This window comes from Flavobacterium sp. UM26, assembly GCF_057922445.1.
This window is the reverse complement of sequence record NZ_JBVHCY010000005.1, coordinates 115,343-172,001: the sequence shown is the minus strand read 5'-3', so window position 1 is coordinate 172,001 and position 56,659 is coordinate 115,343. Positions and strand designations below refer to the sequence as shown.

Annotated in this window: 59 protein-coding genes (2 of these 59 cut by a window edge); 39 read left to right on the top strand and 20 right to left on the bottom strand. The window is 35.0% G+C overall.

The window, feature by feature from the left end:
* Positions 1-275, bottom strand: the start of a protein-coding gene (gene trpS, locus ACZ1AQ_RS08100) for a tryptophan--tRNA ligase (RefSeq protein WP_489632419.1). It extends 706 nt beyond the left edge of the window; 275 of the gene's 981 nt are visible here — the first part of the coding sequence; its start codon is at positions 273-275; the stop codon falls past the left edge of the window.
* A gap of 261 nt (positions 276-536) precedes the next feature.
* On the opposite strand from trpS, the gene ACZ1AQ_RS08095 reads away from it, so the two are divergent.
* On the top strand, positions 537-3,191 hold the full coding sequence (locus ACZ1AQ_RS08095; RefSeq protein ID WP_489632418.1) for an MGH1-like glycoside hydrolase domain-containing protein: 2,655 nt from the start codon (positions 537-539) through the stop codon (positions 3,189-3,191).
* Positions 3,192-3,332: 141 nt separating this feature from the next.
* Here ACZ1AQ_RS08095 and ACZ1AQ_RS08090 read toward each other — a convergent pair whose 3' ends face one another.
* The 11 genes from ACZ1AQ_RS08090 to ACZ1AQ_RS08040 all read right to left on the bottom strand — a co-directional run bounded on the left by ACZ1AQ_RS08090 (position 3,333) and on the right by ACZ1AQ_RS08040 (position 13,445).
* The gene (locus ACZ1AQ_RS08090; RefSeq protein WP_489632417.1) at positions 3,333-4,175 is read right to left on the bottom strand and encodes a site-2 protease family protein; all 843 of its coding nucleotides are present in this window, start codon (positions 4,173-4,175) and stop codon (positions 3,333-3,335) included.
* A 96-nt stretch (positions 4,176-4,271) separates the two neighbouring features.
* Positions 4,272-4,667, bottom strand: coding sequence for a Dabb family protein (locus ACZ1AQ_RS08085; RefSeq protein WP_489632416.1), 396 nt, complete (start codon positions 4,665-4,667; stop codon positions 4,272-4,274).
* Positions 4,668-4,742: 75 nt separating this feature from the next.
* The gene (locus ACZ1AQ_RS08080) at positions 4,743-5,765 is read right to left on the bottom strand and encodes a hypothetical protein (protein ID WP_489632415.1); all 1,023 of its coding nucleotides are present in this window, start codon (positions 5,763-5,765) and stop codon (positions 4,743-4,745) included.
* Positions 5,743-7,371: an NAD(P)/FAD-dependent oxidoreductase gene (locus ACZ1AQ_RS08075; RefSeq protein WP_489632414.1), complete on the bottom strand. Its 1,629-nt coding sequence runs from the start codon at positions 7,369-7,371 to the stop codon at positions 5,743-5,745. Before ACZ1AQ_RS08075 ends, ACZ1AQ_RS08080 begins: the two co-directional genes overlap by 23 nt.
* Positions 7,346-8,866: a polyamine aminopropyltransferase gene (locus ACZ1AQ_RS08070; protein ID WP_489632413.1), complete on the bottom strand. Its 1,521-nt coding sequence runs from the start codon at positions 8,864-8,866 to the stop codon at positions 7,346-7,348. The genes ACZ1AQ_RS08075 and ACZ1AQ_RS08070 overlap by 26 nt, the downstream gene beginning before the upstream one ends.
* Complete coding sequence (locus tag ACZ1AQ_RS08065) at positions 8,859-9,074, bottom strand: DUF350 domain-containing protein (RefSeq protein ID WP_463338522.1); 216 nt, start codon at positions 9,072-9,074, stop codon at positions 8,859-8,861. The genes ACZ1AQ_RS08070 and ACZ1AQ_RS08065 overlap by 8 nt, the downstream gene beginning before the upstream one ends.
* A gap of 14 nt (positions 9,075-9,088) precedes the next feature.
* On the bottom strand, positions 9,089-9,268 hold the full coding sequence (locus tag ACZ1AQ_RS08060) for a hypothetical protein (protein ID WP_489632412.1): 180 nt from the start codon (positions 9,266-9,268) through the stop codon (positions 9,089-9,091).
* A 16-nt stretch (positions 9,269-9,284) separates the two neighbouring features.
* The gene (locus ACZ1AQ_RS08055; protein WP_489632411.1) at positions 9,285-10,481 is read right to left on the bottom strand and encodes a DUF4178 domain-containing protein; all 1,197 of its coding nucleotides are present in this window, start codon (positions 10,479-10,481) and stop codon (positions 9,285-9,287) included.
* A 3-nt stretch (positions 10,482-10,484) separates the two neighbouring features.
* Positions 10,485-10,847, bottom strand: coding sequence for an S-adenosylmethionine decarboxylase family protein (locus ACZ1AQ_RS08050; protein WP_489632410.1), 363 nt, complete (start codon positions 10,845-10,847; stop codon positions 10,485-10,487).
* Between the two features lie 179 nt (positions 10,848-11,026).
* Positions 11,027-11,944, bottom strand: a complete 918-nt coding sequence (locus ACZ1AQ_RS08045; RefSeq protein ID WP_489632409.1) for a hypothetical protein — start codon at positions 11,942-11,944, stop codon at positions 11,027-11,029.
* A gap of 124 nt (positions 11,945-12,068) precedes the next feature.
* Positions 12,069-13,445 (bottom strand): alpha/beta hydrolase family protein, encoded by a 1,377-nt coding sequence (locus tag ACZ1AQ_RS08040; RefSeq protein ID WP_489632408.1) that lies wholly within the window; start codon positions 13,443-13,445, stop codon positions 12,069-12,071.
* Positions 13,446-13,612: 167 nt separating this feature from the next.
* Here ACZ1AQ_RS08040 and ACZ1AQ_RS08035 point away from each other — a divergent pair, with 167 nt between their 5' ends.
* On the top strand, positions 13,613-14,026 hold the full coding sequence (locus ACZ1AQ_RS08035; protein ID WP_489632407.1) for a hypothetical protein: 414 nt from the start codon (positions 13,613-13,615) through the stop codon (positions 14,024-14,026).
* A 20-nt stretch (positions 14,027-14,046) separates the two neighbouring features.
* Positions 14,047-14,754: a PPC domain-containing protein gene (locus ACZ1AQ_RS08030; protein ID WP_489632406.1), complete on the top strand. Its 708-nt coding sequence runs from the start codon at positions 14,047-14,049 to the stop codon at positions 14,752-14,754.
* 112 nt (positions 14,755-14,866) lie between these two features.
* Here ACZ1AQ_RS08030 and ACZ1AQ_RS08025 read toward each other — a convergent pair whose 3' ends face one another.
* The gene (locus ACZ1AQ_RS08025) at positions 14,867-15,046 is read right to left on the bottom strand and encodes a Sec-independent protein translocase subunit TatA/TatB (RefSeq protein WP_489632405.1); all 180 of its coding nucleotides are present in this window, start codon (positions 15,044-15,046) and stop codon (positions 14,867-14,869) included.
* A gap of 259 nt (positions 15,047-15,305) precedes the next feature.
* Here ACZ1AQ_RS08025 and ACZ1AQ_RS08020 point away from each other — a divergent pair, with 259 nt between their 5' ends.
* The 7 genes from ACZ1AQ_RS08020 (at position 15,306) to ACZ1AQ_RS07990 (ending at position 23,777) form a co-directional block, all read left to right on the top strand.
* Positions 15,306-15,764, top strand: coding sequence for a peptidase (locus ACZ1AQ_RS08020; protein WP_489632404.1), 459 nt, complete (start codon positions 15,306-15,308; stop codon positions 15,762-15,764).
* Positions 15,765-15,801: 37 nt separating this feature from the next.
* Positions 15,802-17,289: a GH3 auxin-responsive promoter family protein gene (locus ACZ1AQ_RS08015; RefSeq protein ID WP_489632403.1), complete on the top strand. Its 1,488-nt coding sequence runs from the start codon at positions 15,802-15,804 to the stop codon at positions 17,287-17,289.
* Positions 17,290-17,402: 113 nt separating this feature from the next.
* Complete coding sequence (locus ACZ1AQ_RS08010) at positions 17,403-19,082, top strand: DUF6909 family protein (RefSeq protein WP_489632402.1); 1,680 nt, start codon at positions 17,403-17,405, stop codon at positions 19,080-19,082.
* A gap of 8 nt (positions 19,083-19,090) precedes the next feature.
* Positions 19,091-20,074 (top strand): hypothetical protein, encoded by a 984-nt coding sequence (locus tag ACZ1AQ_RS08005; RefSeq protein ID WP_489632401.1) that lies wholly within the window; start codon positions 19,091-19,093, stop codon positions 20,072-20,074.
* A gap of 30 nt (positions 20,075-20,104) precedes the next feature.
* Positions 20,105-21,415 (top strand): MATE family efflux transporter, encoded by a 1,311-nt coding sequence (locus ACZ1AQ_RS08000; RefSeq protein WP_489632471.1) that lies wholly within the window; start codon positions 20,105-20,107, stop codon positions 21,413-21,415.
* 30 nt (positions 21,416-21,445) lie between these two features.
* Complete coding sequence (locus ACZ1AQ_RS07995) at positions 21,446-22,510, top strand: hypothetical protein (RefSeq protein ID WP_489632400.1); 1,065 nt, start codon at positions 21,446-21,448, stop codon at positions 22,508-22,510.
* Positions 22,482-23,777, top strand: a complete 1,296-nt coding sequence (locus ACZ1AQ_RS07990) for an O-antigen ligase family protein (protein WP_489632399.1) — start codon at positions 22,482-22,484, stop codon at positions 23,775-23,777. Before ACZ1AQ_RS07995 ends, ACZ1AQ_RS07990 begins: the two co-directional genes overlap by 29 nt.
* Here ACZ1AQ_RS07990 and ACZ1AQ_RS07985 read toward each other — a convergent pair.
* Positions 23,722-24,828 (bottom strand): glycosyltransferase, encoded by a 1,107-nt coding sequence (locus ACZ1AQ_RS07985; RefSeq protein ID WP_489632398.1) that lies wholly within the window; start codon positions 24,826-24,828, stop codon positions 23,722-23,724. The genes ACZ1AQ_RS07990 and ACZ1AQ_RS07985 overlap by 56 nt on opposite strands.
* A gap of 291 nt (positions 24,829-25,119) precedes the next feature.
* Between ACZ1AQ_RS07985 and ACZ1AQ_RS07980 the strand changes: the two genes are divergently transcribed.
* Genes ACZ1AQ_RS07980 through ACZ1AQ_RS07970 form a run of 3 tightly spaced genes read left to right on the top strand, consistent with a single transcriptional unit; the run spans position 25,120 to position 28,255 of the window.
* The gene (locus tag ACZ1AQ_RS07980; RefSeq protein WP_489632397.1) at positions 25,120-26,103 is read left to right on the top strand and encodes a UDP-glucuronic acid decarboxylase family protein; all 984 of its coding nucleotides are present in this window, start codon (positions 25,120-25,122) and stop codon (positions 26,101-26,103) included.
* A gap of 24 nt (positions 26,104-26,127) precedes the next feature.
* Positions 26,128-27,477 (top strand): exopolysaccharide biosynthesis polyprenyl glycosylphosphotransferase, encoded by a 1,350-nt coding sequence (locus ACZ1AQ_RS07975; RefSeq protein WP_489632396.1) that lies wholly within the window; start codon positions 26,128-26,130, stop codon positions 27,475-27,477.
* A 1-nt stretch (position 27,478) separates the two neighbouring features.
* Positions 27,479-28,255, top strand: coding sequence for a glycosyltransferase family 2 protein (locus ACZ1AQ_RS07970; protein ID WP_489632395.1), 777 nt, complete (start codon positions 27,479-27,481; stop codon positions 28,253-28,255).
* Positions 28,256-28,542: 287 nt separating this feature from the next.
* Here ACZ1AQ_RS07970 and ACZ1AQ_RS07965 read toward each other — a convergent pair whose 3' ends face one another.
* Entirely contained in the window at positions 28,543-29,856 is a 1,314-nt protein-coding gene (locus ACZ1AQ_RS07965; RefSeq protein WP_489632394.1) for a phenylacetate--CoA ligase family protein, read from the bottom strand.
* Positions 29,857-30,009: 153 nt separating this feature from the next.
* On the opposite strand from ACZ1AQ_RS07965, the gene purD reads away from it, so the two are divergent.
* On the top strand, positions 30,010-31,284 hold the full coding sequence (gene purD, locus ACZ1AQ_RS07960; protein WP_489632393.1) for a phosphoribosylamine--glycine ligase: 1,275 nt from the start codon (positions 30,010-30,012) through the stop codon (positions 31,282-31,284).
* A gap of 81 nt (positions 31,285-31,365) precedes the next feature.
* On the opposite strand, the gene ACZ1AQ_RS07955 is transcribed toward purD, so the two are convergent.
* Positions 31,366-31,596, bottom strand: coding sequence for a DUF6341 family protein (locus tag ACZ1AQ_RS07955; RefSeq protein WP_489632392.1), 231 nt, complete (start codon positions 31,594-31,596; stop codon positions 31,366-31,368).
* A 146-nt stretch (positions 31,597-31,742) separates the two neighbouring features.
* On the opposite strand from ACZ1AQ_RS07955, the gene ACZ1AQ_RS07950 reads away from it, so the two are divergent.
* Complete coding sequence (locus ACZ1AQ_RS07950) at positions 31,743-32,672, top strand: DUF6427 family protein (RefSeq protein WP_489632391.1); 930 nt, start codon at positions 31,743-31,745, stop codon at positions 32,670-32,672.
* Here the strand turns inward: ACZ1AQ_RS07950 and upp are convergent.
* On the bottom strand, positions 32,667-33,320 hold the full coding sequence (gene upp / locus ACZ1AQ_RS07945; RefSeq protein WP_489632390.1) for a uracil phosphoribosyltransferase: 654 nt from the start codon (positions 33,318-33,320) through the stop codon (positions 32,667-32,669). The genes ACZ1AQ_RS07950 and upp overlap by 6 nt on opposite strands.
* Positions 33,321-33,409: 89 nt before the next feature.
* On the opposite strand from upp, the gene ACZ1AQ_RS07940 reads away from it, so the two are divergent.
* Together ACZ1AQ_RS07940 and ACZ1AQ_RS07935 are read left to right on the top strand one after the other, a co-directional pair.
* Positions 33,410-34,015, top strand: a complete 606-nt coding sequence (locus ACZ1AQ_RS07940) for a DUF4254 domain-containing protein (protein WP_489632389.1) — start codon at positions 33,410-33,412, stop codon at positions 34,013-34,015.
* Between the two features lie 133 nt (positions 34,016-34,148).
* Positions 34,149-35,129 (top strand): glycosyltransferase family 9 protein, encoded by a 981-nt coding sequence (locus ACZ1AQ_RS07935; RefSeq protein WP_489632470.1) that lies wholly within the window; start codon positions 34,149-34,151, stop codon positions 35,127-35,129.
* A 114-nt stretch (positions 35,130-35,243) separates the two neighbouring features.
* Here ACZ1AQ_RS07935 and ACZ1AQ_RS07930 read toward each other — a convergent pair whose 3' ends face one another.
* Together ACZ1AQ_RS07930 and ACZ1AQ_RS07925 are read right to left on the bottom strand one after the other, a co-directional pair.
* Positions 35,244-35,552 (bottom strand): hypothetical protein, encoded by a 309-nt coding sequence (locus ACZ1AQ_RS07930; RefSeq protein ID WP_438062566.1) that lies wholly within the window; start codon positions 35,550-35,552, stop codon positions 35,244-35,246.
* A gap of 88 nt (positions 35,553-35,640) precedes the next feature.
* Positions 35,641-36,693: a 2Fe-2S iron-sulfur cluster-binding protein gene (locus ACZ1AQ_RS07925; protein ID WP_489632388.1), complete on the bottom strand. Its 1,053-nt coding sequence runs from the start codon at positions 36,691-36,693 to the stop codon at positions 35,641-35,643.
* Between the two features lie 141 nt (positions 36,694-36,834).
* On the opposite strand from ACZ1AQ_RS07925, the gene ACZ1AQ_RS07920 reads away from it, so the two are divergent.
* From ACZ1AQ_RS07920 to atpG, 15 genes are all read left to right on the top strand, one after another.
* The gene (locus tag ACZ1AQ_RS07920; protein ID WP_024980561.1) at positions 36,835-37,170 is read left to right on the top strand and encodes a PadR family transcriptional regulator; all 336 of its coding nucleotides are present in this window, start codon (positions 36,835-36,837) and stop codon (positions 37,168-37,170) included.
* A gap of 6 nt (positions 37,171-37,176) precedes the next feature.
* Positions 37,177-37,782: a hypothetical protein gene (locus ACZ1AQ_RS07915; RefSeq protein WP_489632387.1), complete on the top strand. Its 606-nt coding sequence runs from the start codon at positions 37,177-37,179 to the stop codon at positions 37,780-37,782.
* Between the two features lie 9 nt (positions 37,783-37,791).
* A complete protein-coding gene (locus ACZ1AQ_RS07910) occupies positions 37,792-38,499 on the top strand; it encodes a hypothetical protein (RefSeq protein ID WP_489632386.1) in 708 nt (235 codons plus the stop codon).
* 48 nt (positions 38,500-38,547) lie between these two features.
* Positions 38,548-40,008: a DUF5687 family protein gene (locus tag ACZ1AQ_RS07905; RefSeq protein ID WP_489632385.1), complete on the top strand. Its 1,461-nt coding sequence runs from the start codon at positions 38,548-38,550 to the stop codon at positions 40,006-40,008.
* Positions 40,009-40,058: 50 nt separating this feature from the next.
* Positions 40,059-40,754 (top strand): ABC transporter ATP-binding protein, encoded by a 696-nt coding sequence (locus ACZ1AQ_RS07900; RefSeq protein WP_438065202.1) that lies wholly within the window; start codon positions 40,059-40,061, stop codon positions 40,752-40,754.
* 86 nt (positions 40,755-40,840) lie between these two features.
* A complete protein-coding gene (gene porW / locus ACZ1AQ_RS07895; RefSeq protein ID WP_489632384.1) occupies positions 40,841-43,456 on the top strand; it encodes a type IX secretion system periplasmic lipoprotein PorW/SprE in 2,616 nt (871 codons plus the stop codon).
* Between the two features lie 3 nt (positions 43,457-43,459).
* Complete coding sequence (locus ACZ1AQ_RS07890; protein WP_489632383.1) at positions 43,460-43,849, top strand: bactofilin family protein; 390 nt, start codon at positions 43,460-43,462, stop codon at positions 43,847-43,849.
* Positions 43,830-44,057: an AtpZ/AtpI family protein gene (locus ACZ1AQ_RS07885; RefSeq protein ID WP_489632382.1), complete on the top strand. Its 228-nt coding sequence runs from the start codon at positions 43,830-43,832 to the stop codon at positions 44,055-44,057. Before ACZ1AQ_RS07890 ends, ACZ1AQ_RS07885 begins: the two co-directional genes overlap by 20 nt.
* Positions 44,057-44,452, top strand: a complete 396-nt coding sequence (locus ACZ1AQ_RS07880; protein ID WP_489632381.1) for a hypothetical protein — start codon at positions 44,057-44,059, stop codon at positions 44,450-44,452. The genes ACZ1AQ_RS07885 and ACZ1AQ_RS07880 overlap by 1 nt, the downstream gene beginning before the upstream one ends.
* A gap of 118 nt (positions 44,453-44,570) precedes the next feature.
* Positions 44,571-45,728: a F0F1 ATP synthase subunit A gene (atpB, locus tag ACZ1AQ_RS07875; RefSeq protein WP_489632380.1), complete on the top strand. Its 1,158-nt coding sequence runs from the start codon at positions 44,571-44,573 to the stop codon at positions 45,726-45,728.
* A gap of 96 nt (positions 45,729-45,824) precedes the next feature.
* Positions 45,825-46,016 carry an ATP synthase F0 subunit C gene (gene atpE, locus ACZ1AQ_RS07870; protein ID WP_078212011.1) on the top strand — a complete coding sequence of 64 codons (192 nt, stop codon included), beginning with the start codon at positions 45,825-45,827 and terminating at the stop codon, positions 46,014-46,016.
* 87 nt (positions 46,017-46,103) lie between these two features.
* A complete protein-coding gene (locus ACZ1AQ_RS07865) occupies positions 46,104-46,604 on the top strand; it encodes a F0F1 ATP synthase subunit B (RefSeq protein ID WP_489632379.1) in 501 nt (166 codons plus the stop codon).
* A 2-nt stretch (positions 46,605-46,606) separates the two neighbouring features.
* Positions 46,607-47,140 (top strand): ATP synthase F1 subunit delta, encoded by a 534-nt coding sequence (gene atpH / locus ACZ1AQ_RS07860; protein WP_489632378.1) that lies wholly within the window; start codon positions 46,607-46,609, stop codon positions 47,138-47,140.
* A 38-nt stretch (positions 47,141-47,178) separates the two neighbouring features.
* Positions 47,179-48,756, top strand: coding sequence for a F0F1 ATP synthase subunit alpha (gene atpA / locus ACZ1AQ_RS07855; protein ID WP_438061374.1), 1,578 nt, complete (start codon positions 47,179-47,181; stop codon positions 48,754-48,756).
* A gap of 81 nt (positions 48,757-48,837) precedes the next feature.
* Complete coding sequence (gene atpG, locus ACZ1AQ_RS07850; RefSeq protein ID WP_489632377.1) at positions 48,838-49,698, top strand: ATP synthase F1 subunit gamma; 861 nt, start codon at positions 48,838-48,840, stop codon at positions 49,696-49,698.
* A gap of 54 nt (positions 49,699-49,752) precedes the next feature.
* Here atpG and ACZ1AQ_RS07845 read toward each other — a convergent pair whose 3' ends face one another.
* The gene (locus ACZ1AQ_RS07845) at positions 49,753-50,022 is read right to left on the bottom strand and encodes a hypothetical protein (RefSeq protein ID WP_489632376.1); all 270 of its coding nucleotides are present in this window, start codon (positions 50,020-50,022) and stop codon (positions 49,753-49,755) included.
* A 227-nt stretch (positions 50,023-50,249) separates the two neighbouring features.
* On the opposite strand from ACZ1AQ_RS07845, the gene ACZ1AQ_RS07840 reads away from it, so the two are divergent.
* From ACZ1AQ_RS07840 to ACZ1AQ_RS07810, 7 genes are all read left to right on the top strand, one after another.
* Positions 50,250-50,693, top strand: a complete 444-nt coding sequence (locus ACZ1AQ_RS07840) for a GNAT family N-acetyltransferase (protein WP_489632375.1) — start codon at positions 50,250-50,252, stop codon at positions 50,691-50,693.
* Between the two features lie 382 nt (positions 50,694-51,075).
* On the top strand, positions 51,076-52,539 hold the full coding sequence (locus ACZ1AQ_RS07835) for a lipopolysaccharide biosynthesis protein (protein WP_489632374.1): 1,464 nt from the start codon (positions 51,076-51,078) through the stop codon (positions 52,537-52,539).
* A 119-nt stretch (positions 52,540-52,658) separates the two neighbouring features.
* Positions 52,659-53,093 (top strand): dUTP diphosphatase, encoded by a 435-nt coding sequence (dut, locus tag ACZ1AQ_RS07830; RefSeq protein ID WP_489632373.1) that lies wholly within the window; start codon positions 52,659-52,661, stop codon positions 53,091-53,093.
* A 137-nt stretch (positions 53,094-53,230) separates the two neighbouring features.
* Entirely contained in the window at positions 53,231-54,247 is a 1,017-nt protein-coding gene (locus tag ACZ1AQ_RS07825; protein WP_489632372.1) for a sugar phosphate nucleotidyltransferase, read from the top strand.
* A 12-nt stretch (positions 54,248-54,259) separates the two neighbouring features.
* Positions 54,260-55,609: a tetratricopeptide repeat protein gene (locus ACZ1AQ_RS07820; protein WP_489632371.1), complete on the top strand. Its 1,350-nt coding sequence runs from the start codon at positions 54,260-54,262 to the stop codon at positions 55,607-55,609.
* Entirely contained in the window at positions 55,609-56,385 is a 777-nt protein-coding gene (lolB1, locus tag ACZ1AQ_RS07815) for a lipoprotein insertase outer membrane protein LolB1 (RefSeq protein ID WP_489632370.1), read from the top strand. The genes ACZ1AQ_RS07820 and lolB1 overlap by 1 nt, the downstream gene beginning before the upstream one ends.
* Positions 56,386-56,408: 23 nt before the next feature.
* A protein-coding gene (locus ACZ1AQ_RS07810) for a murein hydrolase activator EnvC family protein (protein ID WP_489632369.1) crosses the window boundary here: on the top strand, positions 56,409-56,659 show its 5' portion. Its footprint extends 973 nt past the window's final position; only the first 251 of its 1,224 coding nucleotides appear in the window; its start codon is at positions 56,409-56,411; its stop codon lies off the right edge, out of view.

Genomic DNA, 56,659 nt, shown 5'->3' with positions numbered 1-56,659 from the left:
GACAATTCTGCCGTTTGAGGTACATCGGATTGGCGATAAAAAATAACTTTATTGACGTCTAGTCCACACGCCAACCAAGCTGCTGCAGTACTGTAAGTATTGTTTCTTAAGGTTTCGCCATTTTTGATTTGTGTAATCGAATGCAAATCGGCGATAAAAAGGAATGATTCATTTTTTGGATCATTCGATAATGCAATTGCAGGTATAATTGCGCCTAATAAATTGCCTAAATGCGGAGTACCTGTACTCTGTACTCCCGTTAAAATCTTTGCCATTGTTTAAATTTCTGAATGACAAAGGTCGCAAAGTTTGCCCGCTTTCCCATCATTTTTGGCTAAAATTTTATGGGTATAGTACTCAAAAGGCTTTGTTTTTTTCTCAGAAAACCTTTTCAAAAGACTATAATTTAGAGATTTAGTATTTTACACTTCGAAAAAAAATCAATAGGAAAGAATTGATTATGGATTTTTACGGATTTTTTTCCTTTTTTTCAACGCTATTTCTATAAATTGCAAAAGACAAAAACAAATAGAGCTATGACAGAGATAGACGCTGAGAGAGCCCGATTACTCGAAAGAAAAGATAACAAAGGCTGGAAAAAATGGGGTCCCTATTTAACCGAAAGACAATGGGGAACTGTTAGAGAAGACTATTCTGCCAATGGAGATGCTTGGAATAGCATTACTCACGATATGGCGCGTTCCAAAGCGTATCGATGGGGAGAAGAAGGCATAGGTGGCATTTCAGACAATAAACAACACATTTGTTTCGCTTTGGCATTTTGGAACCATCACGACAAAATTCTTAAGGAACGTTTTTTTGGTCTTACCGGAAACGAATCCAACCACGGAGAAGACGTCAAAGAAATTTATTATTACCAAGATGCTACGCCAACACATTCTTACCAAAAAATGCTTTACAAGTATCCACAGGCGGCATTTCCTTATGAAAAATTAGTCAAAGAATCTAAAAAGCGCAATCGTCAGCAACCAGAGTATGAACTTTTGGATACGGGCATTTTTGATAAAGACGCGTATTTTGACATTAGCATTGAATATGCCAAAGCCGATCAGCAAGATATTTTGATTCAAATTACTATCGAAAATCAATCGGATGTGGCTGCACCTATAACGGTTTTACCTACTGTTTGGTTCCGAAATACTTGGTGCTGGGGCTATGATAATTACAAGCACAAGCCTTCTTTGGTGGGCAATGGAAAATCAGTAATCGAAGTCAATCATCGATTAGTTGGTCATTATACGTTGTATGCAGAAAATGCAGATGAACTGCTTTTTTGTGAAAACGAAACCAATTTTCAACGCTTATACCATTCGGAAAATTTAACCAAGTATACCAAAGACGGAATCAATGATTATATCATTAATAAGAAAAAAGATGCTGTAAATCCCAATAAAATAGGAACTAAAGCTTCTGCTAAATACGAACAACTCATTCCTGCCAAAGGGAAAAAAGTAATCCGATTGCGTTTTACCAATCAAACGCCAAGAGCTCCTTTTGAAGATTTTGATGCTATTTATGCGCAACGACTGAAGGAAGCCGATTTGTTTTATGATAGTTTGCAAAAAAACATCAAAGAGCAACATTTGAAATCGGTACAGCGTCAAGCTTATGCTGGGATGTTGTGGACCAAACAATGGTATTACTACAATGTTTATGAATGGATTAAAGGCGATCCTTCGATGCCGAAACCTGATCCTAATAGAAGTAAAGGAAGAAATAGTTCTTGGAAACATTTGTACACTTCCAATATTTTGTCAATGCCCGATAAATGGGAATATCCTTGGTTTGCCGCTTGGGATTTAGCCTTTCATACTTTGCCTTTGGCACGATTGGATCCCGATTTTGCCAAACGTCAATTATCGGTTATTTTGAGAGAATATTACATGCATCCTAATGGACAAATTCCTGCCTATGAGTGGTCGTTTTCGGATGTGAATCCTCCAGTACACGCTTGGGCAACCTGGAAAGTATATGAAATTGACAAAGAAATGAATGGAGGTAAAGGCGACCGCGTTTTCTTGGAACGCATTTTCCATAAACTACTGCTCAATTTCACTTGGTGGGTGAACCTGAAAGATGAGGGAGGAAACAATATTTTTGGAGGCGGATTCCTTGGAATGGATAATATTGGGGTTTTTGATCGTTCGGCAGCTTTACCAACGGGCGGTCATTTAGAACAAGCCGATGGAACGGGTTGGATGGCAATGTATAGTCTAAATATGTTGCGAATTGCTTGCGAAATTGCGATTGAAAATCCGGTGTATCAAGATATGGCTTCTAAGTTTTTTGAGCACTTTTTGCATATCGCTGGTGCTATGCAAGCCATTGGTGGGGATAAATTGAATCTTTGGGATGAAGACGATCAGTTTTATTATGATATGTTGCATAAAGAAAATGGCGAAGCCGAATTGCTCAAAGTGCGCTCGATGGTTGGATTGATTCCGCTTTTTGCTGTTGAAGTTTTAACCCCAGAATTATTAGATCAGTTGCCAGATTTCAAACGTAGGGTAGAATGGGTTATTTCAAACCGACCAGATTTGGCCGCTTTAGTTTCTAGTTGGTACAATCCCGGAAAAGGAGAGAGTAAGTTATTATCTATTCTTCGTGGGCATAGAATGAAGATGATTATGAAACGTATGTTCGATGAATCGGAGTTTTTGTCTGATTTTGGTGTTCGTTCGTTGTCTAAATTTCATAAAGAACATCCCTATCGATTTACCTATGATGGCGGAACCGTTCAAGTAGATTATACACCTGCCGAAGCTACAGGAGATATGTTTGGAGGAAATTCCAATTGGCGTGGCCCAATTTGGTTTCCAATGAACTATTTGATTTTGGACTCACTCGAGAAATTCTGTAACTATTACGGAAACGACTACAAAGTAGAATTTCCAACGCATTCAGGAGTAATGATGAATATAAAAGATGCAGCTGATGGCGTGGCGAATCGTTTACTCTCACTTTTTGTCCCTAATAAAGAGCAATTTATACCGATGTATGGACCTTATGAAAAGTTTCAAAAAGACCCCAACTTCAACTCGAATCATTTGTTTTTTGAATATTTTGATGGCGATACCGGAAAAGGATTGGGCGCCAATCATCAAACAGGATGGACGGGACTTATTGCCGAAATCATTCATCAATTGAATAACGATTCGGAACAAGTTTAAATGTAGAGTACTATTTTCCTTCGAGATAGTACTCTTTTTTTTTCCTTTTAAAATTCTGACGCTCGGAATAAACGAACGCAGATTCCGAATCAATCCTTTACCTTGAATTTAAAATAAGATGATAGACACTTTGGTTGAGCTCTAATCAATAGCGAGACTTTTCCATATCCCTTTTGGAATTAGTGTTTGATAATTCAGTAAGTTGTTTTTAAGTAAAGTGGCTTTTTCAGTGTTTTGATGGTCTTTGTAGTAGGCGTATTCAAAGAAGAAACCCCAAAATTGAACCACAGGTTCGGTATCTGTTTGGATTAATTGAAGTTTATTGATTTCCAAATTTTTGGCATTTTGGTCTAAAAGCATTTGGAAAGATGCTTGTAAAAGGGCTAATTCTATTTCGCCAACTTTACCTTTGTTTAACAAACGCTGCAATCTTTTTCTATCCGTAAAAAAAAGACCAGATTTTGATGGAATGGTAGTAGCAAAAAAAAGTGCAATTGAAATGAGGCCAACTATACCATTGAAACCATTCCAAGCGGAATCAAAGTAATAAAAAAGAAAAAGAAAAACACCACCAAAGAGCAATGAAAACAAGGGTCCGGCACCCAAAATTCTTGCAAATTGTATCTTTAAATTACCCTCTAAGTTTACTGGTGAAGTAGCAGAAATACCACCAAAGTATTGCATTTCTTTGTTAAAAAATAATCTTACTCGCTGGTTTTCTCTTTTCAAACCAAAGAAAGCCACGACAAATAATTGTAATTGGTGTTTTTGAAGAAGTCCTGCTGTTAAATGTCCTAATTCGTGCAAAGCAATGGCAAAAAACGGACCTACTAAAAGTGAAACAAAAAAAGCAAAAGTCTCAAAATCGCCTTTGGGATAGAATTTCAATAGGAGTTCTTTGGGTATTAAATGCAAAAAAGTAAACATTGCAACACCACCAATTACCATCCCTAGTAATGATTCGATTATCATTTTTTTATTCATAACAGCACTGTTTTAGTTGTTGTTTGATTCGTTTTTTAGTTAGTATTTATTTGAGTCAAACGTTACAACTAGGTTATGAAAAAGGGAGTTGGTACTTTACACATCAATAGCGTCATAAACCACAACTTTTTGCCAGAGATGCGAATACTTTTTGACGAAGTCTTGATGAATTGGGTGATCTTGATACGTTTTTTGCCCTTTTTCATCTTCAAAGAAAAGTAGTTCTGAAACATGCCAAGAGGTATCTACCACTTCGCGTTTTTCGGTCGAGGCCAAAAGTCCCACGTGAATTTGTTTCACAGTCGGAATAGCTGCTAAGGTTTTGAGTCCTTCGATGAGTTGTTCTTTATCAGCTGTATCATTGGGATTTTTTAGCCAAAAAAACACATGATGCAATAAAGACTTTGCTTGTTTTGGGCTGGTGTTCATTGCCAATCCTACACTTGCCACACCGGCCAAAGCAGTTGATGCGATAAATCGTCTACGTTTCATTTCTTCTGATTTAAAAGTATATAGAACGTAAATATCGAAATAAATAAAAGTAAATATGAAAATCTAGTGGAATTTTTATGTGGTAGATTTGTTTTTCTTCCAAATAAATCCATCCAAGAGATAATGAGTAAATTGTGGTACGGTTAGTAAGGGTACAATTAAGAAATACCAATTTGAAAAATCTTCTGTTGTACCTGACAATTGTTCCTTCCAAACTAAAATTTCCCAAAGATATTCTTCGGAAAAAGCAATCAAAAGCAAAACGAATAAGAAGAGTAAAAGTCCTTTAAAATGTTTGAAATAGTATAACCAATGCAATTCTTTGGATGTTTTTTTATCGATTTCATTGAGATAAATAAGCGCTATGTACGGAATGCCGTGAGAAACGACATTAAGCAAAGTAAAAATCAAATCGTTGTTAAAATAGACGATTCCAAAAAACCAAGACAAAATAGTTCCTAGCAGTATTGCATTTTTTGGAATATTGATATAATTATTCTTAACGCCAAAATAACTTGTTCGGACTACATAAAAAAGAAGTACACAACCGTAAATCCAGCTTAAAACCATAATTAAGAAAGGACTTTCGAAATGCAAGAATTCGTTTTCAACAAACCAATTAAATTCTCTTGGCGATGATAAAAACCAATACAACATAGGGTAAATTGTGGCGGTATAAATTACCAGATTGTCTACCCAAGCCCATTTTTTAGATTCCTTTCGTGCATATAAACGCATAAAGCCATATTGCTGTCTGATGAAATGAAAAACAGCTATATATGCCATTACAGACCAAAAGACTTTACTCCCAAAAGAAAACAAAATGATTCCAATTAAAAAGCATATAATAGGCAAACCGATTAGTAATTTTTTTCTTTTTTGAAATTCGCTTGCAACAAAATAGGTTTTAAATAAAGTAGCATAAACGTGTGCAACATCGATAAAAACAATTAGAAAGAGCCAAGTGTAAAAAGAATACTTAGTTTCTATTTGTTGCAATTGTTTTTGAAATAGAAATACAATACTAACCACCAAAAAGGAAGGTGATAAGATAAATATACTATCTGTTTTGGCTTTATGAATCCAAGGTTGTTGCATTGAGCATTGTATTTACTGCGTTAATTCCTTGATGAAAGGCTTCTTCAAAAATAGAGATACCTGATAAATCACTATGAGCAAAAAACAGCGTATTGTCGATAGGTTTTGCAGCTTCTTTTTTGGTATCACTAAAAATAAAATTAGGAACAGGACTAATCATTCCGTGACCTAATAAATGAACTTCGATGCTTTCAGTTAGGGATTCAATATTGGGATGGGCTATTTTTAAATCATCAAAAACCATTTGTTTCCAATATTCTGTGGTCTTTTTATACATTTCTCGGCGTGTTTTTTTCAAATCGGCACTAGAGAAACTGTAATAATAAGTGATTACTTTTTTATCCTGTAGTTGTTGAAGGGATTGATGTTGGTCGTAGACATATCCCAAACCTTTTGAACCATAAATTACATTATCCCAACACAAAGGAAAGCTCCCGTTATCGTTTATATCAGACACAACTAAAGTAGCCAAAAGCCAAGGAGTATAATGAAAATGTGAAGCCAAATCTTTTCGATCTTTCAACAGGTATTGATTTACAAACTGAGGCGTTGCAAGTATAATTTTTTTCGCGGTTATTGCGATGGTAGTTTTGGTTTCATTATCAAAAATTTTAGCAACTGCTTTATGGGTATCATTTTCAATTTCGAAAACCAAATGGTTTTTTAATGATTTTCCTTTTACATATTTTTTCAGGTGATTGGCTAATCTTGAGTTTCCTTCAGGCCAAGTGAGCACCGAATCTTGATGATCTTCTGATGCATTTTGTTTTCTTGCGGCAAAATAATGAATACCTGCATAAGCAGAAACGTAGGCTATTCCTAATCCGAAATCATCTTTGCAACAATAATCAATATAATCAAAAAGAGGTTTTGCTGTAAAATTTTGGCTCTCAAACCATTGTTGCATAGTCATAGCATCTAGTGCTTTTACTTCTTTACTTTGGGAGGATTCTGCAAGAGGTATCGTGAACCAATACTTTCCCTTTTCATCTTTTTGTTGTCTAAAACCATCCATTACTTTGAAAAATCGGACGAATTCTTGATCTTCAGCGGCAGTATTTCCTTCCTTTGGAACGACACCTTCTTGCCAATTATTTCTATAGAACAAACGTTCTTCGGGAGCCAAAGTGAGTTGGGTTTCTTCGAATTTTGGAAACCCTTTGGAATCATAACCTAAGATGATTTTTTCTTCTTCTAAAAATTGCAATAAGGCTTTGTCCTCTAAATTTGGTAAGGGCAAATAATGAGCGCCCAATGGATATTTAGAATACTGGTTCTCGCCATTGGATGAATTGCCGCCTAAATGATCTTCTAATTCGACCATTAAAAAATCAGTAATTCCTTTTTTTGTGAGTTGTCTGGCTGCGCTCAATCCAGAAATTCCACCACCCACAATCAAATAAGGAACGGTAATTTCTTTTGATGGTTTAGGAAAATTTTTTACTCTAAGACGATGCCCCAAAATATGATTGGTTCCGGATAATCGAATCAAAAGAGTAACCACTTTTTCTTTACACGCCTCCAATAGAGGAATTGCGAGTAGCGAAGTGGTTATTATTTTGAGAAAGTTTCTTCTTGAATTATTGTAATTTTCCCCATTCTTCATCGAAATAGCGTACTAAAATTTGGTTATCTAATCGATTGATTTCGATGTCTTTTGAAATCATATCTTGAGAAAAATAATTGAACTTATCAAATTGATAATTATAAAAACGCAAAGCATCCACTTTTCGGTTTACAGTATTAAATGTAGTTCCAAAACCATTAATTGCGATGGTAAAACCCCATTCTCCAAACGATGGAACATACGCGTGATAAGCATCAATTTGTGGAAAAACTTGCATTACCGTTTTATTAATACACCAAAAGGATTTGGGTGCAAAATAAGGCGATGTGGTTTGAATAACGACCACAGCATCTTGGTTTAAAAGGTTTTGAATCGTAGCATAAAAATTAAGCGAATACAATTTTCCGAGACTGTAATTGGATGGATCTGGAAAATCGATAATCACAACATCAAATTTTTCTTGGCAATTTTTTGCCCAAATGTAGGCGTCTTTATTAAAAACAGTCACTTTAGGATCGTTGAGCGAATTAGCATTAAAACCGCTTAAGATGGTATTGGTTTTAAACATTTTGGTCATTCCTTCATCCAAATCTACAAGTGTTACTTTTTGCACCTCTTTGTATTTCAAGATTTCTCTAACGGCAAGTCCATCACCGCCGCCTAAAACCAGAACATTTGACACGCTTTTTGCCATTGATAATGCGGGATGCACCAGTGCTTCGTGGTAGCGGTATTCATCGGTCGAGCTAAACTGTAAGTTATTGTTGAGGTACAGACGGTAGTCACTTTTGTTGTGTGTTAAAACAATTCTTTGGTAAGGAGTAGTATTGGTATAAACAATGTTTTCACCATAGAGTTTCCCTTCTGAATAGGACAAAATTTTATCAGAGAATATAAAAACAGCTAATAAAATAACAAAGGAAAATATGGCTTTGCTTCGAACCAAATGTACTTTTTTCAACTCATTTTTGAGCAAGTAACATAAGGCAATTGCAATAGATACATTGATCATTCCGAAGAATAAGGAAGTACCCATAATGCCTAGTTTTGGCACTAAAACCAAGGGAAATAATATGGAAGCCAATAAAGCTCCAATGTAATCAAAAGTAAAAACGTTTGAGACTAAATCTTTAAATTCGACTTTGTCTTTTAGAATATTCATCAACAATGGAATTTCTAATCCTACCAAACAACCGGTTACAAAAACAAGGAAGTAAAGTATAAACTGAAAGGAATTAATACTTTCAAAAAGCAGGAACAAAACCACAGAGCTCAACCCTCCAATTAATCCAACCAAAATTTCAATTTCAACAAAAGTATTGAGCAGATTTTTGGTTAAAAATTTTGAGAAGTAGGAGCCAATTCCCATCGAAAAAAGGTAAACTCCAATGATAAACGAGAATTGTTTTACCGAATCACCCAATAAATAACTGGCCAAAGTACCCGCGACGAGTTCGTAAACTAATCCACAAGTAGCAATGGTGAATACGGCAAAAAGTAATAAATATTCAAATTTTAAAATCTTTTTACCCATGAATTGCGGCACTAATAATCATCGAAATCCCAATGATGAAGGCTCCAAAAACAATCGCCAAAGCCACATTATTATTTTTTGAAATTTGAGACCAAGTATTTTCAGGAGTCAATTTTTCGATGATAAAATAGGTGATTAATAAAATTGCAATTCCTATGATCGAAAAGACAATAGATGCTAAAACAGGTCTCATAGTTAAAATTTCCATAGTATTTTGTTTAGTTATTTGTGATAAAAATGATTTACTGAGCGATTGCCTTGTGCAGGGCGGTAGCTCTCTGTGGTTTCGCAATCGCATATGCTATTGCCTTGCCAATTGTAATACACAAAAAGCGCATAAAATAAAGCTCCTACGAGCAGTGCAATGAAGTTGGTTTGCACAAATTCTTTTACTTTTTCCATATTGTATTTAAAATGATTATTCCCATCTTTTTTCTTCAAATGACCGTTCTAAATAATAAATAGCAACGACAAATACGGTCATAAAAATATAAATCATCCAGACATTTCTTGTAGAAGGACTTGACCAACTCGCTTGAATTTGAACCGTTTGATTTTGGGTGTCTTCAGTTGCTTTCATAGGGGTAATGGCCAAATGGTATTTACCAGCAGCGACTCCACAAATATTAAATTCTTCGGAAGTATCGCCTTCCGTCCAATTTTCCCCATCGGTATAGCCATGATAGTATTCTATATCCTTGTTAGCATAAACTTCGTCACCATTTTTTTCATTGATTAATGCTACTTGCACATTTGCCCAAGAATTATCCACGTTAGAATATAATTGTATGGTCAATGGGGCAGAACTTCCTTTTAGTTCAAAAGAAGGGGTAATAAAATCTTTTTTAGCATATTCATCAAACGCAATGGAGGTATCGAGAACTTTTTGTTCGACACGATCTTTGTTAAGGAACCAATGCGTAATCAAAATTAAAAAAGCAATACCACAAAAAATAAGAGCTGTATTTCTAACATTTATAAGAAAGGGTTGCACTTGACCAATGCCTCTTTTTGATGGTAAAGAAGTAGTAGCGAAAGCTTTTTTTATCGCTCTAGTAGAAATATGTTTTCCTAATAAAGCTGTTTGTTGATGGCCAACTTTTTCAAAACTTAGTAAGAAGGGTGGATGAATATATTCTATAAGTTCAACATTTTTATAAATATCAAAATCGAAGAAACCTTTTGAGGCGACTAGCTTTGGATAATAATAATCGTAACGATCATAAGTGATTTCGTTATGTTCTACTGTTAAAGGATGATTGCCAACTTTGGTATCAAAAGTAATCTCGTTTAGAAGAATCCAATGCCCATCAGATTCAGAGAGGTATAAAAAGCTGCCATTTTTTGCTTGTAGAATGTACTCTCTCCACTCAAAGTCTTGGTGTGATTTGATCACTAATCCAGTTACTTGATAGTCAACATTATCAAATACGGCAGTTTTGCCAATCTCAAATGTATTCTCAAAGGAGTAGGGTTGAGACTTCATATAAAGCGAAAGACCTGCACCTTCTTTGTTTTTATAGACATAGTTACAAGCAGGGCAAGCAAAAACTTCAACTTCAAAATTTACCTCAAGAGTTGTAGTAGTATTACAATTAAAACAAGGGACAGTCATGTATTATCTATTAATTTCGAATTCCTTTAGAATTTTTGCTTCAAAGTAGCTGATATATTCTTGTGTAATGTCTTTTACTTTTTGTGTATTGTCTTGCAAATAGTTACATAAATATACATCCAAAGTCAATTGATTGAATTCAGGCCATGTATGAATGCAAATATGAGATTCTTTTAAACAAATGGCTATGGTGAAACTATTGTTTTCAAAAATATGTTCACTAATCCCCACTTTTTCTAGTTGATATTTTGCAATTAAATTTTTAGAAAAACGGATGAAATTTTCACTCGAGGTTAATTTAGTAAGATCTTGTACTTCGAGTGTTACAAGTTTATGTAAACCAGGGGAATAGTCGATTGCAGTCATTAACTAGGCACGGTTGAGGCTAAATTATAGTATATTTTTTACGAATATAGTATATTTAGTGTTCCAATAATACTTCCTGATAAAAACTTTTTCATTAAAAAAATCAAATCTATATGGTAAGATTTGATTTCATCTTGAAGGTAAGCTTCTTTTTGTTTTAGTCGAGACGGTATTCTATTTTACCATCTAAAATTGAGACTTGGTATAAAATTTAAAGTTTCGTTTGAAGCAAAAGGCGAAACATGTCCTTTGTCATGTTGCAAGTACACACGACCTTGAGCAGAGAATTTTTTGGTGAATTTGTAACTCAGTACACATTCAAAAGTATATCGGGGGTACAATCTTGTGATTACAGGAAAAGGACCATCTTCAGGTAATCCTCTAAATGGAGGTTTGAAAGGTTGTTGGTAGCTAAACATAAAATCAAAGTCAAGTTTTTTGTTCAAAATAGCATGCGAACTTAGGTATACTTGAGCCCTAACATTTTTTCGTATTACATTAAACTTGCTGTCCATTTCATATAAGTCTTTAATGTATTGTAAAAAAGCATCAGGTAGGGCCTGTATCGTTCTAATATCTTCATCGGTGAGCATTCGCCATCGCTGAAATTCATAAAAAAAACCAACTCCCGTATTGATTCGGAAATTTTTGGACCTTATCAACTTGATTGCTGCATTTGCACCCAGTTGTATGCGTTGCTTGAGCCCTTGATTTTCGTCATATTGATAAAAAGAGAAAAGTTCTGGTGCAATGACTTTTTCTTTCAAATGATTGTTTTCTAAAAGGGTATGATTGAATAAATGAACATTAACACTTGCATAAAATCGGTTGTTGCTACTCGCACTTCCGGTGTAAAAACTATTGTAGCGAAGGTTACTGCCAAAGGAATATAAATGTTGGCTGTCTGGATATAGCAACGAAACATCAGAATAAATAATTAAGTTTTTATCAGAATCTTTGGTATAGCTCATACTCAAAGAGGCGGTTCCTTTTATGATTTTGGATTGCAAAGAATCGAGCGTCGTTTTTCTAAAATTACGAAGTTGTGCTAGTAAAAAAGTTGGAATTAATAGCAATAAAAGCAGTTGACGATTCATATTGCAGAGCGTTTCGCTAAAAAGATTTTCTTAAAGTATTAAAATTACTAAAATTTACATTCTATTTCATTTCATAGAAAACAAAAACATCTAAACTCTTTAAACTACCTTTTTGGACTTTGTTTTAATTTTTTGATTCCCATTTCAAAATCCAGTCACTCATAGTATTGAGTACTTTTGGCGCAATGGTTTGCTCAATTGTAGCATATTCAGCTATGGTTCCTGTTTTTGCTTCTTGAAATAAGTGGTTGAGACCTTGAAGTTCCGTAATTGTTGCTTTTTTGTTGCCCGCTTTTTGAAGTGAAGCTTGTATTCCTGCCAAATTCTCTGCTGATTTTACTTGAACATCCAAAGTGCCATTGAGTGCTAATACCGGAATTTTTATTTTGGACCAATAGGTATCAGGATTGAATTTTAAGAAATAGACATACCAAGGATTCGTTATCGAGTTGGTTTGTTGGGATACAAATTCATCGATTTGTGATTCGGTTAACCCTTGATTTTGGGTTAGTTTTTTGAATTCTTGTTTGATATAGTCTTTAAAATCTGTTTTTAAGTTATGCCCTGTGTAGTTTATGATATAAGCATATACTTTTTCATTGAAAGCAGTGGTTGTCGCAATTTGGTTGGCATTGGCTCCTTCGGCTTTCATAATCGATTGGCTTTGTAAGAGCATCATTCGGTCAATAGGAATACCTGGGCCTGCCATTGAAATAACAAATTGTACTTTTTTGTTTTCATTGGCTACCATTGGAGCAATTAATCCCCCTTCACTATGACCAAGTATACCAATATTTTTATAGCCTTTGGAATAAAGAAAATCAACAGCGGAAGAGATGTCAGTGGCAAAATTGGCAGAAGTATCCTCTGGACTTCCTTTGCTAGATCCGCCAACGCCGCGATCGTCTAGTCGCAATACACCAATTCCTTTTTGGGCAAAATCATGAGCTATTACAGCAAAAGGGTGGTGGTCAAAAATTTCTGAATTTCTATCTTGTGCACCAGAACCTGTAATTAAAACGACTATTGGAAAGTCTTTTTTGTTTTTCGGTAATGTCAAAGTTCCTGCAAGGGTATTTTTATCTTTTGGATTCAAAAAAGTCACTTCTTCAATAGGATAATCAAAAGGCGGTTGCGGTTCTTGAGGACGATTGATTATTTTTCGGATTAAAACCAAAGGAAAGGAGGCGCCGTTTTGGAGAAAAGTTCCTTCAATAGTTGTACCGTTAAACAGACCACTATATTTCAAATTAAGATTTGGAGCACTTAGTTGCAATTCGTTGTTTATGTATGTAGTTTCTTTTACAGGAATTCCTTTGGCGCCTTGCATCGGACTATCAAGCGTAGTTAGAAACGAATTTCCGTTTTTTTGAATATTAAAAATCAAAGGTAAAGACCGCCCTTGAATACTAAGACTTCCCTCCCAAGCACCTTGAATATCTTGAGCAAAAATGGATTGAAAGCATAAAAAAAGAAAAAATAAAACGCTTTTTGTTTTCATGATTTTTGTGTTGTTAAGAAGTTCTAAAGTAAACCAATACAGCATAAAACGCAAATCATTTTATAGTAGTTAGATTTTTGAATTTATAATTATTTATTGACGAAGCATTAATTGTTAATCATTTTTTTAATAACTTTAGTTTGTAAAACAATTAAAATCAATATTTTATGAAATCAATTTTTAAACAAGTTTTAGTAATGGTATTATTTGTAGCAATGGTACCAATGGTTTCTTTTGCACAAAAAAAGGTAAGTGTGACTTTGCAACCAGACAGTCCCAAAAAAGTAATCAAAGGCACTTTTAAAGGCGACGCTTATATTGATTACACGGTTTATGTTGAAGAAGGACAAACTTTTAAAGTGACTTTTAAAGGAAGTACCAATTCATCTTCATTTAATTTGTTATCTCCAGATGAAAGCGCAGAGGCTTTGCATAGAGGAGAAATAGATGGGAATAACTTTTCTGGAACGATTTCTAAAAGTGGGATTTACACCATTAGGGTTTCTCAAATGAGAAGTGCCGCGAGAAAGGGAACGAGTGTGTCTTTTACGCTGACATTGAGTAATACTAGCCCAAAGTAAACAAAGTTTAATGCATAATTATGAAAGCACATTTTAATTTTTTCAAGATTTTTATTTTGATTTTTCCATACTTGACTTTTGCTCAAATCATCACCAAAAAAGTCTCGTTCCCTGTTGGTAAATCGTCAACAATAATTCAAGGAGTAATTTCTGGTGATCAAACGATTGATTACACTGTTGGGGCAAATCAAGGTCAAAAGTTAAATGTAACGTTGACTAATAAAAGCAATGATTCTTATTTTAATGTGCTACCTCCAGGTTCGCAAGGCGAAGCCATATTTATTGGTCAAAATGATGGGAACAAGTGTAGTATTGTTTTGCCTTCTACAGGGACTTATAAAATAAGAGTGTATCAAATGCGAAGTGCTGCCAGACGAGGTGAAAAAGCTAGTTATTCTTTGAGTGTTAGTATTCCAACTGGTTCAAAATCTGTTGATGCTAAGGTTTCGGGTACTAATTATCATGCTACAGGAGATTTGAGAGTGGCAATTGGTTCTACTTCGAAATCGGCTAAATTTGGTGTTATTAGATCAAATGGTGGAGCAGAGGTACACGCTACTTTGCCAGGCAAAAGCAAACGTATTTTTGTGTTTTCCCAAGGAGAATGGTCTTGTAAATCGGCTAATTGCAAATTAAATTTTGCAAAAATTAGCTCAGACGAATGGGAATTAATTGTAAACAACTCCGAAAAGTATTATATCCCTGATGCGGTAATCTTTGGTGGATAGTTTTTTGAACTAGTCAATTTGGCAAGCAAATAATAAATTAAAGCAAAAAAACCAAACCCTTTATCTATAGCAGTAAAGGGTTTGGATTTTTTTATTTTTAATTTTGAAAAGTTTATTCTTTTGTCTCTTCTTCTTTTTTAGAATTAGCAGGTTGGTCGTCTTTGGCTGCGTTTTTAAATTCTTTAATTCCGCTTCCTAAACCTTTCATTAATTCTGGAATTTTTTTACCTCCAAAAAGTAATAATACGATACCAACTATAACAAGGATTTCTGTAAGTCCTAATCTTCCCATGATTGTATTTTTTATTGCCGAAGCGAATTTGTATTAATTAATGCTGCAAATGTATACAGAATTCCTTAATCTGTTTTGATTTTAAAAGAATTATTTATTCTCATTAGCGTTAAATATATGATAAATTTCGTTTTACTGTCTCATATTTGCAGTAATGCTGCTTCAAGCAAACAAGCTTTAATCGTTATATTTGCCCCAATAAAAAGGAATTATGTTTAAAAATCGTTTGTTACCGAATCAGCTTAAGAAGGTCATATTCATGAAAAAACGGTTGATTCTGATTAATGAAGAAACCTTTGAAGAGTTGTTTTCATTCAAGCTGAGTCTTTTGAATGTTTTTGTTGCGGGTACCTTGGGGGCTATTGTTTTGATAACAATGACTACTGTATTTATAGCTTTCACTCCGTTGCGTGAGTATATTCCGGGATATGCTTCTACACAACTCAAAAAAGAAGCCATGATTTTAGCACTTAAATCCGATTCGTTAACTCAGGCACTTGAGAAAAATGACGCTTATCTTAAGGCGATACAAAAAGTACTTACGGGTAAGTTAGAGCATGTCACTTTTAATAAAGATTCTATTTTGGTACAAACTCAAACAACGATTTCTCCTGAGTTACTCAAAGCTTCTGAAGAAGAATTAAGATTAAGGAAAGAAGTCGCCGAAGAAGAAAAGAAAATCATGAATGAGGCTGTTTCCCGTAAAAATAAAAAGTAATTAACATAAAAAGCTATTCGTTTTAAATAAAAAGTAAATGTCAATAAAAGCAATTGCAGCAAAATTATTTGCAAAAAAAATAGTCAGAAAGACACAAGAATGGGCACAGCATCCCGTTGCCACTCAAGAAGCTGTTTTTAAAAAATTGATAAAAGAAGCCAAAAACACTCAATTTGGGAAAGACCATAATTTTGAACAAATACAATCGCATGCGGATTTTGTTCAAAACGTTCCCATCAGAGATTACGAAGGATTAAAACCCTATGTAGATCGTGTGGTAAATGGAGAAGAAAATGTGCTTTGGAAAGGTAAACCTATTTATTTTGCCAAAACTTCGGGAACCACTTCGGGAGCTAAATATATTCCTTTGACGAAGGAGTCTATGCCGACACATATTAAAGCTTCTAGAAACGCTATTTTGCATTACATTCATGAAACAGGTAATGCTGATTTTGTAGATGGAAAAATGATTTTTTTGCAAGGAAGTCCAATTTTAACCGAGAAAAACGGTATCAAATTAGGACGATTATCAGGCATAGCTGCTCATTTTGTTCCAGGGTATTTGCAAAAAAACAGAATGCCTTCTTGGGAAACCAACTGTATTGAAGATTGGGAAACCAAAGTCAATGCTATTGTAGAAGAGACCATAAAGGAAGACATGCGCGTGATTTCTGGAATTCCGTCTTGGGTACAAATGTATTTCGAAAAATTGCAACAAAAGGCGCAAAAGCCAGTTGGAGAATTGTTCCAAAACTTCAATTTATTCATTTATGGAGGCGTTAATTTTGAACCGTATCGCGCAAAATTCGAAAATTTAATAGGTCGAAAAGTAGATAGCATCGAACTTTTCCCTGCCTCAGAAGGTTTTTTTGCTTACCAAGATGCTCAAAAAGAGAAAGGAATGTTGCTGTTGTTGAACTCCGGAATTTTTTATGAGTTTATCAAAAGTGAGGAGTTTTTTACCGAGAATCCAAAGCGTTACACCATAGGCGAAGTCGAATTGGGCGTAAATTATGTACTGATTATTTCGACCAATGCGGGACTTTGGGGCTACAATATTGGCGATACCGTACAGTTTACTTCCTTGAAACCTTATCGCGTTATTGTTTCGGGTAGAATCAAGCATTACATTTCTGCTTTTGGGGAACACGTGATTGGCAAAGAAGTAGAAAGTGCGCTGCAAGAAGCGATTCAAGGCACTACTATTCGCATTAATGAATTTACTGTGGCGCCGCAAATCACACCAAAAGAGGGATTACCTTATCACGAATGGTTTATTGAATTTGAAAACGAACCAGAGGATGAGGTTGCTTTTGCCGAAGCGATTGACCAAGCCATGCGCAAGCAAAATATTTATTATGACGATTTGATTGTTGGAAATGTGTTGCGAAAAGTAGTGATCACCAAAGTCGCCAAAAACGGCTTCCAAGACTATATGAAATCCATCGGAAAATTAGGTGGACAAAATAAAATTCCGAGATTGAGTAATGATCGGAAAATAGCGGATGCGCTCCCCAATGCCTAGTGAGACAATCTTTATTTTTCGCTTAGTTAAGAAATGTTACCGTTTCATAATTTTGGTTTAATCCACTAAAAAAAACTTTTACTTACCTTTGAGAAGTACTAAAAACAAAGAAGATGAATACAACCAAACATATATCAAGATCTAGAGCGCAAGAATCTTCTGCGGCTATAGAAAAAATGTACATTACCATGCGCCATTTATTCAACCGTGGGTTTTATAAACCAATGGGGGTTTCAGGTGATACCTTACGGGAGTCTTTATTGGCTTTGCGACCAGAAATTTATGGTTCTATTGCCGATGAAAAAGTAGAATTGAACGGTTTATTGTACGTTATCGAACGACTTCCAGTAGGGATTGAAGAATGTCGATTTATTAATCTTACTTCGGATGAAGGGTATTCAAAATCGCATTTTCAGGCTATTGTTCCGCCAAAGCGAAGAAGAAATTGTTACCGAATTGACGAAGAACAAATGAATGTTGAAATCACTCGCGGACGTTCCGATATTTATGATATTTTGACGCATCTGACTTTCATTTTTATCGAATCCCATAAAATCAAAGACCGCGTTTTACTAGATGATACTGGCGAAGTTTCTAGAGATTGGTTAAAACTAGAAGCAGCGGTTAACCAAACGAAGAAGCTAACACAAATCGAAAAAGAAAAAGCGATTTCGCATGCGTCTAATGTTCTAGGTAGAACTTTTGAAGAAGTATTGGACATTTATGATGCTTTTGGTTCAGAGCATGCGCCGGATCGTTTTCTGCATGTTATTTATTGGTTAGGAAAATTAGCCATCGAGGAGGTGTTAGACAACAATAAGAGAACCATAACTTTTAGCCCTATTTTGAGAGAACGTCTAGGGCATCATATTCATGGTGAAATTTGGGCGAATAATATCAAAGAAGTTTTAAAATCTAAAGACTTATTAGAACGACCTATTCACGTTATTAGTGCTAACATGCACAGTGTGATGAATTCTATTTTTGCCACACCATTGCTCAAATCGAAGTTTAAGGATCAATCTGATTTTGTGATCTATGAAGAATTAAGTAAATCTGGCGCCAAAGAATTACGTAAACAAGTAGAAACGGTGGCTGAGAAAAACGGAATGGTTTTTTTACCAGATACTTCAGGAACCAATATTGATGTACAATTGTTTGATACCGCCAAAATTGATTGGTCCAAAACCGCTTTTCCCAAGGCACAAGTAGGAGACAAAGCACCTGTTTTGATTGTTATGGATTATGCTTTTGGCGAACAAGCTTATGAAACCATTGATGAATTATTAAAACCCTACAAAAAAGAGATCTTACTTAATGTGCAGTCGGTTTCAATTATGGGAAAAGCTGGAATTCTCGAAGGAGGCAAAGGCGATATTATGATTCCAAATGCGCATATTAACGAGGGAACAGCCGACAACTATTTCTTTGAAAACGAATTGACTGCCGAAATGTTCGAAGGCAATGATATCGCTGTTTTTGCAGGACCTATGGTAACCGTTTTGGGAACATCGCTTCAAAATAGAGACTTATTGAAGTTTTTCCACGAATCGACTTGGGGTGTGATAGGTTTAGAAATGGAAGGGTCTTATTACCAAAAAGCAATACAATCGGCCTCTAAAATCAGAAAGAGTGTACCAAAAGACATCAAAGTACGTTATGCTTACTATGCTTCTGATAATCCGCTCGAGACAGGAAGCACGTTGGCTTCAGGAGGTTTAGGAACTACTGGCGTAAAACCAACGTATTTGATTACGATTAAAATTTTAGAACAAATATTGAATACTCTTTAAATTAAGATATGAACACACCCTCGCATAGCGATTCAGAAATTGATGTATTTCAAATTACCACTAAAGTAAAAAATGGGTTTGAACGATTGAATACTTTGTTGTTCAATTGCATTCAGTTTTTTGTACACCAATGGAAAATAGTGGCAGCATTGCTTATTATTGGTTTTGGTTTAGGATTATTTTTAGACAAAAACAATAAATTGTATACCCATGAAATTACAGTGATTCCCAACTTTGGAAGTGTGGATTATTTGTATGCTAAAATCAATTTGATTCAATCTAAAATTAATGCTGGGGAGACTACTTTTTTGCAAAAAGAAGTAGGATTATCCAACCCTGAAGCGCTAAGAAAAATTGAAATTAAACCCATTGCCGATGTCTATAAATTTATTGAAGACAAAGAGCGAAATTTTGAATTGATTAAATTGATGGCCGAGGTTGGTGAAGTCAAAAAAGTATTAGAGGATAATATAACCAGTAAAAATTACACGTATCATACCATTTCTGTAGTGACCAATGGGTCTACAACCGAAAAAAAATTGATTGCACCATTGCTGAATTATCTCAATCAATCAGACTATTTTTCGACAATGCAAAAGGTAGGATTGGCAAATTTGAAACAAGATATTGCACAAAATGATACCATTATTCAACAAATTAATGGTGTTCTTAATGGGTTTTCGGCCAATGTAAAGAGTTCGTTAAAAAACGATAAGTTGATGTACTATAACGAAAACACACAACTCAATGATATAATTAAAACCAAGCAAGATTTGGTTTACCAACAAAGTAAAAACCGTTTGAAATTAATCAACTTTCAAAAAACAATCAAGGAGGTAACTTTCACTTTGAATAGTAATACTTCAATAGCCATAAATGGAAAGATGAAGTTGGTATTGCCAATCGCACTTTTGTTTTTATTTGTAGGTTTTCATTTGTTCGTCCGATTTTATCAAAAACAATTGGCTAAATCTAAAACGGTTGCTCTCTAAAAAATATTTTTTTTGCTAACAAGACCTAATGTGTTAAGAACAATTCGATTTCACTTACTTAAAACGGTTCAAAACCCTGTGGTTCGGCAAAGTTTTTTAACCTTATTGATCCGGGTTTTTGGGGTTGTCATTTTGTTTGGTTTTACGTTGTTTTTAACACAAAAGTATACACCTAAGATAGTAGGACAATATGATTTTGTTCGTACTTTTCTTTTTGCTATTGGGAGTATTTGTTTATTGGGTTTTGATCAATCCATATTGTACTTCAAAGGGCGTTTGTATCCGGAGTACTCTTTGGGACACTTAAAAAAGGTCTATCTAAAAATGGTCTCGATGCTGTTTGTAGCTTCGCTGCTCTTATTGGTTTGTATAGTAGCATTGGATGCTTCTGTTGTGGCACTATTTTTTTCGGACGATGCTACTTATCTACTTCTGATAAAAGCTTCGGCAGCCTTGTTTTTTTATGGCCTTTCTATACTAAATGTAGAGGTCTTTAGAGCTTTGGACGAAATAGTTGTAGCTGAACTATTTCGAAATGTATTTAAGTATTTGCCGATAATTGTGGTGGCTTTTATACTTGTGCAATGGCAACAAGAACTCTATTTGGTCGATGCATTTTTGTTGAGTTTTGTTTTTTTGGGAGTTGTGACAACCATATTGACCTTTTACTTTTTCGCTAAAAAACCAGCTACTTGTACTACCGATTGTTTTTCTTCTCGAGAAATTATCACGCATTCCTTTCCGATTGCCGTAAGTGGAATGGCTATTTTTTTAATGATGAGTTTTGATATTCTTTTTTTAAAAAAATACCACGGCGATGCTACCGTAGCTTTTTATGCTGTGGCGGTCAAATTAATGACTTTGTTGTCTGTTATTATTTTAACGGTAAATATTACTGTTTCGGCAGCTATTGCAGCTAGTTTTTCAAATAAAGAAATAGACAAAGTACAGAAAATAGTTCAAAATAGTTCCCGATTAATCGTTGCAATTACACTACCGGTTATTATCATATTGGTTCTCTTTCCAGAGTTTATTTTGCATTTTTTTGGTCCTAGTTATGTAGTGGCCAAAGAGGCATTAGTAGTACTAGTTTTGGGTCAAGGTTTTTGTGTTTTTTTTGGGTCGGCTTCTGTTTATCTGAATATGACAGGGCGTCAACGTATTTTTCAACGCATTGTTTTGGGGGCTCTTGTCCTTAATTTTTTACTTAATTATTGGTTGATTCCTTCTTATGGAATGTTGGGTGCCGCTATTGCTTTTTCGATAAGCGCCTTATTTTGGAATCTTGGAACGGCCCTTTTTGTGTATGTCAAAGACGGAATTAAGCTGTTTTTGAGTTAAGTTTGTTACTATATTTTCAATTAGACCTGAATGTCTTTATTCCTAAAAAAAAACACCGCAGCTTTTTTCCTCCTTGTAGGACTCAATCTTCTTGTGGCTTTTGCTGCTAGTTTTGTTTTACCCAAACGTTTTTATTATGATGCAGCTATAATTGCTTATGATAAGGGTAACGAAATAGGCTATTTTGGCAGTTATCCTTTAACGATTTTGTTCTATAAAATAACAGGTTTACGATATTTGCCTTTTGCTGTGATTGCCTTAATTCAGTTTCCTATTCTGATGGGTGTTTTGTATAAAATAGGTGTTCCAAGTACGTTCGAGAAAGTGACTATTAAAAATGTTTTGGTGTATTTGGCTTTTACTATGATAGCTATTTTTATGGCGATGCCTTCTAAGGAGTTTATCACTTTTTTGTACCTCTCGACAATTGTTTTTTTATTTCAAAAAAAGCTATTTTCTTTTCAGAAAACGCTATTTATAAGCTTGTCTCTTTTTGTGTTTTTTGGAGCGATATATAGACCGTATTTTGTCTTATTGCCCATTGTTGCGATGGGAATGTATTGGATTACTTGTATCAAAATTCCGAATCGAACTTTTGCAACTTTATTTTACGGAATAGCAATAATTATTTTTTTGTCCTTGAGTTATGGCTTTGTACAAGGGCAATTTTTTTCGGAGCAAAGCCGAGAGCTTATTAATAGCGCTCGAATGGGTTCTGTTGATGCGAATTCTAGTATTGTTTCTCCCGTAAAAACAGATACTTGGTATGGAGAAATCATAGGTATTTTGTATGGTTTTTTTACGGTAAATGTTCCGCTTAATGGATTGAAACATATTTTTTCCCCACAGATTGTATTGTTTGTAATTTGGCAATTATTCTTGTTTTACATTTTATTAGTTCGATTGGCTCGTTGTATAAAAGACAAAAAAGAATATGTGTACGAGTTATGGATGCTTCTTTTTGTGTTCTCTTTTTTTATACTGCAAGGTGTTTTCGAACCCGATTTAGGATCGGCGATTCGTCACAAAATGGGTGTTTTCCCCTTAATCTATTATGCTCTTTATTATGACCATTTCCGAAAAACAGTTCAATAAGATTTTTGCTTTTTTTTTGGTAGCTATCGCATGTACCTTGATTTTTAGAAAGCCTTGTACTTGGTTAATTTTTGCTTTTGCAATTTTTAATATTTTCTATTTTAAGAAAATACAATGGTCCAAAAAAGCGTTGGTTTTAGCTGGCATAATTGCGTCTCCTTTTTTGTTAGAATTAGTACTTTTTTGGAACAACGATGATTTGAGGCAAGGGATCAAATCTATTGAAAAGAGCGCGGCATTGGTTTTGTTTCCCTTATTTATTTTGGGGAATTACCAAAGGATTTCTTTTTCGAAATTGTTGGGGTATTATGTAAATAGTACAACCTTACTAATGATTGTTTTTGCATTTCGGTTTGTAGTTGTTTTTCCAGAGTATGTCACTAAATATTGGCAGGGCGTTCACCTTTGGGAAATGGGTTATGTTTTCGCCAATTCTATCGGGATTCATGCTCCAGCACTCAATATGCACTTGGCTTTTGTGAGTATTGCGGCTTTGTATTTGTTAGTACAAAGTTGGCAAATGAGAAAAGATAAAAGCGTTGTTTTTTTAACCTTTATTGTATTTGCCTGTTCTTTTTTCTTTGTGCTTTTGGTGAATACTCGAATGGCATTATTCAATGTATTGGCAGGATATTTATTTGTAGTGTTCTCGTTTTTTTTAGCGCATTTTAATCTAAAAAAAATGATGCTATATAGCGTAGTTATTGGTGGAGTGGTAGTGGGGATTTTTATGCTTTTTGTTCAAAAAAATCCTTATATGAAAGAAAAATACAGTTCGGTTACTTTTGCTTATATGGACAAGGTGGGAAAGTTAGACGAAATTGATCATCCTGAAATAAAGGTTTTTAATTCTCTCGTAACTAGAGTTTCTATTTGGAAATCTGCTTGGGAATTATCGTTGCAACATTTGCCTTTTGGAGTGGGAGCTTCGGATGGAAAACCAGAATTGGTGAAGTATTTTAAACAAACCCATCAACATTTTTTGGCTAAATATGCCTTTCCTACGCACAATCAGTTTCTCGATTTTTTACTCAAATTTGGTGTTGCAGGACCAATAATTGTGTTGCTTTATATTGGCACTATTGGTTATCTAGGAATCGATTTGAAAAACGCATTGATTTTTTCTTTTTTCTTTCTCTTTTTCACCTCGAATTTGACCGATGATTTTTTATTGCGTTTTGATGGAATTACATTCAGCGGCTTTTGGTTTTCTATTTTTGGGAGTCTTTGGTTGCAGCAAAAAGATACTGCTGGTATAGCTCCGTAAGAGCCGTAAAATTTTTGGTAGTATCAAATAAAAGTTTGCATCTTTCTTCTGCATTTTTACCCAATTGGGTTCTAGTAATGGGGTCTTCTAGGTTTTTGAAGTGGGAGGCTAATTCTGATATTTCTTGAAATAAGAAGCCGGTTTCGTGAGGAATGACGGTATCCTTATTGCCATTTATTTTTGTTGCAATTACTGGTTTCATTAATGCCATAGCCTCAAGAACAGCGATGGGTAGTCCTTCCCAAAGGGAGGTTTGAAGATAAATATCTAAAGCATTTATTTGCTCATACACCTGTTTTTTTTCTAGAAACCAACCGGTAATTTTGATGTTAGGAGCTGTAATTTGATTTCGCTCTTCTCCATCGCCAATCCATACAAATTGATATTCGGGGAATTGTTGAGCAATGGCATTGAATAGGTTTGGGTTTCTAGCAGCAGTTATTCTACCGGCTATTCCTATGGTTAATTTAGCATTCGAAACAGGTTGCAGGTGGTTTTGGATGGTAGAAATGTCTATACCATTTCTTATCATTTCGGCTTTTCCTAATTGTTTTGCTAATTCAAACTCAGAGTCACCACAAGCGATGGTAATTCCTCCGAAAATTTTTTGGAAGTATTTTTCAATACACCAATACATTTTTTTGGCAAAGGGAGAAATGTCGGTGCGTTGAAAGGCATAGCCGTGTGGCGTATAAAAAACGAGTGGTTTTGGACTCACAAAACAGCAAGCGATTCTTCCTAGAACACCAGCTTTGGAGGAATGCAAATGCACCACATCGGGTTTGATGGCTTGGAGTTCACGGATGAGGGTTTGTATGGCTTTACCGTCCGAAATTGGGTGGATTTCTCTTTTCATCTCCACTTTTTTATTTGGGATGGTAGCGAACAATTGGGCTACTTTTTGAGGATCGATTTCTTTGCGGTTATCGCTATAGAGGATGAAAGTTGGTACTTTATGACGAATAGCTTCTTTTTCGAAATGATGGGTGAGATCTTCAAAATAGGTATAAACGCCACCGCCTAATGCTTCGATAATATGTACAACTTTCAATTTTTTTTCTTTTGCTTACAAAACAAAAATAAAGTTTTCTAAAGAACTTATTCTAGAATAAGCTTATAATTGATTAAAAAATATACCCAAGAAAGCCTATTGTTGTTCCTTAGCCCCGGGAGTAGCGGCATCCTTTGCTTTTTTCTTTTAAAAAGCAAAGATATAGCGGATCACGGGACGATGTAGCCCAAAAAGCCTTTGCTCCCTGCTTCTAATTTAAAAAGAATGAAGGGGGTTGTAAAGGAATTTTCTTTAAATCGATTACATTTGTTGTTGAATAATATGCAAAATATGAAAAGAATACTTATCACTGGAGCCGCAGGATTTTTGGGATCGCATTTGTGTGATCGTTTTATTAATGAGGGATATCACGTAATTGGGATGGATAACTTGATTACTGGAGATTTAAAAAATATCGAGCATTTATTTAAATTAGAACATTTTGAGTTTTACCATCACGATATTACCAAGTTTGTGCATATTCCTGGTAAGTTAGATTATATTTTGCATTTTGCTTCACCAGCTAGTCCCATTGATTATTTAAAAATTCCGATTCAAACCTTAAAAGTCGGGTCATTAGGTACTCATAATTTATTGGGTTTGGCGAGAGTTAAAAAAGCCCGAATTCTTATTGCGTCTACTTCAGAGGTATACGGAGATCCTTTAGTTCATCCGCAAACGGAGGAATATTATGGAAATGTCAATACCATTGGTCCTCGTGGTGTGTATGATGAGGCGAAACGTTTTCAGGAATCGATTACGATGGCCTACCACACGTTTCACGGAGTAGAAACCAGAATTGTTCGTATTTTCAATACTTACGGACCCAGAATGCGTCTCAACGACGGTCGTGTAATTCCAGCATTTATTGGACAAGCGATTCGTGGAGAGGATTTGACCATTTTTGGCGATGGGATGCAAACGCGTTCTTTTTGTTATGTAGACGACCAAGTAGAAGGCATTTTTAGATTGTTGCATTCAGATTATGTATATCCCGTAAATATTGGAAATCCAGACGAAATTACCATTAAAGATTTTGCCGAGGAAATTATTAAACTAACAGGCACTTCTCAAAAAGTGGTGTATCATCCGTTACCTATCAACGATCCTTTACAACGCCAACCCGACATTACTAAGGCCAAAGAGCTTCTCGGTTGGGAGCCTACCATTGACCGTGCCGAAGGAATGAAAATTACTTATGATTATTTCAAATCACTTTCAAAAGAAGAGTTGTCTAAGGAAGAACACAAGGATTTTTCGAAATATATTTTTTAATCCCAAAGCTCATTTTCATCATCAGTGAAGACCAAAACCGGTAGATATTCAGGATACATTCGGCCCTTTTCCTATGTTTTGGATAGTGCAATCATTTTAGTAGCGGCTATTTATTGTACTGATTTACCTTTGTTGTCGTATAATTCTATTGCTTTAATAATGGCTTGGTTCGTTATTGCATCGACCTTAGGATTTTATGAAGTCTATCGTTACACTAAAGTTATTGCTATACTGAATTGCGCTTTCAAACAGTGGATGCTATTTTTCTTGTTTTCGTTAGCCGTAATCTTTATCAATAACCCAAGCGCCAGTATTCAAAAGACGTTCTTTTTTAGCGCAATTGTTATCGCTGTTGTGTTGTTTTTTAAGTTGTCCATTTACTTTTTTCTACAAAAGTTCAGAGTGCTTTTTGGAGGTAATTTTAGAAAAGTGGTTCTTTTGGGTAGCCCAAAAAACATTGCACCTTTACAACATTTTTTTACCGAGAACCCAGATTATGGTTATATTTTAGAGAAAGTATTCAACTTAGAACACCATCGCAAAGATCATATTAAAGAAAGTTGTGAGTATGTTTTAACCCATAAAATAGACGAGATGTACTGCGCGATGGACGATTTGAGTCAGAGACAAATCTCGGACTTGGTTGATTTTGCCGATAATAACTTGAAAACCTTGAAATTTATTCCCAACGAAAAACAAATCCTTTCTCGAAACTTTACCTTCGATTATTACGATTACATTCCTGTAATCTCGCTGCGAAATATAGTCTTAGACAGCGAGTTGAACAAAGGCATCAAAAGAGTTTTTGATATAGTATTTTCTTTGCTGGTTATTGTTGGAATTCTCTCTTGGCTCACTCCTATTTTGGCGATTATCATCAAACTAGAATCCAAAGGGCCTTTGTTTTTTGTGCAAAAAAGAAATGGACTGAATTACCATGAATTCAATTGTTACAAATTCCGTTCTATGAATTTGAACCCCGAAGCCCACTTGGAACAAGTTTCTAAAAACGACCCAAGAATTACTCGGGTAGGACGATTTTTGAGAAAAACCAGCATCGATGAGTTGCCGCAATTTATTAATGTTTTTTTGGGACAAATGTCGGTAGTGGGACCAAGGCCACATATGGTGAGCCATACCGAAATGTATGCACAACGCGTCAATAAGTTTATGGTGCGCCATTTTGTAAAACCCGGCATTACAGGATTAGCGCAAACCAAAGGCTATCGTGGTGAAGTAGAAAAAGAAACAGATATCATCAACCGAGTGAAATATGATATTTTCTATATGGAAAATTGGTCGATTTTGTTGGACATCAAAATCATTTTTATGACCATTTTCAACACCATCAAAGGCGAAGATAAAGCGTATTAATATGGAAAAACTAGTTTCTATCATCATTCCAACTTACAATTCAGCCGATTTTATTGCTGATACGCTTGCTTCGGTACAACAACAAACGTATCCGAATTGGGAAGTAATTTTGGTAGACGATAGCTCAACCGACACAACACTTACCATAGCTCAACATATCGCTCAAACCGACCACCGCATTCGGATTTTCAAAAATCCAACCAATTCCGGAACAGGTGTTACGCGCAACAACGCCCTCTATCATTGCCTAGGCAATTACATCGCTTTTTTAGACGCCGATGATGTATGGAAACCCAATAAATTGGAGCGTCAACTTCAATTTATGGAAGAACAACAGCAGCCGTTTACATTTTCTTTTTACGAATGCATAGACGAAGCAGGAAATCCATTGCATAAACTAGTCGAAGCGCCCAGAAATCTGTCCTATCGTCAGCTGTTTTTTTGTAACTATGTGGGCAACTTAACAGGCATTTACGACGCAGATTTTTTCGGAAAAATCGCCATTTCTTCCATTCGAAAACGTCAAGATTGGATGCTTTGGCTTACCATTCTCAAGAAATTGAAAAGTGCCAAACCCGTCCCCGAAAGTTTGGCCTATTACCGCATTCGCAACAACTCGCTTTCAGCCTCCAAGGTCGCTTTACTGCAACACAACTTTGCCGTTTATCGCCAATTTCATCGGTATAATTTTGTGGTGGCTTTGTTCATTATGCTCGGCTTCTTGTTCACACAGTTACTTATAAAACCAAGGTATATCAAAAATGTAGTTACTGTTTAGAAGCAGAAACAAGGGGTTTTATCAGCTAGCATCGTCCCGTGATCCGCTATATCTTTGTTGCCGAACCCCGTCAACAAAGGATGCCGCTCCTCCCGGGGCTAAAAGGAGAGATTTAGCTTATTTGTTAGCAACTTTTATTAGAAGTCAATTCACAGAAAGTAGTATTTCGTTTTCCATATATTATGATTTTGGTTGTTTTAAGGTCACAATTTGTTACCTTAACGGTTTTGAAGTCGCAATTTGCGACTTCAAGAATCCATTTGGAGATCACAAGTTGTTGCCTCCAATTATCTCAACAATGACGTAAACTGCTTCAATTTCCCACGATGACTTCGTTCGAGTTTTTCTTTTCGAATGAAACTAAATAGCAATCCACTTTCTAAATACAAGGCAATAGCACTTTCGATTTTTTGAATTTGTGCTGAGGTCAATTCGGTTTGGCTTACATATTCAATTTCAAACGTATCGATTTGGGTTTGTTTGATGATAAATTCTTTGATAGTACCGTCGTCTTCAATGATACTTTTGGTTACGTAGTAAAAAGTCAGCCCCGGTGATTTTTTTCCACTAGGTAGTTGCGCCACATCATTGGTTCGTCCAATTAGTTGTTTGAGAATAGGTTTTTTTGCAGTGCTTTTTTTATCCAAAATTCCAATGTCACCCAAGTCATAGCGAATAAAAGGATGCGCTTTATTGAAGAGAGAAGTAATCACAATTCGCCCTGGAGTACCATTAGGAACTGCTTGATTATTCTCGTCCAAAATCTCTACAAACAAGGTTTCAGCGTTGACTTGCCATTCTCCATCTCGATTTTCAAAGGCAATCAAATCCAACTCAGACGCGCCGTATTCATTAACCACCGGAACGCCAAATTGTTTTTCTAAGAGTATCTTGTCTTCTGGGAAAAGCATTTCTGAAGTGACGACACAAACCTTCAGTGTAGGACAAATCGTTTTGAGCACCTTGTTTTTTTGCTGTAAAAATTTGGCAAACAAAACAATCGAAGAAGTATAGCCATTGATATAATCAAATTTTTTGGTCTCAAATTGTTTCAAAAAACCATCTAAAATCCTATCCGACAAATCAAAAATAGGAAAGCGATAGCGATGACTCAAAAAGTCTTTGAGTCGTTCTTTTCTATAGCCCAAAAAATCCATCGGAATGCCGTAAAATCGGGCTTGATAAGAGCTGTTAAAATCGATACCGTGCCAACCGAATCGGGCGATATTCGATGCCCAAGTTAGCGCATGGGCGTATTTGTCTTTGGCAAAAAAAAAAGGAGTTCCGCTTGAGCCTGAGGTTTTATTGAGATACACATTTTTGGTTGTATAACCTTTCGACAATCGTTCTGCCAATGGTTTTTGAAGTTGTTGTTTATTCAAAACGGGCAAATCGTTCCAGTTTTCAACACTTGTTTTCCCTACTAATGTTTTATAAAAAGCATTATTTTCTAGATGATACGCTACAATTTCGTTCTTTTTTTTGGCTAAAAAGGCCTGGTGTTCGGCATCGGATAATTTAAAAATGCTATCCAATTCCAATTGTGCTTCACGAATCGGAAAACCATTTAGGCGAAGGGTTAAATTAAAAAGACGAAACATTGCATAAAATTTTATCAAAAATAAACTATCTAAGTGGACATCGGTAGATATACACGAACTTTTTACAATTAAATTATTTTTTACGTTCAAAAGCAATTATTTTTGCACCACTTCTTCAATAGGAGAAAAATCAACACAATAAACAACTACAACATGAATATTTTACTATTAGGTTCAGGCGGAAGAGAACATGCTTTTGCTTGGAAATTGACTCAAAGTCCACTTTGTGACACGCTATTTGTAGCGCCTGGAAATGCAGGAACCGCTACTATAGCAACCAATTTAGATTTTAGCGCTACAGATTTTGAAGCCATCAAAGCCGTGGTGATAAAAGAAAACATAGAGATGGTTGTCGTAGGACCAGAAGATCCATTAGTAAAAGGCGTGTATGATTTCTTTTTGAATGATGCAGATTTAAAATACATCCCCGTTATTGGTCCATCAAAATTGGGAGCGCAACTTGAAGGAAGCAAGGAATTTGCCAAAGAATTTATGATGAAGCACCAAGTCCCTACTGCGGCTTACGATAGTTTTACAGCCGAAACAGTAGAAAAAGGATGCGAGTTCTTGGCGACACTACAACCGCCTTACGTTCTTAAAGCCGACGGATTAGCTGCTGGAAAAGGTGTTTTAATCATTCAGGATTTAGCCGAAGCCCAAACAGAATTACGCAATATGTTGGTGGGTCAAAAGTTTGGCGCTGCAAGTTCAAAAGTCGTTATCGAGGAGTTTTTGGATGGAATTGAATTGAGTTGTTTTGTACTAACCGATGGTAAAAGTTACAAAATTTTGCCCACTGCAAAAGATTACAAACGCATTGGCGAAGGGGACACAGGATTGAATACTGGTGGAATGGGAGCGGTTTCTCCTGTTCCTTACGTAGACGCTGTTTTGATGGAAAAAATCGAAACGAGAATTGTACAGCCTACTATTGCTGGGTTGCAAAAAGAGGGTATTCCTTATAAAGGTTTCGTGTTTATTGGTTTGATTAACGTGAACAACGAACCGATTGTGATTGAATATAACGTTCGTATGGGTGATCCAGAAACCGAAGTAGTGGTACCTCGATTGAAGTCAGATTTAGTAGAGTTATTTTTGGCAGTAGCCAATGAAAAACTTGCCGATTTTAACTTAGAAGTTGATGAAAGAAGCGCTACTACCGTAATGATAGTTTCAGGAGGTTATCCAGAAGAATTTGAGAAAGGAAAAGAAATTTCAGGATTGGAAAACGTAGAAAATTCAATTGTTTTTCATGCCGGTACTAAATTAGATAACGGAAAAGTTGTTACTAATGGAGGACGTGTAATGGCTATTACTTCTTACGGCGCTAGTTTTCAAGAAGCCTTACAGCAATCTTACGACAATGTATCTAAAATTCAATTCGATAAAATGAATTATAGAAAAGACATCGGATTTGATTTGGTGTAATAATTTTGATAGAAAAGCCCAGTAGTAAAACAAATGTAACTACTGGGCTTTTTTTATTTTTAATTAAAATAGAAAATAAAACTATTTTAAGAAAGAATGTGCTGTTGTGTCTTGATTTTCAGTTCCTGCTTCATCAAAAATTTGTAATTGTTTGATCCAATAAACAATTGCTGCTGCGCAAATGATCATAAAAGCCCAGTTGATGAAATTGGCACCAAACCAAGAAATAAGTTCAAGTTCACGTAACAAATCTAGTGGTTTGAATAAAACGTCTACAAATAAAAATTGAATTGCTTCGAAAAATGCTTTCATATATTTATATAAATTAAGGATGTGTTGTGTTTTTTAGAGTAGCGAAAGAGTAAAAGCAATCAAAAAATGAAGAATCTTTAGTCACTTGCGCATTTCCTTTTTAAACAAGTATTATATTTACAGTCACAAAAGTATAAAATATCCTTATGATTACAAGTGTTTTTAAAAAATCTACACCATTAAATTATTCGTTAGTAGTAATTTTGATGTTGTTTTTCTTTTTATTGTACCAATTTCAAGAAATGATTTGGTTCAAATCAATGCTTCTGATTGTACAAAAGGTGTTTATTTTTTTACTTTTGGTGGGTACACTTTTTATTACCAATTTTGTTTGCAAAAAAAACGGACTCAGTAAAGACAGTACCTACACGGTTTTCTTTTTCTTTTTATTCTTGCTTTTTTTCCCCTCTTTATTTGATAATTTGAAAATTGTGGGGGCTAATGTTTTTTTGCTTTTGGCGCTTAGACGTTTACTTTCTTTACAATCTTTAAAAGCCTCGAAGGAGAAAATTTTTGATGCTGCTTTATGGATTTTGGTCGCTTCAATTTTTCAACCTTGGTGTATTTTGTTTATTGCTTTGGTATTCATATCGGTGCTTTTTCATGTATCTAGCGATTATAGAAACTGGTTTTTACCTTTCATAGCACTATTTGTAGTAGCTATTGGTTTTTTGGTTTTCATTACTTTTGAAAACACGACTATAGAGGAATTTTGGCTAGATAAGTTGTATGTAGATCCTGCATTAAATTATTTCACAAACAATTATCAAAATTGGGCTTTCTCCATTTTTATGACGGCTGCACTTTTTTTCCTAATAATTATGTTGCTGTCTTACTCGAATAAACCGCAGCTCTTGCATAGCTCTTACAAAAAGTTGATTGCCTTTTTTGTAATTGCGATAGTTGTTTTTTTCATTTCACCAGATAAAAATAACGATCTATTGCTTTTTGCTTTTGCCCCATTGGCCATTATGGGAACCAACGCCCTAGAAGTCTTTCAGCAGCAGTTAAAACAAGAATTAATTTTAGGAGTTTTGATTCTTTGTAGTCTCTTTACTTTCTTTTCTCAGTTATAGTTTAGGACCGTAAGCCAAATCGCCGGCATCTCCTAGTCCAGGAACGATATAACTTTTCTCGTTTAGCTTATCGTCGATTGCTCCAATCCAAAGATGACAAGTGCTGGGCAGATGTTCTTTTAAGTAAGCAATTCCTTCTGGCGCAGCGATAACTACGGCAATGTGAAGCGCGGCTGGTGTTTTTTTCTCCACTAATTTTTTGTAAACTGCTACGATAGATTGTCCAGTGGCCAGCATTGGGTCAACAAGAAGTACGTTTTTGCCCTCAATATCGGCAACGGCTTGGTATTCGACCAAAATATCAAAGTAATCATCATTATTCGGATGATGACGATAGGCAGAAATAAAGCCATTTTCGGCAGCATCAAAGTAGTTTAAAAAACCGTGATGCAAGGTTAACCCAGCTCGAAGAATGGAGCAAATAACCAGAGGGTCTTTTATTTTTGTGGTAGCTTTTGTTCCCAAAGGAGTTGAAATGCTAACGTCTTCATAGGACACGACTTTGCTTAATTCATAGGCCATAATTTCGCCAATACGTTCAATATTTCTTCTAAAACGAAGACTGTCATTTTGAATGGAGACATCGCGGATTTGTGCTAAAAAATGATTTAAGACACTATTTGATTCCGATAAATTATGGATTTGCATGATAAGCGAATTTGAAATGTATTTTTTGTAAAATTTTGAATACTATAAAAGTATAAAAAGTATCTTTGTCTTTTTAAAAATTAAAAGATATGTTTTCAAAATTAGCGTATTCCGTATTCGAGCAAAGCATCAAAGATTATCATCAATTTGATAGTGTTGATCAACCGATAAATAATCCTTACCCAAAAGAAAAATTCGAGCATTTATTATACTTGAAAAACTGGATAGACACTGTACAATGGCATTATGAAGACATCATTCGTGATCCGAATATCGATCCAGTAGCAGCTTTGACATTGAAAAGAAAAATCGATGCATCGAATCAAGAACGTACCGATATGGTAGAATACATCGATAGTTATTTTCTTCAAAAATACAGCGGTGTAGCGGTAAAAGATTCAGCAAAAATCAATTCTGAAAGTCCAGCTTGGGCATTTGACCGTTTATCAATTTTGGCTTTGAAAATTTATCATATGAACGAAGAAGCCACTCGTGCTGAAGCTTCTCAAGAACACAGAGACAACTGTCAAGCTAAGTTAAATGTACTTTTGGAACAAAGAACTGATTTGTCTACAGCCATCGATGATTTGTTGCAAGACATCGAAAACGGTGACAAGTTCATGAAAGTGTACAAACAAATGAAAATGTACAACGACGATGAATTGAACCCAGTTTTATATCAGAATAAAAAATAAACAGTATATTAATTCTTCATTAAAGGAAGTAAGAGCGTTAAGTACCACTTAAAATTCTTATTTCCTTTTTTTTATAAAAGTTACTTCATTGTCTAGTACTATACAACATATCGCGATTATCCGACTTTCGGCTATGGGAGACGTAGCGATGACCGTTCCCGTTATTCGCGCTTTTGCTCAGCAGTATCCCAAAGTAAAAATTACGATGGTCTCTCGACCTTTTTTTCAACCTTTCTTTGAAGGCATTCCCAATCTTACTTTTTTTGCTTTTGACGAGAAAGTAAAACATAAAGGATTTTTGGGATTGATTCGACTTTACAAAGAATTGTCTGCACTCCATATTGATGCATTTTTGGATTTACACAATGTGCTTCGTTCTCAGGTTGTGCGAACCCTTTTTAGGTTATCTGGAAAACAAGTGGTAGCAGTAGATAAAGGTAGAGCTGGAAAAAAAGCCCTAACGCGTCCTGAAAATAAGGTTTTCAAACCTTTGATGACGATGTTTGAAAGACATAGCCAAGTTTTTGAAGAATTGGGGTTTACTTTAGATTTGTCCAATCCTATCTTTCCTGAAAAAGCAGTTTTATCCGATGGCATCTTGAAAATCATTGGGAATCCAAATCAAAAATTGATTGGAATTGCTCCTTTTGCACAGTATGAATCTAAGGTGTATCCTTTGGATTTAATGCAGGAAGTCATTGCAAAATTAGCAGCGAATCCAGAGCAAACCATTTTGCTTTTTGGCGGAGGAAAAAAAGAAGCCGAAATACTGGATTCCATGGCAAAACCCTATAAAAATGTGGTAAACATAGCAGGAAGAATAAAGTTTACACAAGAACTACAATTGATTAGTAATCTTGATGTAATGTTGTGTATGGATTCTGGCAATGCACATATTGCCGCGATGTTAGGCGTAAAGGTCATTACACTTTGGGGAGCCACCCATCCTTATGCTGGTTTTTCGCCTTTTAATCAACCGCTAGAAAATGCCTTGGTGGCGGATAGAAATTTGTTTCCAAAGTTACCTACTTCGGTTTACGGTAATAAAAAAGTTGAAGGCTATGAAGAGGCTATGCGAACGATTTTACCAGAAGAGGTTGTGGCTAAACTTTAAATAAATTTCAAAAAATAAAATTCCAAATTCCAACAGTATTTAGTTTGGAATTTGGAATTTTTTTATTGTGATTTGACGACTTTGGAATTTGGAATTTTCAATATTGGGTTTTTATTATAAATAAATCTTCTCGTCTCGACAGCGTTCTAGGATATACCTTTTCAAATTCGAAATAGTGGCTTGATAATTAGGAGCTTCGTAACCAAAACGCTCGTGTTCCATTTGTTCTTTTTCGATAGCGTTACAACCTTTGAGCACTTCTTTCAACATATCGAGCATTGCTAATTCTTTGTTCTTGGCTTGTTGAAATTTGAATTCTACAATTTCATCTTGCAAGGCCTCGCAATAGTCCATCAATTCTACCACTTCAGGTTCATCCAAAAGATAGTCTTTGTTTTTAAAAATTTCACGTATCGATTTCATAAAACGCGGCTAATTTCAATTCCAACAATCAATAATAGTATTCACAATAGCGACTGACGACTAAGGACTGACCACTGATTACTATCAATTACACATCATCAAAATCCACACGAAGTGTTGAAGAAGTTGGATACGCTTGACAACTTAGAATTAAACCTTCGGCAATTTCATCATCAGAAAGAATAGAGTTTTTCTTCATTTCGGCTGTACCTTCGGTGATGCGACATAAACAGCTGCTGCAAATTCCGCCTTGACAAGAATAAGGAGCATCGATGCCTTGTTTAAGAGTCGCTTCGAGTAGGGTTTGTTTGGCCGACATTTCGAAAGTAGTTTCTTCGTCGTCTACCAATACGGTAATAGTAGTGTGACCATCTACAGCTGTAGCAATGGTTTTTTCTTGTGTAGATGAAGTAAACAATTCAAACTTAATGGCTGATTCTTTTACATTTTTCTCCTTTAAGATGGTAGAAACGGTAGTAATCATTTCTTCGGGACCACACAAAAAGTATTTGTCGAAATTCAACGCGGCGTGTTTTTGCGTAAGTACGGCATTCACAACCGATTTGTCAATTCGTCCAAAAAAGCCTTCTCCAGCGTGTACTTTACTGTAAACATAATGTACGAAAAGACGTCCTACATATTGCAGCTGCAAGTCGTGTAATTCTTGATGAAAGATGGTTTCCTCAGGTGTTTTATTACCATAAACCAAGACAAACGAACTTTTTGGTTCGCTTTTCAAAACCGATTTTAAGATAGAAATTACAGGAGTGATTCCGCTACCTGCGGCAAAAGCGGCGTAGTTTCTTTGACGCTCGGCATCAGGAGTGAAGGTGAATTTCCCTTCGGGTTGTCCTACTTCGAGTACGTCTCCCGCTTTTAATCGGCTAGTGGCAAATTGAGAAAACAGTCCATTTTTTACGGCTTTTACAGCAATACGCAATTCCCCACTTTCAGGAGCAGAACAAATAGAATAAGCTCTGCGAATCTCTTGATTGTCTAGGGTTAAACGCAAGTTTAGGTATTGTCCTGCGGTAAAAGTATAATTGGATTTAAGTTCTTCTGGGACATTAAAAAGTATGGAAACGGCGTCTTTGGTTTCGCGTTTTACTTCTTTGATAAGGAGTTTTAAAAAGGAAGGCATAATTTGATTTTTTTTACAAAGATAGCAAAGACCATAACTTTGATGGCGCAACCGATTGAATTTTTTATACCTAATTTTGTTATGTATAAGAATCTTATGTATATTTGAAATTCAAAAACAGATTTTCTAATTCTTCAAAACATGAAAAACTCACAGTTATACAAAGGCAGTCTCAACACCATTATTATGAAGTTGTTGGAAGAAAATGGCAAAATGTATGGGTATGAAATCACCCAGAAAGTAAAGGCGCTGACGCAAGGAGAATTGACCATTACCGAGGGTGCCTTGTATCCAGCGTTGCACAAATTGGAAGCGGAAGGATTGCTTGATGTAGAGATAGAACGAGTAGACAACCGCTTGAGAAAGTATTATAAACTCACCGAAAAAGGAACCACAGAAACCGTTAATCGATTGGCAGAATTGGAAGATTTTATCCGAAATATGCAAAGTTTAGTGAATCCAAAATTAGAATTTTAATGCGCTATGGTAGTTTTAAATCAAGAACAAATAAAATTTATTGACCACTATTTACAAGTTTCTAAAGTGCGTTATGTTGATGTGCGTTCGGAATTAACGGACCATATCGCTACAGCTGTAGAGCATAAAATGCAAGACGAAGCGCTTGATTTTTATGATGCTTTTAAAGCGTTTATGGCAGTCAATAAATCCCAGTTGTTACAGAGAAACAATGCAACTTTTGCTTACTTAAAAGAAGCTATTGTTAGTTTTTGTCCCTCACTATGGCATCCGATTACCTTAATTTTTGGAGGTATGATGCTTTTCTTAGGTTGGTATTTTGATTCGATTTTATCGTTTCAAGGAATTCATTACGCAAGTTATTTTTTGATTTTGTGTTTAGGATTAACGCAAAGAATGTATTTCTCTTTAGTGATGAAAAAACAATACTTACGTTTAGAGTATTTGAATTATGCTTTGATGACAATTTATTTTTTAAGTGTTATGCTTAATGGTTGGTTTGATGATTTTAAAGGAAATGCTATAACTCTTTCAATAAGCATAACCTTGTTTTTTGCCTACAGTCGTTACGCTTTTTCTACCATTCAGAAATTTAAAACCAACCGAATTTAATTATTTACTATGAAACTAACCACTGAACAAATCAACCAATTATATACATTCACACGTCAACATTATGTAGAATGGTATGATCTCCAAACCGAATTGGTAGATCATTTGGCGAATGCTATTGAGGAACAATGGCAAGAAAATCCCAAGCTTTCGTTTGATCAAGCCTTACAAAACGAATTCAAAAAATTTGGCGTTTTTGGCTTTATGGACGTAGTAGAAGGTAAACAGCGATTTTTACAAAAGAAATACAATCAGATTGTTTGGACTATCGTAAAGACTTTTTTTACGCTACCCAAAATTATGGGTACAATTGGTGCCACAGGCTTACTGTTTTTATTGTTTCGTGAGAGTCAGTACAACGGCGATTGGGTGTTGCTTTTCTATGGGTTATTGGTAGTTTTTGCTTTTTATAGAATGATTTCAAATCAGTTGAAACACAAAAGGCAAATTCAGAATCAAGAAAAACGTTGGTTGTTTGAGGATATTATGAATCAATACGGTGGTTTCGCTGGCGCGATTATTTTTCCATTAAATTTCTTTTTGCAACTGTTTAATCGAGTAGAACATTATATAAGTAATACCTATGTTTTAGGTTTCGCTAGTTTCTTTTTGGTATTGATGACTATTTTGCTGTATGCTATCTTTTTTAAAATTCCTTCACAGTCGAAAAAATACCTTTTGCAAACTTATCCAGAATATTCTTTGGCTAATTTGTAACGTTTTATATTTTTTGTTTACTTACTCTACAACTAAACTGAAGTAACTATGTTTTTACGATTTATTTACCTCGAGTGGAAGGCTTTCTTACGAGCTGCTTCTTTCAAGGCCAATCTTGGGATGAAAATTCTATTGGGTTTCTTGGCGCTTTATTTCACTTTACTTTTTTTAGCCTCAGGAATTGGGGTATTCTATGTTCTTCAAAAAATGAAATTAGATCCACTTGCAACGGTTAATGCATTTTTGATCTATTATTTTTTATTCGATTTAGGATTCCGTTTGCTTATGCAAAAAATCCCAGTAATGAATATTCGCCCCTTACTTAATTTACCTTTTAAAAGGCGTACCATAGTACATTTTGCCTTGGGGAAAACCGTTATTTCGTATTTCAATATCATGCATGGATTTTTCTTTATTCCTTTTAGTGCGGTTTTGATTTATGAAGGATACGATGCCGTTTCGGTGATTTTATGGAATTTTGGAATTTTGGCGTTGGTCTACATCAATAATTTTTTAAATATCGTTTTGAGCAACAAAGACCAGCTTTTTGGTATTTTCATTTTTATTTTAGCATTATTCGGGGGGTTACAATACTACAACTATTTTAATATTACTCTTTACTGCTCCCCGTTTTTTGATTTATTATTTCATAGTAGATGGATGTTTTTAATTCCGTTACTAATTCTAGTGTTGTTGTATTATTATTCTTTTCATTTTTTCAAAAACGAATTGTATCTCGATGCTGGTTTGGCCCTTAAAGGCGAAATTGCTAAGACAGAAGATTTGACTTGGTTGAATCAATTTGGTACTTTGGGAACATTCTTGAAGAATGACATTAAATTGATTAAAAGAAACAAACGTTCCAAAACCACAGTGGTTATGAGCGTACTTTTTCTGTTTTATGGGTTCTTTTTCTTTTTCAATCCAACTCAACCCAAGGTCATGCATGTATTTGCAGGGATTTTTGTCTCTGGAGGGTTTTTATTCACCTTTGGTCAATTTGTGCCAAGTTGGGATAGTTCGTATTACCAGTTAATGATGACGCAGAATGTTTCCTATCGTGAATACTTGCAATCTAAATGGTGGTTAATTGTTATAGGTACTTTTATATCTACTATTTTGGCAACTTTTTATCTTTATTTTAGTTTAGAGACTTATATGAATGTTGTGGCAGGTGCTATTTACAACATTGGACTCAATTCGTATTTGGTGCTTTTATCAGGGGCATATACTAAAACGCCAATTGATTTAGCTAATTCTAGCGGAGCTTTTGGAGATAAAAAAGCGTTCAACACCAAAACCATGTTACTTTCCATTCCCAAATTACTATTGCCTTTATTATTATATGGATTGGGTTCCTACCTAATGAATCCAACTCTAGGATTGGGGTTGGTAGCTCTTATAGGATTGATAGGATTTTCTTTTAAAAACAAAGTATTTCAACTTATTGAAAAAATTTACAAAAGAGAAAAATACAAAACCATTGCGGCTTACAAACAAAAAAGCTAATTTAAAAGAATACCTTCTAACCTCTAATTTCTAACTTCAGACTTTTCATTATGATACAAGTTCAAAACCTTTCAAAATCATACAACGGAACTACCGTTTTAAAAATAGACCAATTAGAAATTCCAAAAGGCGAAAGTTTTGGATTGGTCGGAAACAACGGCGCAGGAAAAACAACTTTTTTTAGTTTGCTATTGGATTTAATTCATCCTACAACAGGAGCTATTATTAACAATGGTGTTCAAGTGAATACCAGCGAAGCTTGGAAACCTTTTACGGGTTCTTTTTTGGACGAAAGCTTTTTGATTGGGTATTTAACACCTGAAGAATACTTTTATTTCATTGGTGATTTACGCGGACAAAATAAAGCTGATGTCGATGCCTTATTGGCAAAACACGAAGAATTTTTTAATGGCGAAATCCTAAAAAACAAAAAATACCTGAGAGACTTGTCTAAAGGAAACCAAAAAAAAGTTGGGATTATCGCTACTTTAATAGGCAATCCTGAAGTCGTTATTTTAGACGAACCTTTCGCCAACTTAGATCCAACAACGGTAAACCGATTGAAAAAAATCATCAAAGAATTGGCTCAAAATCCAGACGTAACCGTTTTAGTTTCGAGTCACGATTTGTTGCATACTGTTGAAGTTTGTAACCGAATTGTCGCTTTGAACAAAGGTGAAGTGGTGAAAGACATTCAAACATCTACGGAGACTTTGGCCGAGCTAGAAGCGTTTTTTGCGGTTTAAATTCGAATATTTCAAAAAGAAACGTATTTTTACCAGTCATTATACTAAAATGATGTTTTTCAAGTTAAATGATAAAACGTTTCCTATTGAAGACTACCGGTTGTAAGCCTTTTTATCCCCTATTTTTATTCATTTTCTTGATAGCTTGTTCTACCAAGAAGAACACTTTTTTGGCCAGAAATTCGCACGCTTTGAGTACGCGTTACAATATTTTATACAATGGTCAAATTGGTTTAGACAAAGGTGTAAATGGGCTTACATCGGGTAATAAAGATAATTTTTGGGAGTTGTTACCTATCGAAAGAATGCAACTTTCAGAGAGTACTGCAGCTGAAGATAAACCCAAAAATGCCGATTTTGAATTGGCCGAAACCAAGGCCACCAAAGCCATTCAAAAACACTCGATGAATATTGGTGGGCGTGAGGTCAATTACCAAATGGACGAAGCCTATCTTTTGCTCGGGAAAGCACGTTATTACGACCAGCGTTTTGTTCCTGCTTTAGATGCTTTCAATTATATTCTGTACAAATATCCCGAAAGCGATAAAATATACGAAGCTAAAGTCTGGCGTGAAAAAACCAATATGCGCTTGGGCAACGATGCTTTAGTGGTAAAAAATATCAATAAATTACTGAAAGACGAGGAATTCAAAGACCAACCTTTTGCTGATGCCAATGCACTTTTGGCTGAGGCTTTTTTGAATTTAGAACAGAAAGATAGCGCCGTTGCAAAACTAAAAATTGCGGTAGATTATACTAAAATCAATGAAGAAAGAGCTCGTTATCACTTTATCTTGGGGCAATTGTATCAAGAATTAGGGAAAAGAGACAGTGCCCTTTTTTGCTACGATGCAGTAATTGCTATGAATCGCAGTGCTAAGAGAGAGTACATTATTCAGTCCTACGCTCGAAAAGCCCAATTGTTTGATTATGAAACTGGTGACCCAAATGCTTTTGTAGCCATTTATAACGAACTAATGGAGGACAGGGAGAACCGTCCTTTTTTAGATGTTATCTATCATAATATGGGCTTGTTTTATGACCATTACAACAAACCTGATTCGGCCACGATTTTCTATAAAATTTCATTGAAAGCTCAACCCAAAGATCCTTATTTAGCCGCATCTAATTATAGAAACATTGGCAATATTTATTTCAAGGCGACGAATTATCCTTTGGCGGCAAAATACTACGATAGTACGCTAGTGAAGATGGATCCAAAAACAAGGGAGTTTTATAAGATTCAAAAAAAACGTAAAGATTTAGACGAAGCTATTCGATTAGAAACAACTACCAAAAGAAACGATAGTATTCTTAAAGTTTTGTCTTTGTCTCCTTCGGAACGAAATGCCTACTATGAAAAGCATATCGTTGACATTAAAAAGCAAGATTCTATAAAGCAAGTTAAAGAAGAAATACAAAAACAAAAGTTAGCGAATATAGAGCGCAACTTAACGGCTTCTAGTGTAGATCAAGGAGTTGTAGCAACAGGACCAGGGTTGCAAAACAAAGCAGCCTATTTACCTCCAAGTGATAACCAACAAACAGAAGCTACGAATACTTTTTATTTTTATAATCCAAAAACGGTAGCTTTCGGAAAGTTAGAATTCAAAAAAATGTTTGGAAATCGTGCTTTGGTCGAAAACTGGTTGTATTCAAATGTAAAAAAAGGAGCTAATGAACCAACAGATGAAATAATAGCTTATAATGATGTTGTTAAAGAAAAAGCTGTTGAAGAACCGCGTTACACTTTGGCTTATTATTTAAATCAATTACCTACTCAATCTTCAGCAATTGACAGTATTACCAAAGAAAGAAATACAGGATATTACCAATTGGGTGTAGTTTACAAAGAAAAATTCAAAGAGTATGACTTAGCCAGTACAAAGCTGGAACAATTACTAAGCTTTCATCCCGATGAAAAACTGATTCCTCCTACTCAATACAATTTGTATAAAATATACGAAATCACGAATAAAGCTAAAGCCGTAGCCATTAAGAACGCGATTACTACTCAATTCCCTGATTCGAGATATGCTAAAATCATCAATGATCCAACTTTTGATGGAGCCAAAGACAAAGATTCACCAGAGAACAAATACAAGGAATGCTACGAATGGTTTAAGGACGAAAAATTTGCTGCGGTAATTGCGCGTTGCAACACGATGATTAATCAGTTGACCGGCGAAGAAATTGTAGCCAAGTTTGAGTTGCTCAAGGCGAATGCGTTGGCTAAAACAAAAGGATTGCCAGCCTACAAAGAAGCGATGCAATATGTAGCCGACACCTATGCGAATACCGAAGAAGGAAAAAAAGCGGAAGAGATTATTACCACGCAAATTCCTATTTTGGAACGAATGGCTTTTAGTACGGTAGACACCAAAAAGTGGAAGATTATCTTTAGAATTCCTATCGAGGATTACAAACAAGAACGAGCTATCGAAAAGCAAGTTTTGGATTTTATGGCTAAAGAAAATCTGCAAAACTTATATTATACTTGCGACAATTATACAGACAAAGAACGTATCTTTTGTATACACGGATTCCAATCAGAAATATATGCGAATGATGTCTCGGTGATTTTTAATAAAAAAGGGTCACCTTCAGAGGTACAAAAGGCTATTACTATAAGTGATGAAAATTATAAGATTGTCCAAATGAAAAAGAATTTAGATGCTTATGTAGGTTCAAAAAATCTTTAAATTATGTTTGATAAAAAAGATAAACCACCTTACACCGATTTATTAGGTAAGACCAATAGAATTGTAGAAGCGACTCATATTAAAGGCGATATTTTTTCCCCTGCCGATTTTAGATTAGACGGAGAATTGATTGGAAATTTTACTTCGAATGGGAAATTAGTAATTGGTCCTTCTGGAAAAGTAATTGGTAATATTGTTTGCAAAAATGCGGATATCGAAGGGGTTTATAACGGAAAAATAACGGTACACGAATTACTTAATATCAAAGCAACAGCTTCTGTAGAAGGCGAAGTGTGTATAGGAAAGTTGGCTATTGAACCTGGTGCTCATTTTACAGCCACTTGTGTGATGCAAACCATAGAAAACAAAAAGGATGGAACCCAATCCAAATAAACGAAAACCTAATAAATGGTTGGCCTTAATCAATATCCCTATCCAAATGGGAATATTGATTTTTTTATTTGCTTATTTAGGGCATTGGTTAGATGAGAATCACCCGAGTCCAAAAGTATACTACGTTAAAATTTTAGTTATTGTTGGTGTTTTTTTGGCAATGTACAATGTGTACCGACAAGTAAATGAAATCAATAAACATCAATAATGAATACCTCTTTTTTTAAAAAAATCTTTCCCCTTTTGTTAGCTATACTAATTGCCTTTGGAGTACACGAAGGGCTGTTTTTTGTATTAAAAATTAATACCCAAGAATTTATTTATTCTTTACCAGAACTTTATGCTTGGTTTACTTTATTTACATTTTTGGTTGTTTGTGTTTTGCTATTTGTTAAAAGGAAAAGTTTAGATAACGTAGGGATGAGTTTTTTACTGGTGACCAGTGTAAAAATGGTGTTTTGTTACCTCTTGTTGCGCCCTATATTAAAAGTAGCAACTCTTCAAAATTCTGCCGAAAAAATAAACTTTTTTGCACTTTTTATTCTCTTTTTGCTAATTGAGACACTTTTCACTATTCGCTTAGTAAACGAAAAGCAAAAATAGGGGGTTGAAAAAGCCAAATCCGCAAAAAAATTATTTTTTATATTCTTTTGCATATTAATAAAAAATGTACCTTTGCACCAAATTTCAGAAACGTAATAAATTAAGATAATTAACTGTTATGGTGATTTCAAACAAACCACTTCGATTTTTAGTAGCAATTTTAGTAGCATTTCTTCCTTTATTATCTACAGCAAACCCTGTTGTTGATAGTACAAAAGTTGAGGTTGAAGCACATGAAGGAGCAGTTGCTCACGAAGGGAAACAAGAAGGTGCGCATGCTGAGCCACAAGATGTAAAATCAGAAATCAAAGAATTCATCAATCACCACTTATTAGATTCACATTCTTTTAATTTTAATGCCAATAAAGAAACTGGAGAACACTACGGATTTTCATTGCCAATTATTCTTTGGGATAATGGTTTGCAAGTATTCTCTTCAGCTGAATTTCACCACGGCCCTGTAGCCGATGTTGCAGAGCACAACGGTAACTTCTACAAATTACACCACGAAAAAATTTATAAAACCGATGCTAAAGGTACACTTACTGAAGAGCACGGTCATCCAACAAATGTTCGTCCATTAGATTTGTCAATTACTAAAAGTGTAATTGGTATTTTGCTAGTTTCTATTTTAATGTTGGTATTGTTTACTAGTTTAGCCAAATCTTATGCTAAAAATGGAGGTATTGCGAAGGGAGTAGGACGTTTCTTTGAGCCTCTAGTAATCTATGTAAGAGACGAGATTGCAATTCCGAATATTGGGGAGAAAGGGTACAAAAAATACATGAGTTATTTATTGACTATTTTCTTCTTTATCTTTTTCTTGAATATTTTAGGGTTAACTCCATTTGGATTCAATGTAACAGGTAATATTGCGATTACTTTTTCATTAGCTATCTTAACGTATTTAATCACAACATTTACCGCTAATAAAAATTATTGGGCACACATTTTCTGGATGCCAGGAGTACCAACACCAATGAAATTTATCCTAGCGCCTATCGAATTATTAGGAACCATCATTAAGCCATTTTCATTGATGATACGTTTGTATGCTAACATTTTAGCAGGTCACGTAGTATTGATGAGTATTATCGGGTTGATGTTTATTTTCAAAAGCTGGATCGGAAGTACTTTGTCATTTGGATTGGCATTTGCACTTTCTATTCTAGAAATATTAGTGGCTTTCCTTCAAGCGTATATCTTTACTATGTTGTCTGCTCTTTATTTTGGAGCTGGTAACGAAGAGCACCACCACGAAGAAGCACACCATTAAAAGTTAGAAATTAGAAGTGAGAAGTTAGAAATTTTCTAACCTCGAATTTCTAACCTCTAACCTCAAATTGAATGTTTAATTTTTAATATATATATTATGCAAATTCCAACTATTGTAGGAGCAGGATTAATTGTAATCGGAGCAGGTTTAGGTATTGGTAAAATTGGTGGTTCAGCAATGGACGCTATTGCTCGTCAACCAGAAGCTTCTGGAAAAATCCAAACAGCTATGCTTATTGCAGCTGCACTTATTGAAGGTATTGGTTTCGCTGCGTTATTCGCATCTTAATTAAAGACTAAAAAACAATAGTTACAACGGTTGGTTGTGACTATTGTTTTAAAATTAAAACATTAAAATTATATAATAGAGATAAAAATGGATAAGTTAATAAATGATTTTTCGTTTGGTTTGTTTATTTGGCAAATAGTAATATTTGTTGGATTGATTCTTTTGTTGAAAAAATTTGCATGGAAACCAATTCTTGACGCAGTAAACGAAAGAGAAGAAGGAATCAAAAATGCTTTAGAATCTGCTGAAAATGCAAAGAAAGAAATGCAAGATTTGCAAGCAGACAACCAACGTATTTTACAAGAAGCGAGAGTAGAGCGTGATACTATGCTTAAAGAAGCTCGTGAAATGAAAGAAAAAATCGTTGCTGATGCCAAAAATGAAGCACAAGCTCAAGGTCAAAAAATGATCGAGCAAGCGAAAGCGGCAATCGAAAGTGAAAAAAATGCGGCTATGAATGAGTTGAAATTACAAGTTTCTACTTTGTCATTGAGTATTGCAGAAAAAGTATTAAAAGACGAATTATCTAACAAAGAAGCTCAAACTAAATTGGTTGAGAAAATGTTAGGAGACGTTAAATTGAACTAATCATGGCAGGTACAAGAGCAGCAATTCGATATTCGAAAGCAATTCTAGACATTGCCAATGCAAAGCAAGTTGCGGAAGCAGTGAACAATGATATGAAGTTGATAGGTGACACTATTGCTTCTAATTTAGAATTAAGCACTTTCATTCAAAATCCAACTTTGAAAGTTGAGGTTAAAGAACAAGCCCTTTTAGAAGTTTTTGCTTCTGCAAATGGTGTAACCAAAGGCTTATTTCATCTATTATTCGAAAACAAAAGATTCGAAATTCTAGAAGATATTGCTTCAGAATACAACAAATTATTTGATATCATGAATGGTGTTGAAGTGGCACAAGTTACTACAGCAATTCCTATGGATGCTGCTTTAGAAGCTAAAGTGTTGGCTAAAATTGCCACCCTTTCTGATAAAAAAATTCAAATTGAAAATACAATAGACCCTGCTATCATTGGAGGTTTTATTTTAAGAATAGGTGACAAGCAATACAATGCTTCTGTTGCTAACAAATTGCAAGTTTTAAAAAGAGAATTAAGTAACTAGTTTTATCACACATTTAAGTGTCTAAATTATAAAGTAAGATGGCGGAAATCAAACCTGCTGAAATTTCAGCAATATTAAAGAAGCAAGTTGAAAGTTTTGAATCTGGTGCTACACTAGAAGAAGTAGGAACAGTACTTAATGTTGGAGATGGTATTGCTCGTGTTTACGGGCTATCTAATGTTCAATATGGTGAGTTAGTTGAATTTGAAAATGGGTTAGAAGCAATCGTTTTGAACCTAGAAGAAGACAACGTAGGGGTGGTACTTTTAGGACCATCAACTGGAATCAAAGAAGGTTCTACTGCCAAAAGAACACAACGTATTGCTTCTCTTAAAACAGGAGAAGGAATGGTAGGACGTGTAGTAAACACTTTAGGTCAGCCAATTGATGGTAAAGGACCAATCACAGGTGAATTATACGAAATGCCATTAGAAAGAAAAGCTCCTGGAGTTATCTTCCGTCAGCCAGTAACTGAACCATTACAAACAGGTGTAAAAGCAGTTGATGCTATGATTCCTGTAGGACGTGGACAACGTGAGTTGGTTATTGGTGACCGTCAAACTGGTAAATCAACAGTTTGTATCGATACTATCTTAAATCAAAAAGAATTTTACGATGCAGGTCAACCTGTATTCTGTATCTATGTAGCTATTGGTCAAAAAGCTTCTACCGTTGCTGGAATTGCAAAAATGTTAGAAGAAAAAGGAGCAATGGCTTATACAGTGATCGTTGCAGCTAATGCTTCTGATCCAGCTCCAATGCAAGTATATGCTCCTTTCGCAGGTGCTGCAATTGGAGAGTATTTTAGAGATTCTGGTCGTCCAGCATTAATCGTTTATGATGATTTATCTAAACAAGCGGTAGCTTACCGTGAGGTGTCTCTTTTGTTAAGAAGACCTCCAGGACGTGAGGCTTACCCTGGTGACGTTTTCTACTTACACTCTCGTTTATTAGAAAGAGCTTGTAAAGTAATTGCTGATGACTCTATCGCTAAAAACATGAATGATTTACCAGATTCATTAAAAGGAATCGTTAAAGGTGGTGGTTCATTAACAGCTTTACCAATTATCGAAACACAAGCGGGTGACGTATCAGCTTATATCCCAACAAACGTAATTTCGATTACAGATGGTCAAATTTTCTTGGATGGAGATTTGTTCAACTCTGGGGTTCGTCCAGCGATTAACGTAGGTATCTCTGTATCTCGTGTGGGTGGTAACGCTCAAATTAAATCAATGAAAAAAGTAGCGGGTACTTTAAAATTAGACCAAGCACAATTCCGTGAATTGGAAGCGTTTGCTAAATTCGGTTCTGATTTGGATGCTGTTACTTTGAATGTAATTGAAAAAGGAAAAAGAAACGTTGAAATCTTGAAACAAGGTTTGAACGACCCTTATACTGTTGAAGACCAAATCGCAATTATTTATGCGGGTTCTAAAAACTTGTTGAGAAATGTTCCTGTTGATAAAGTAAAAGAATTCGAAAAAGATTTCTTAGAGTATATGAACAACAAAAACAGAGCAACTTTAGATGCTTTGAAAGCAGGAAAATTGACAGACGAAATTACAGATGTAATCGAAGCTGCAGCAAAAGAAATTTCAGCAAAATATAACTAAAAAGTACTAAGTAAAGAGTATTAAGTATCAAGATTTCGTGGTACTTAATACTTAATACTTAACTCTTAATACTACAATTAAATGGCTAATTTAAAGGAAATCCGTAATAGAATTGTTTCCATTTCATCTACGATGCAAATTACATCGGCAATGAAAATGGTTTCTGCTGCAAAGTTGAAAAAAGCACAAGATGCCATCACTGCGATGCGTCCTTATGCTGAAAAACAAACGGAGTTACTACAAAACCTTTCTGCTACCTTAGATGGTGATGTAGGAGGTGAGTATACTACACAAAGAGAAATCAAAAAAGTGTTATTGGTAGCTATTACTTCTAATCGTGGTTTGTGTGGTGCTTTTAATTCTAACGTAATCAAGGAAGTCAAAGCACGTGCAGACTATTACTCAGGGAAACAAGTAGATATTTTTGCTATTGGTAAAAAAGGAAACGATGTTTTGGGCAAAAGTTTTACTGTAGTGGGTAACGAGAGTAAAGTTTTTGACGCCTTGAGTTTTGAAAACGTAGCTACAATTGCTGATAATTTAACGCAACAATTTATTGCTGGTAATTATGATAGAATTGAATTGGTATACAACCAATTTAAAAATGCTGCTACTCAAATCGTTCAAACCGAACAGTTTTTGCCATTAGCTCCTATCCAAGCAGATAAATCAGTTACTCCTGGAGATTATATTTTTGAGCCTTCAAAAGAAGAAATCGTGTTGACTTTGATTCCTAAATCATTGAAAACGCAATTATATAAAGGAATTAGAGATTCATTTGCTTCAGAACATGGCGCTCGTATGACTGCTATGCATAAAGCAACAGATAATGCAACGGAATTACGTGATCAATTGAAGTTAACGTATAACAAAGCCCGTCAAGCTGCCATTACTAGCGAAATCTTAGAGATCGTTGGTGGAGCAGAAGCTTTGAATGCTTAATTCGTTCTATACACAAAAACAAAAAGAGCCAACAGATGTTGGCTCTTTTTGTTTTTAATATTTCTTATGATTCCACTTTAATACTTGTTGTTTTTGCTTTGGTTTTTCATTGGTGCTAACCAGCACTTTTATGGCAAAAATTGAGTCTATTTTTTTCTGGTCATAGATGACTAACCAAGAATTAGACTTTGTTTTTTTACTTTCCCATACAGAAGTTGCTATTTCTTCTTCTATAATGGGTAAGGCCATCTTTCCTTTTTTTTGTGAATAAGCTAAAGTAGAAAGTATAGAAAATAGTAGTAAAGAAAGTAATTTTTTATGCATTTTAATTTTGGGTTAGTTTGTCTGTACTGTAACTAAAATTGTGCCAATGGCTTTTTTTTAGTTTAAAACCGTAAGAATTAGATTTATATTGCTTTGATGTTTTCTTTTAGCTTGCAAACAAATTTTAGAATGAACTAGTTTTTTTTATTAGATTTTCCCAAAATTCACCTTCCCACATCTTTCCAACTCATCTCTTTTTCTCTAATTTTACACTTTTAAAATAACCTATGGAAATTCAACTTAGAGAATTGAGCACTAAAGAAGAGATGCTGGCTCGTATTGACATGATGCGTCATTTGTACCCCACATTTACCATTGAAAAATATGATAGGTATCTAACAGAAATGATTCCACACAACTATAAACAGCTTGCCGTTTTTGCAGGTGACGTTTGTTTGGGTATTACGGGTTTTTGGCAAGGGTATAAATTATGGTCTGGAAAATATATCGAAATCGATAATTTTGTGGTGCATCCCGATCATCGCGCCAAAGGCATTGGAAAAATGATGACGGACTATATCGATGCTAAAGCCAAAGCTACGAATTGCACCATGATCGTTTTGGATGCATTTACAGGAAACTTTAATGCGCATCGTTTTTATTACAACCAAGGGTATGTGCCTAAAGGCTTTCATTTTTTGAAAATCATCAATGAAGAGGGGCTTTCATAAAATTTTAAACATATAAGGCATATAAGGTCATTTAAGTTTTTTCTTTGTGAACCTTGTGTAAATCTTTTTGTTCTTTGCGGTTAATTTTTTACTATATAAGGTCGTATAAGTCACGTTTGAAATAAAAGATTAATTTCCTTTGTGTATTTTGAGTAACCCTTTGTTTACTTTGTGGTTAAATTTAACACCAAAGTAAACGGCTACTATTCTTATATGACCTAATATGTCTTATATGGTTCAAATAACAGTTGCTATTCAAAAAAGACTTCAATGACTTCAATGTTTAAATTTAACCACAATCCATGCGGTTAAATTTTTTTTACTAAGTCAACCGTGAATTCCCTATTTTTGTTTTTTTAAGTCAAATCAAAACCAAACTACTTTGGGATTATATAAAAGTCTTTTCAAACAAACTGCGATATACGGTTTAGCAACTGTTTTACCTCGTATGCTCAGTTTTTTATTGGTGCGCTTGTACACCGGGATTTTACCAACAGCAGAGTATGGCGAAGTATCTGTCGTTCTCTCTTGGATGGTTTTTTTCAACGTGATTTTATCGTACGGAATGGAGACTGCTTTTTTCCGATTTTATAGTGCTGAAACCGACAAAGAAAATGTCATTGCCACTAGTACCATTTCTATTTTTTGGTCATCCATTTTCTTTTTGTTTGGGGCTTTAATTTTCAGAAACACTTTAGCTACCTGGGCTCATGTAGATGTGCAATACATTACCTATTCTATTTGGATTTTGGTTTTAGATGCCCTAGTGATTATTCCTTTCTCAAAATTAAGGGCTAACAAACGCCCTATGATGTATGCTATCATCAAAATAGGGAATGTAGTCGTAAACTTAGCACTCAACCTTTATTTCTTATTGGTTTTACCTAAAATTTATGCCGATAGTCCCGACTCTTTTCTAGGGAATATGTATGTCGATAATTTTGAAATCGGGTATATTTTTGTGTCCAATTTGTTAGCGAGTTTACTAACTTTTGTAGTGCTTTCTCCTGATTATGTTTCTTTAAAACGCAATTTTGATGCCGTACTTTGGAAAAAAATGATGCGTTATGGTTTACCAATCTTAATTGCAGGAATTGCTTTTGCGGTAAACGAACATTTTGATAAAATTTTATTAAATTATTGGTTGCCAGACAACATTGCCAAATCCGAAGTAGGAGCTTATTCTGCTTGTTATAAATTAGGGCTTTTTATGGTACTTTTTGCCACAGCTTTTCGATTAGGAATTGAGCCTTTTTTCTTCAGCCATGCTAGTAACGAGAACGCGCCACAAACCTATGCGATGATTACCAAATATTTTGTCATTTTTGGTTCTTTGATTCTTTTGGGAGTAATCGTTTTTGCTGATATTTTAAAACTTTTATTATTAGACAATGAATCGTATTGGGAAGCGATGAAAGTGGTCCCATTGATTATCTTGGCCAACTTCTTTTTGGGGATTTACAACAATCTTTCGGTTTGGTATAAGTTAACAGACAAGACGATTATTGGAGCGTATATTTCTATAGTTGGTGCACTTTTGACTTTGTTACTAAACTATATTTTAATTCCAACCTTTAGCTATTACGGTTCGGCTATTGCTACGATTTCAGCTTATGGAAGTATGATGTTAATTTCCTATATTTTAGGCAATAAATACTATCCAATTCCTTATGATATGGAGAAAATAGGGGCATATTTAGGAATCTCTATTGTGTTTTCGGTAATTTCTTTTTACGGATTTAGAGAAAATTATTTCGTAGGAATTCCGTTATTGCTTGCGTTTCTTTATTTCATTTATCACAATGAGAAAACCACAATTTTAAATATTATTAAACGAAAAAAATAAGAAGGAGCTATTTCCTGCTGTACGCTATATCTGTGGTCCTGAACCCCAGGACCACAGGATGCCGCTTCCATCAGGGCTAGGGCCAAGTAGTAATCAAGACTTTTAGATTTAAACAAAAAATGACTATCAACATCATCAATACATCCGCACACGATTTACCTCATTATGAAACCATCGCTTCGGCAGGAATGGATTTGCGTGCGAATATAACCGAACCCATTACTTTAGCACCTTTGTCTAGAGCTATCGTAAAAACAGGTTTGTTTATTGAATTACCCATAGGTTACGAAGCACAAGTAAGACCTCGTAGTGGCTTGGCGGCCAAAAACGGAATCACCGTTCTCAATGCGCCAGGAACAATTGATGCCGATTATAGAGGAGAAATTGGTGTGATTTTAGTAAATTTATCCAATGAGACTTTCGTAATCCAAAATGGAGAACGCATCGCTCAATTAGTAATTGCCAAACACGAACGTGCCGAGTGGGTCGCGGTCAATGAATTATCTGAGACCTCTAGAGGCGCTGGAGGCTTTGGTAGCACGGGAGTAAAATAGTAAACAGTGTTCAGCTTTTAGTGTTCAGTTCGCAGTCGGTAAAGGCAGTGTTTGAATAAAAGCTGGTAAAAAAATAATCAGAAGAGTATTTCGTTTTGTCTTAATACTTAATTCTAAAATCTTAATACAAATTTATAATGAAAATAATAGTACCAATGGCGGGACGTGGGTCTCGTTTAAGACCACATTCTTTAACCGTTCCAAAACCATTAATTCCTGTTGCAGGTAAACCTATCGTACATAGATTAGTAGAAGATATTGCCAAAATTTTAAAACAACCCATAGAAGAGATTGCTTTTATTTTAGGAGACGAAGCCTTTTTTGGAGACGATGTCGTGTCAAGTTTACAAGAATTAGCCCAAGGATTAGGCGCGAAAGCTTCTATTTACCGACAGGATTTACCGTTGGGAACAGGCCACGCGATTATGTGTGCCAAAGAATCGTTGTCTGGGCCAGCAGTTATTGCTTACGCGGACACTTTAATTCGTGCCGATTTTGAGTTAGATCCAGAAGCTGATGCTGTAATTTGGGTAAAACAAGTTGACGAACCAGAAGCTTATGGCGTAGTAAAACTAAATGCTCAAAATGAAATCGTAGAATTGGTAGAAAAACCAAAAGAGTTCGTGAGTGACTTAGCCGTTATCGGGATTTACTATTTCAAAGACGTAGATGTACTTAAGCAAGAGTTACAGAAAGTATTGGATAACAACATCCAAAATGGAGGAGAATACCAAATCAACGACGGTATCAAAGGAATGATGGCCAATGGCAAAGTTTTCAAAACCGGAAGTGTAGACGAATGGATGGATTGCGGAAACAAAAATGTAACGGTTGAAACGAATGGTCGTATGCTAGGATTCTTGCAGCAAGACGGTGTTAATTTGATTGATCCTTCAGCGAAATTAGAGAATGCGACTATTATTCCACCTTGTTTTATTGGTGAGAATGTTGTTTTATCTAACGTAACTATTGGACCTAATGTATCTTTAGGAAAAGCTTGCCACGTTTTTGATTCAACCATCAAAAACAGTTTGATACAAACGCACGCTCACATCAAAAACGCAACTTTAGATAATGCGATGATTGGAAATCACGTTACCTATGACGGGAATTTTACAAGCATAAGTATTGGAGATTATTCGGTTTTAGAATAAAAAAAACGTAAAATGAATCGTAGTATTGTAGCATTCTTGGTTATAGGATTCTTTGGAATTCCAACTTTCGTTCAGGCACAAGCTGAACCAGAAGAGATTGCTATGGCTACCAACGAATTTCAAGATTCTTTTTATGAAGCATTAAAGCAAAAGGGAATTGAGAATTATGATAAAGCTATTGTATCCCTTGAAAAATGCTTGAAATTACAGCCCGATGACGCTGCTGTACATTATGAGTTGGGCAAAAACTATTTAGCATTAAAAAATTATGAAAGTGCTTATGCTTCTTTCGAAAAAGCAACCAGCATTGATCCAAAAAATAAATGGTTTTGGGTAGGAATGTACGATGTGGCTTATGCTACTAAATCGTATACCCAAGGTATTTTGGTACTTCAAAAGTTAATTCCATTGGATCCAAATTTTAAGGAAGATTTGGTGAGTTTGTACATGGCAACGAACCAATACGACAAAGCTTTGGAATTAATCAATCAATTGAATGAAACGGTTGGAAAATCAGATCAGAGAGAAGCCTATAAAATTCGAATTTTATCGCAAGGGAAATATCAAAATACTGAGATTGACCATTTGATTGGACAGATTGAGAAATTTCCAAAAGAGGAATCCAATTATATCGATTTGATCTATCGCTACTCCAAAAATAATGAAGTTGAGAAAATGCTCGAAGTAGCTAAAAAGTTAGAAAGAGAAATTCCAACTTCGGAGTGGGCGCAAGTAAGTCTATTTAAATTTCATATCGAGAAAAATGACGGTCCAAAAGCCGTTCAATCAATGAATGTAGTGTTGGCTAGTAATAAAATTGACACTAAAATTAAACATCGAGTGCTGAATGAGTTTTTACTTTTCGCTGGAAAAAATCCACAATACGATGCCGATTTAGAAAAAGCAATTACTATGTTGGAGGCCGACCCAAAGGTTCCTGTTGCCAAAGAAGTTGGTAATTTTTACTACAACAAAAAACAATGGGAAAAAGCTGTAAAGTATTATGAAAAGGCATTAGTAACAGACCCTAACTTGCCACTAGAAACACCTATCTTGTTGCTACAAGCTTACACCGAGATGAAACAATATGAGGTATTGTCTAAAAAGGCACAATCCTTGTTAGAACGTTATCCATCGCAACCTCATTTTTATTATTATGCTGGTTTGGGATACAACCAATTACAACAATTTAAAAAAGCAAAAGATGTGTTAGAAACTGGAATAGATTATGTGATTGAAAATCCAGTTTTAGAAACTAATTTTTATATTCAATTAGGCGAAACATTTAATGGTCTTGGAGATATGGCTAAAAAAGATTTCTTTTTTTCCAAAGCCAATCAATTAGTAAAAGAAAAGAAATAATGAAGAAATACGGATTACTTTTTGTTCTCATAACACTGATTTCTTGTAAATCTAAGTCGGGTGTGGTGATGACTGCTGCACCAAAAGAAAACAAGAATACTACTAGTACTGTCATCGAAAAATTATACCAAAACAAAAATGATTTTTCGACTTTGTATATCAAATCTAGCGCGAATTACGCTGATGAAAAGATGTCACAAAATGTAACGGCTGAGATTAAAATAAAAAAAGACGAACAAATATTAGTGAGTGTTCGTTTTTTGGGAATTACAATGGCCAAAGCCTTAATTACTCCAGAAGGAGTAAGTTATTACGAAAAAGTTAATGGGAGTTATTTTGAAGGTGATTTTAAAGGGTTGAGTCAATGGCTTGGAACGGATTTGGATTATTCAAAAATTCAAAATTTGTTAGTAGGACAAGCTATAGATGATTTGACAAAAGGTAAATATAAAGAAACCCTTGAGGCAGATCAAAAGTATAAACTAGAAGATTTGTCTAAAGAGAACACTCAAAAATCTTTTTTTATTGATGCCTTAAAGTTTGTGCTACAAAAACAAGAAATTGCGCAAGCCAAAGAGGGCAGAAGCATTGAAGTTGCTTATGGTGTTTTTGAACAACATACGAATGTAACTTTGCCTTCTAATGTTCAAATAGTAGCCCTTCAACCCAAAGGGAAAACCGAAATCAAACTCAATTATAATAACATAACTGTAAACGAAGCACTTTCTTTTCCATATAGTGTCCCAAGTGGCTATAAAAGAATTTTAATTAAGTAAATTTGAATCAAAATATTTTTGATATGCCAAAATTTCTCCTTAGTATACTTTTCTTGTGTTTGACTTCATTGGTTTGGGGACAGGAATCCCAGCAAGAAAAGTTAGAACAACGCAAAGCACAGATTCTTCAAGAAATTAGAGAAAATGAAAGCCAGTTACAATCGGTTAAGAAAAAAGAAAAATCGGCAGTTACGGTGGTAATGTTGCAAGCCAACAAAATCAAATTGCAAGAAAAATTAATCAAGACTACCGAAAAGCAGGCTAAGATCTTGGG

What these genes read in the sequence shown, in the direction of transcription:
- ACZ1AQ_RS08060 (WP_489632412.1), bottom strand. Translation starts at nt 9,268, where the DNA reads ATGGAAAAAGTAAAAGAATTTGTGCAAACCAACTTCATTGCACTGCTC.
- upp (WP_489632390.1), bottom strand. Translation starts at nt 33,320, where the DNA reads ATGCAAATCCATAATTTATCGGAATCAAATAGTGTCTTAAATCATTTT.
- ACZ1AQ_RS08055 (WP_489632411.1), bottom strand. Translation starts at nt 10,481, where the DNA reads ATGACTGTCCCTTGTTTTAATTGTAATACTACTACAACTCTTGAGGTA.
- ACZ1AQ_RS07925 (WP_489632388.1), bottom strand. Translation starts at nt 36,693, where the DNA reads ATGCCTTCCTTTTTAAAACTCCTTATCAAAGAAGTAAAACGCGAAACC.
- atpA (WP_438061374.1), top strand. Translation starts at nt 47,179, where the DNA reads ATGGCGGAAATCAAACCTGCTGAAATTTCAGCAATATTAAAGAAGCAA.
- ACZ1AQ_RS07885 (WP_489632382.1), top strand. Translation starts at nt 43,830, where the DNA reads ATGGAACCCAATCCAAATAAACGAAAACCTAATAAATGGTTGGCCTTA.
- ACZ1AQ_RS07840 (WP_489632375.1), top strand. Translation starts at nt 50,250, where the DNA reads ATGGAAATTCAACTTAGAGAATTGAGCACTAAAGAAGAGATGCTGGCT.
- ACZ1AQ_RS08050 (WP_489632410.1), bottom strand. Translation starts at nt 10,847, where the DNA reads ATGACTGCAATCGACTATTCCCCTGGTTTACATAAACTTGTAACACTC.
- ACZ1AQ_RS08080 (WP_489632415.1), bottom strand. Translation starts at nt 5,765, where the DNA reads ATGCAACAACCTTGGATTCATAAAGCCAAAACAGATAGTATATTTATC.
- ACZ1AQ_RS07995 (WP_489632400.1), top strand. Translation starts at nt 21,446, where the DNA reads ATGTCTTTATTCCTAAAAAAAAACACCGCAGCTTTTTTCCTCCTTGTA.
- ACZ1AQ_RS08065 (WP_463338522.1), bottom strand. Translation starts at nt 9,074, where the DNA reads ATGGAAATTTTAACTATGAGACCTGTTTTAGCATCTATTGTCTTTTCG.
- purD (WP_489632393.1), top strand. Translation starts at nt 30,010, where the DNA reads ATGAATATTTTACTATTAGGTTCAGGCGGAAGAGAACATGCTTTTGCT.
- atpH (WP_489632378.1), top strand. Translation starts at nt 46,607, where the DNA reads ATGGCAGGTACAAGAGCAGCAATTCGATATTCGAAAGCAATTCTAGAC.
- ACZ1AQ_RS07845 (WP_489632376.1), bottom strand. Translation starts at nt 50,022, where the DNA reads ATGCATAAAAAATTACTTTCTTTACTACTATTTTCTATACTTTCTACT.
- ACZ1AQ_RS07900 (WP_438065202.1), top strand. Translation starts at nt 40,059, where the DNA reads ATGATACAAGTTCAAAACCTTTCAAAATCATACAACGGAACTACCGTT.
- ACZ1AQ_RS07865 (WP_489632379.1), top strand. Translation starts at nt 46,104, where the DNA reads ATGGATAAGTTAATAAATGATTTTTCGTTTGGTTTGTTTATTTGGCAA.
- dut (WP_489632373.1), top strand. Translation starts at nt 52,659, where the DNA reads ATGACTATCAACATCATCAATACATCCGCACACGATTTACCTCATTAT.
- ACZ1AQ_RS08045 (WP_489632409.1), bottom strand. Translation starts at nt 11,944, where the DNA reads ATGAATCGTCAACTGCTTTTATTGCTATTAATTCCAACTTTTTTACTA.
- ACZ1AQ_RS08025 (WP_489632405.1), bottom strand. Translation starts at nt 15,046, where the DNA reads ATGGGAAGATTAGGACTTACAGAAATCCTTGTTATAGTTGGTATCGTA.
- atpG (WP_489632377.1), top strand. Translation starts at nt 48,838, where the DNA reads ATGGCTAATTTAAAGGAAATCCGTAATAGAATTGTTTCCATTTCATCT.
- ACZ1AQ_RS07920 (WP_024980561.1), top strand. Translation starts at nt 36,835, where the DNA reads ATGAAAAACTCACAGTTATACAAAGGCAGTCTCAACACCATTATTATG.
- ACZ1AQ_RS07970 (WP_489632395.1), top strand. Translation starts at nt 27,479, where the DNA reads ATGGAAAAACTAGTTTCTATCATCATTCCAACTTACAATTCAGCCGAT.
- ACZ1AQ_RS07915 (WP_489632387.1), top strand. Translation starts at nt 37,177, where the DNA reads ATGGTAGTTTTAAATCAAGAACAAATAAAATTTATTGACCACTATTTA.
- ACZ1AQ_RS08015 (WP_489632403.1), top strand. Translation starts at nt 15,802, where the DNA reads ATGTCAATAAAAGCAATTGCAGCAAAATTATTTGCAAAAAAAATAGTC.
- ACZ1AQ_RS08020 (WP_489632404.1), top strand. Translation starts at nt 15,306, where the DNA reads ATGAAAAAACGGTTGATTCTGATTAATGAAGAAACCTTTGAAGAGTTG.
- ACZ1AQ_RS08035 (WP_489632407.1), top strand. Translation starts at nt 13,613, where the DNA reads ATGAAATCAATTTTTAAACAAGTTTTAGTAATGGTATTATTTGTAGCA.
- ACZ1AQ_RS08075 (WP_489632414.1), bottom strand. Translation starts at nt 7,371, where the DNA reads ATGAAGAATGGGGAAAATTACAATAATTCAAGAAGAAACTTTCTCAAA.
- ACZ1AQ_RS07990 (WP_489632399.1), top strand. Translation starts at nt 22,482, where the DNA reads ATGACCATTTCCGAAAAACAGTTCAATAAGATTTTTGCTTTTTTTTTG.
- ACZ1AQ_RS07980 (WP_489632397.1), top strand. Translation starts at nt 25,120, where the DNA reads ATGAAAAGAATACTTATCACTGGAGCCGCAGGATTTTTGGGATCGCAT.
- ACZ1AQ_RS08090 (WP_489632417.1), bottom strand. Translation starts at nt 4,175, where the DNA reads ATGAATAAAAAAATGATAATCGAATCATTACTAGGGATGGTAATTGGT.
- ACZ1AQ_RS08030 (WP_489632406.1), top strand. Translation starts at nt 14,047, where the DNA reads ATGAAAGCACATTTTAATTTTTTCAAGATTTTTATTTTGATTTTTCCA.
- atpE (WP_078212011.1), top strand. Translation starts at nt 45,825, where the DNA reads ATGCAAATTCCAACTATTGTAGGAGCAGGATTAATTGTAATCGGAGCA.
- ACZ1AQ_RS07880 (WP_489632381.1), top strand. Translation starts at nt 44,057, where the DNA reads ATGAATACCTCTTTTTTTAAAAAAATCTTTCCCCTTTTGTTAGCTATA.
- ACZ1AQ_RS07935 (WP_489632470.1), top strand. Translation starts at nt 34,149, where the DNA reads ATGGGAGACGTAGCGATGACCGTTCCCGTTATTCGCGCTTTTGCTCAG.
- ACZ1AQ_RS07930 (WP_438062566.1), bottom strand. Translation starts at nt 35,552, where the DNA reads ATGAAATCGATACGTGAAATTTTTAAAAACAAAGACTATCTTTTGGAT.
- ACZ1AQ_RS08005 (WP_489632401.1), top strand. Translation starts at nt 19,091, where the DNA reads ATGAACACACCCTCGCATAGCGATTCAGAAATTGATGTATTTCAAATT.
- ACZ1AQ_RS07905 (WP_489632385.1), top strand. Translation starts at nt 38,548, where the DNA reads ATGTTTTTACGATTTATTTACCTCGAGTGGAAGGCTTTCTTACGAGCT.
- ACZ1AQ_RS07825 (WP_489632372.1), top strand. Translation starts at nt 53,231, where the DNA reads ATGAAAATAATAGTACCAATGGCGGGACGTGGGTCTCGTTTAAGACCA.
- ACZ1AQ_RS07910 (WP_489632386.1), top strand. Translation starts at nt 37,792, where the DNA reads ATGAAACTAACCACTGAACAAATCAACCAATTATATACATTCACACGT.
- ACZ1AQ_RS07965 (WP_489632394.1), bottom strand. Translation starts at nt 29,856, where the DNA reads ATGTTTCGTCTTTTTAATTTAACCCTTCGCCTAAATGGTTTTCCGATT.
- ACZ1AQ_RS07820 (WP_489632371.1), top strand. Translation starts at nt 54,260, where the DNA reads ATGAATCGTAGTATTGTAGCATTCTTGGTTATAGGATTCTTTGGAATT.
- ACZ1AQ_RS07940 (WP_489632389.1), top strand. Translation starts at nt 33,410, where the DNA reads ATGTTTTCAAAATTAGCGTATTCCGTATTCGAGCAAAGCATCAAAGAT.
- ACZ1AQ_RS07890 (WP_489632383.1), top strand. Translation starts at nt 43,460, where the DNA reads ATGTTTGATAAAAAAGATAAACCACCTTACACCGATTTATTAGGTAAG.
- atpB (WP_489632380.1), top strand. Translation starts at nt 44,571, where the DNA reads ATGGTGATTTCAAACAAACCACTTCGATTTTTAGTAGCAATTTTAGTA.
- ACZ1AQ_RS08040 (WP_489632408.1), bottom strand. Translation starts at nt 13,445, where the DNA reads ATGAAAACAAAAAGCGTTTTATTTTTTCTTTTTTTATGCTTTCAATCC.
- ACZ1AQ_RS07955 (WP_489632392.1), bottom strand. Translation starts at nt 31,596, where the DNA reads ATGAAAGCATTTTTCGAAGCAATTCAATTTTTATTTGTAGACGTTTTA.
- ACZ1AQ_RS08095 (WP_489632418.1), top strand. Translation starts at nt 537, where the DNA reads ATGACAGAGATAGACGCTGAGAGAGCCCGATTACTCGAAAGAAAAGAT.
- lolB1 (WP_489632370.1), top strand. Translation starts at nt 55,609, where the DNA reads ATGAAGAAATACGGATTACTTTTTGTTCTCATAACACTGATTTCTTGT.
- ACZ1AQ_RS07950 (WP_489632391.1), top strand. Translation starts at nt 31,743, where the DNA reads ATGATTACAAGTGTTTTTAAAAAATCTACACCATTAAATTATTCGTTA.
- ACZ1AQ_RS08010 (WP_489632402.1), top strand. Translation starts at nt 17,403, where the DNA reads ATGAATACAACCAAACATATATCAAGATCTAGAGCGCAAGAATCTTCT.
- ACZ1AQ_RS08070 (WP_489632413.1), bottom strand. Translation starts at nt 8,866, where the DNA reads ATGGGTAAAAAGATTTTAAAATTTGAATATTTATTACTTTTTGCCGTA.
- ACZ1AQ_RS08085 (WP_489632416.1), bottom strand. Translation starts at nt 4,667, where the DNA reads ATGAAACGTAGACGATTTATCGCATCAACTGCTTTGGCCGGTGTGGCA.